The organism is Streptomyces sp. NRRL F-5630, assembly GCF_000719475.1.
Taxonomy (GTDB): domain Bacteria; phylum Actinomycetota; class Actinomycetes; order Streptomycetales; family Streptomycetaceae; genus Streptomyces.
Genome location: NZ_JOGO01000010.1, coordinates 1 through 57,671 on the forward strand (window position 1 = coordinate 1; position 57,671 = coordinate 57,671).

Sequence of the window (57,671 nt, forward strand, 5' to 3'; positions counted from 1 at the left end):
GGGTGGAGGGCGGCGTGGGGGTGGCCGACGCGGGGTGGGGGGTCGCGGGGGCGGCCTCCCGCGCGGCATGGGAGGGGACGTCGGGCGTCGCGTCGTACGGGGCGGGGGCGCCGGCGTCCCGCGCGGCGTGGGAGGCGGCGTCGGACGCGACGTCGGGCGTGCGCCAGCGCGTCGTGTGCGTCGTGTGCGTCGTGGGCGCGGGCGCGGCGTCCGGGTCGACTTCGACGAGGAGGACCGTCATGTTCTCGGGCGACGAGGTCAGGATGCGGTGGAGTTCATCGGCGTGGGCGTGGGACTCGTCCCAGATCTCCGCGTTCATCGCGTCGATGGCGCGGAGGTCGGCGAGCGACGTCACACTGCGCATCCTGAGACCGTCCGGCAGGCGCGGTTCGAGCCGGGCGAGATCCTCCGTGCGGCCGACGAAGACGGTCTCGGGCTCGTCGGGGACGAAGCCGGCCGCGCGGAGCCGTTCCGGCAGGTCCTTCTGGGCGTCGTGGCCACGCGTTTTCCACTCCGTCTCGACGCCCAACTCGGCATACCTGTCGCGTTGCCTGGCGATCAGCGCGTCCAGGGCGTCGCCTTCCACACCGAGATCCCTCGGCCCGGTGATGTAGCCGGTCTCGATGCCGGTGAAGCGCACGAGGGGCCCGTCGCGCTCGACCCGGGCGCGCGGGTCGGCGACCTCGTTCTCGCCGCGCAGCTGGGCGTCGTAGGCGGCGAGGAGAGTACGGCAGAGTTCCTCGTCCGAGGGCGAGGGCTCGACGGTTGGAGGGGTGGCGGAGAAGGGAGGACGCGGCGTCGATGGGTTGCTCATGGAGGTGACCATGGCGCGTGGTGGGGTCCTGGTCAAAGGGTTTAGCCCGCACGCGACGTCGGCGCGACGGCGCGACGTTTGCCCTGGTCACACGCGACGTGTCAGAGGCCACGTCGCCTGCGTCGCGCCGCCTCGCCATGGTCCCCGCGCCGCGACGTCGCGGGGTAAGGAACCATGGCCCCGTGCCGCGACGTCACAGCGCGGCCCCCTCACGACGCGCCGCCCGCGCCGTGGTCGGCCACGCAGACGGCGCGTGCGCACCGGACGGGATACCCGGGGGACGCCGAGGACTGTTCAGAGCTGGACGCCGGTGAAGACCATGATCCGCTCGTACGTGTAGTCCTCCATCGCCGAGCGGACGCCTTCGCGCCCGACGCCCGAGAGCTTGGCGCCGCCGTACGGCATCTGGTCGGCGCGGTACGAGGGCGCGTCGCCGATGATCACGCCGCCGACCTCCAGGGCCCGGTGGGCGCGGAACGCCGCCTGCACGTCGTGCGTGAAGACGCCGGCCTGGAGGCCGTACTTCGAGTCGTTGACCGCCGCGTACGCCTCGTCCTCGCCGTTCACCTTGATCAGGGACAGAACCGGTCCGAAGACCTCTTCCCGCGCGAGTGTCGTGTCGGCGGGGAGGTCGGCGAGGACGGTGGGGGCGTACGTCGCGCCGTCGCGCTCTCCGCCGGCCAGAAGCGTCGCGCCGGCGGTGACCGCCTCGTCGACCCAGGACTCGACGCGCCGCGCGGCGTCCTCGCTGACGAGCGGGCCGACCTCGGTCGCCGGGTCGGATGGGTCGCCCGTCACCTGCGCCTCGACGGCCTTGACGACGCGTTCCGCAAGGCGGTCGTAGACGGCGGCGTCGGCGATGACGCGCTGCACCGAGATGCAGGACTGGCCGCCCTGGTAGTTCGAGAACGTGGCGATGCGGCCCGCGGCCCAGTCGAGATCGGCGTCCGAGGCGTAGTCCGCGAGAACGACGGCCGCGCCGTTGCCGCCGAGTTCGAGGGTGCAGTGCTTGCGCGGGACGGAGTCCATGATCGCGTAGCCGACCTTCTCGGAGCCCGTGAACGAGATCACCGGGAGCCGCTCGTCCTGGACGAGGGCGGGCATGCGGTCGTTCTCGACGGTCAGGACGGACCAGCTGCCGACCGGGAGCGCGGTCTCCGCGAGAAGCTCGCCGAGGACGAGCGCGGAGAGGGGCGTCGCGGGGGCGGGCTTGAGGATGATCGGCACGCCGGCCGCGAGGGCGGGGGCAACCTTGTGGGCGCACAGGTTGAGCGGGAAGTTGAACGGCGCGATGCCGAGGACGACGCCGCGCGGGAAGCGCCGCGTGAGCCCGATGCGCCCCTCGCCGCCCGCGTCGGTGTCGAGCCGGAGCCCCTCGCCGCCGTTGAAACGCCGCGCCTCCTCGCTCGCGAAGCGGAAGACGGAGACGGCGCGGCCGACCTCGCCGCGCGCCCACTTGATGGGCTTGCCGTTCTCGGCCGAGATGAGCTGCGCGATCTCCTCGGCGCGCTCGGTGAGCCGCTTCGCGACGTGGTCGAGCGCGGCGGCGCGTACGTGCGCGGGGCTCGCCGCGAACTCCTCGCGCACCCCGTACGCGGCGGCGACCGCCTCCTCGACCTGAGCCCCGGTCGGGACAGCGACCTTCCCGACGACGCGCCCGTCCCAGGGCGAGGTGACGTCGAACGTGGCTTCGCCCGTGGCCTGGCGGCCGGCGAGCCAGAAGGCATGGGTGGTAGTCATCGCGAGTCCCGGCCCTTCCGCAGTGCAGTGGTGGGTGTGCGTACGTCGCGTGGCGCGGCGTCGCGCGAGGCGGCACGCCTCAGCAGGGCCACCGTAAGGGCGCCGCCGCGTCGCGTCGTTTGTCCTTCGCGTAGCGGCCGGGGAGCGGAACGCGCCGTATTGGCGATAGCTGTGCGGGAGGGAACGGAGCGGACCGGGGGTGGCGGAGAGGGCGGCGCGTGGGCGCGCGGGCCGACGTCGGGCGCGACTGCGGGGCGAACGGCGCGGCGTCGGGCCCTCTCACGTCGCGGGTACGTCGCGCCGGTGGCGCGGGTACGTCGCGTACTGAGCGATGTGACGCCTGTGGGCGGTTTCACGCGACGTACGCCGCGACATCGCCCCGCCGTGTACCACTTCGCGTCGTCCCGGGCGCGCCACTCGCGTCGCCTCCGCACGTCCCCACGGCGTCGCCCCCGAACGCGCCGCCACGTCCGTCGGGCGACGCCGGGCCCGTCAGACGACGCCGCCCGTCGCGGTCGTCGCCTTGAGCGCGAGCCAGAGCTCCATCCGGACGTCGGGGTCGTCGAGGGAACGGCCCAGGATCTCCTCGACGCGGCGCATGCGGTAGCGGAGGGTGTGCCGGTGGACGCCCAGCTCGGCCGCCGCCGCGTCCCACTGGCCGTGGTGGGCGAGCCAGGCACGCAGCGAGGCGACGAGGTCGCCGCGCCCCGTCGCGTCGTGGTCGTGGAGCGCGCGCAGGAGGCCGTCCGCGAAGGCGCGTACCGCGTCGTCGGCGAGGAGAGGAAGCACGGAGCCCGCCGCGACGTCCTCGTGCTCGACCAGCGTCCGGCCGCGACGTCGCGCCACGGAGAGGGCCTGTTCGGCCTGCTTGTACGCGGTCACGGCGGCCACTGGGCCCGACGGGGCGGAGAGGCCGATGGCGAGAGTGCTCTCGGGCGTCGACTTGGCGCCGGCGTCGCGGGCGCGGTCCGATTCCCCGGCGTACGTCGCGCAGGCGTCGGCGACGGCCCCCTGGTCGACGGCGAGGAGGACGAGGCGCTCTCCCTCGCGGACGACGAGGACGGGCTCACCGGCGCGAGCGGCGGCGGTCTCGACGAGGTCCACCATGGCGGCGAAGGGGTCCGGAGCGAGTTCGGGCGTCACGGTGTCCTCGCCGGAGGCGGCCCCGGTGCCGGAGGCCGGGGATGACGCGTGCGGCTGGGAGGCAGGCGACGTCGCCGCGACGATGGCGAGGCGGAACGGCGCGTCGAGCAGCGCACCGTACAGGTCCCCCGCCGCGGCGCGCGCATGGCCCGACTCCCCGGCGAGGAGCATGCCGAGCACGGCGGCGCCGATGCGCTGCTCGGCGGCCCGGAAGGCGCGGGAGCGCTCCGTGGTGAGGGTGAGCAGGGAGATCGCGGCGTGGACCGAGTAGCGCTCCACGGTGCCGAGTGTGCTCTCGGTACCCACGGCCAGGGCCGCGCGGGGGTGCCGGGCCGTACCGAGGGAGTGCAGTTCGACGCGGTCCTCCGCGGCGGCCACGACCGCGCTCGCGGGCGCCGGGCGGTCGCGGAGACGGCGTACGTCGGGCGTGAGGCGCGCGGCACGTCGCGCGGCCCACTCCGGTGCGGCGGCGACGACGGCGCCCGAGGCGTCGTAGACGGCCGCCCAGCCGTTGAGCTGCGCGGCGAGCGCGCCGATGAGGCCCTCCGGCCCCTCGCCGAGTGCCTGTCGCGTGAGTTCGCGCTGCGCGGCGAAGCCCGCGGTGACCGCGCGGTACTGCTCGGCCGCGATCGCCGCCGAGACCGCCTTCGTAATCGCCAGGAAAGGGGTACGTCGCGGTACTTCGAGCAGCGGCAGCGACTCCGCCTCAGCAGCCGCCACGAGCGCGGCGGGGACCCCGTCGTAGTTGACGCCCCTGCCGAAGCCGAGCCCCGCGACGCCCGCACGCGCCAGACGGCGGACGTAGGGGAGGACCTCTTCGGGGTTCTCGGCGTCGAGGGTGAGGGAAGTGGTCAGAAGCAGCTCTCCCCCGTTCATGTACGGCACCGGATCGATCAGCTCGCTCACGTGCGCCCAGCGGACGGGGGTGTCCAGGCGGTCCGCTCCGGCCAGCACGGTGAGCTTGAGCGCGGAGTGGTGGACGAGTGAGGCGAGCGTGGGCGGCATGGGACCTTCCGGGCGTCGCGCGGGGCATGGACGAACGTATTACTGGGCCGGGTTCTTGGCCGTCGCGTATGAGCGACGCTTCCAAGTCTGCCTCACCGTATGTATGGGGTGAGGGGCCGGGACGGGATACGCCAGGGCGGAAGCGGGGCATAGGGGGCCGAGGCGGAGTCGGCGGTGCGGGGCGAGGAACGCGGCAGGACGACGCGGCGCTTCGCCGTACGTCGGGTGCACGTTGCGTCGCGCAGGCGCTACGTAGCGTGCACGGGAGGCGTCTCATGCACGCCGCATGGGCGCGCCACGGGGCGGCGTACGTCGCGTCCCGTCCTCAGACGTCCCCCGCGACGCCGCGTCGCGCGCCGTCAGCGGCGCAGGTCGACCAGAAGGGGCGGCGCGTGCTCGCCTCGCACCGTCGTGAGGGACACGACCGCGTGGCCTGGTGGCAGCGCGTGGGCGAGTTCCGACGCCGACCAGCGTTCGCGCTCGACCTGCCGCACAGTGACGGACTGCGCCGTCGGCGCCTTGCCCGTGATGGCCTTCCGCAGGAAGTGGCTGACCTTCGTGAGAGGTTCGTCCGCGACGATCTGCCGGTCCGTGATGTCGCGGATCTCGCGCCACTCGGTGCCCCACGCCGCGGCGAAGTCCTGCCCGTCCCTGGGCGCGACCCCCGAGAGCGCCATGCGGCACCCTGCGGCGCCGAGGAGCGGGCCACGCAGCTCTCGCGGCACGTCGTCGAGCGTGCGCAGCGCGAGGACCACGCCCGCGTGGGCGGAACGCAGCGACTGGATGCCGCGCACGGACTCGGCCGTCACGACGCCGGCCGCGTCGTCCAGCACGAGACACGCGAACAGCGAGAGGTCGCCGCGTACCACCACACTCCCCGTGAACTGGGCGAGCACCAGTCGCGCGAGGACGAGCGCGGCGTTGGGATGGCTGCGCGCCGGGAGCTCGATGCGCACGCGTACCGGATGGTCGAGCGCCCGGAAGGAGAAGGGCGCGCCTTCGCCCGACGTGTCGAAGAAGTCCGCGAAGGCGGGGCGGTCGAGCAGCGCGAGCCGGTCCACGAGCAGCGGCGCGGCGTCGCCGGGCTGACCGGCCTGGCGCTCGCGCGACTCCACGTCGCGCAGGAGTGCGCTGTGGCCTCCCGCGGCGAGGGCGGACCGCAGCGCGGCGAGGTGCTTGGGGGAACCGTCGAGGAGGAGGCGCAACTCGGCCACGGAGGGGAACCGGCCGTGGACGGCGCGGAAGGGACCCAGCAACTGGGCGAGGACGGTGCTGGGACGCCGCCCCGAACCGGACGCCTGAGGAAGGTCGCCGACCAGGGCCTCGGCGAGGAACGTCGCGGCTTCCTCCGCGTCGCGGGTGCCGCCGTAGAGGTCGAGGTCGTAGACGGAGTCGGGGTGGCCGAGGCGGATGACGATGTCGTAGTTGTCGGTGCGTCCGAGCCCCGCGCCCTCCGCGCCGACCACGACGACGGCGGCACGGCCCGCCAAGGCTTGCAGGCAGAGTGCCTCGGCCACAGGACGGACGAGTGCGCCGGTCTTGCCGGAGCCCGCGGGGCCGACGGCGACGAGGGACGTCGCGAGGAGTTCCGAGCCGAGCGCGAAGCCGGCGGTGCGGTACGCGTAGGGGTTGCGCGCGTCGTCCAGGGTGGCGCCCAGGCGGACCTGCCCCGTGGCGAGGTCGTGCGGGACGGAGCGGGCGGGCAGGTCACGTCGGCCCGACGGGTGCGGGAACGCCGCGGCGCCGTCGCGGAGGACGTCATGCCGGAACGTCTCGACGGGCAGTTGTCCGGACTGCACGGAGCGCCAGGCGCGTACGAGCCGCGCGTGGTCCACGTCGCGCAACCGGCCGGCGTACGCCTCGTCCACGAGCCTGTCGGCCGCCGCGTGCTCACCGGCCGCGCGCAGCTCGGGCCATTGGGCGGGGTCCTCCTGGGGGGCGGGAGCCGGGGGCGGGGACGCCGCGGTGCTGGCCTCGCGACGGGTGCGGGACCAGGGGGAGTAGCGACGCCAGAGCTCGGGCCAGCGGCCGAGCCTGCCCACGGCCGCCGCGACGAGAATGATGACGAGTGCGTAGTAGAGGTAGAAGGTGGCAGTGCCCCACGTGGTCGATTCCTTGAGCGAAGTCGGTGCCAAGGCACGCACGGGCAAAAGCCACCAGTCGCCCCACAGGAACCCGTTGTACAACAACGACCAGAACAACCACCCCACCAGCAAAGCGATCAACGCGCCGCTGACGAGTTGCCGCCCCGGAGTCTGCTCCGGTTCTGCCTCGGGCCGAGGGCGGTGGCCGAAGCGCCAGATGCCGGGGAGGGCCGGCGGACGCGGCGTGCGGAGCCAGTCGAGGAAGTCCGCCCCGGGCGGCCTCTCCGAGACGCTCCCTCCAGGAGACGCACCCGGCCCCCGCCCCGGCATGGGCGGCGGCACCCGTGCGTCGTACGCGGCAGGGTGTCCGGGCGGCGGAGGCGGCACCGTCGCCGTGGGGGGCGGCCCGGCCGGCCGTGGCGGTACGGGAGGCATCGCGTCGCCCTGGCGCGCGTCAGGTACCCCAGGGCCCCCGGGCGGTACGTCCGGACGCGGCGGCACGGAACCGGCGGGTGGGCCTCCGGGCGCGGGCCCACTCCCAGAGGCCTGCGATCCATACGTACCGTCCCTGTCCATGCCCAGCCCCCTGACCTGCCGGTCCATCGTTCCGTCTCGCGCGGCGCGGGTCGATCATCGATCGCGGCTCAATCTAGTGTCCCCACGCGCCCTCGTGGACGACGCACACGAGTTGTACCCGAATTACGGCCGGGCGTCAGAACTGCCGCGGGGACCACGCCGCGTCGCGACGTGCGACGTACCGGACGACGCCCGCCCAGCGCACCCCGCTCCGCCCCCACGCACAACGCACAACGCGACGTCCCCGGCTCACGTGCCGTCTTTCACGTGCCGCCCCGTCGTCCGATCCACGCGACGTGGCGCTGCGCTGCGCTGCGCGGCGGTCGCGTCTCGCAAGCCCGCGCGACACGCGACCTCACGCCGCCGACTCACGCCACGTCGGGCGTACTCCGACCCCAGTCGCACCAGTCCCTACCCCTGCACCCCTCCCCCGCCGCCTGCTCCACCAAGGACAAGCGACACGCTCCACTTCTCCCGAACGGCGCATCCCGTCCCGCCCTCGCGCCCCCTAGCCTGCGGGCAGGCCCCGGCGACGAGCGGAAGCACCGTTGGCGACGGAGCGCCACATCGCCGGTCCGGCAGGCGGACGTCACGCCCGCCGAACCGGGCAGCCGGGTGAGCGCCACCCGGACCACGGACACCCAAGCACCCCCAGGAGCCCTCATGAGCGCCATTCCGCAGGAGCGCCGCGTCGTCACGGCTATTCCCGGCCCGAAGTCGCAGGACATCCAGGCCCGCCGCGCCGCCAGCGTCGCGGCGGGCGTCGGCTCGACGCTGCCCGTCTTCGCGGCGCGCGCCGAGGGCGGCATCCTGGAGGATGTCGACGGCAACCGCTTCATCGATCTCGGCTCCGGCATCGCGGTCACCACCGTGAGTGCGAGCGCCGAGGCTGTCGTACGTCGCGCGAGCGCACAGCTCGCCGACTTCACGCACACCTGTTTCATGGTGACTCCGTACGAGGGCTACGTCGCCGTCGCCGAGCAGTTGGCCGAGCTCACCCCCGGCGACCACGCGAAGAAGTCCGCGCTCTTCAACTCGGGCGCCGAGGCCGTCGAGAACGCCGTCAAGATCGCCCGCTCGTACACGAAGCGCCAGGCCGTCGTCGTCTTCGACCACGGCTACCACGGCCGGACCAACCTCACGATGGCGCTGACGGCCAAGAACATGCCGTACAAGGAGGGCTTCGGCCCCTTCGCCCCCGAGGTCTACCGCGTACCCGTCGCGTACGCGTACCGCTGGCCAACCGGTCCGCAGAACGCGGGTGCCGAGGCCGCCGCGCAGGCGATCGACCAGATCACGAAGCAGATCGGCGCGCACAACGTCGCGGCGGTCATCATCGAGCCCGTGCTCGGCGAGGGCGGCTTCATCGAGCCGGCGAAGGGTTTCCTGCCGGCGCTGCGCGAGTTCGCGACGGCGAACGGGATCGTCTTCGTCGCGGACGAGATCCAGTCCGGTTTCTGCCGTACGGGCCAGTGGTTCGCCTGCGAGGACGAGGGCATCGTCCCGGACCTCATCACCACCGCCAAGGGTATCGCCGGCGGCCTCCCGCTCTCCGCCGTGACGGGGCGCGCCGAGATCATGGACGCAGCGCACTCGGGCGGCCTCGGCGGCACCTACGGCGGCAACCCCGTCGCGTGCGCCGCGGCGCTCGGTGCGATCGAGACCATGAAGGAACTCGATCTCAACGCCAAGGCGAAGCGCATCGAGGAGATCATGAAGGGACGCCTCGTCGCGCTCCAGGAGAAGTACGAGGTCATCGGCGACGTGCGCGGGCGCGGCGGGATGATCGCGGCCGAGTTCGTCAAGCCGGGCGGCAAGGAGCCGAACCCGGAGATCACCGGGGCGATCGCGAAGGCGTGCCACGCCGCGGGCGTCCTCGTCCTCACCTGCGGCACGTACGGCAACGTCGTCCGCTTCCTGCCCCCGCTCGTGATCGGCGAGGACCTCCTGAACGACGCGCTCGATGTCTTCGAGCAGGCGCTGGCGGCGTCGGCCTGAAGAGCCCTGAGCACCGGGGGACATCGCGTAGCGGACGGAGGGGTGGCGCTTTGCACCACGTCGCGACGTCGCGTCGCGAGGCGCCAGGAACGTCGCGTTACGCCGGGACGTCGCGCGCCACGTCGCGACGTCCCCGGCGCGACGTGGCAACGCCTCCGCCACGAACGCGACGTCCCCGCCTCTCCCCCGCCCGTCGCACTCGTCCGCGCCCGCTCCGTCAGGCATCGTGAGGGCGTGACCAGGCTTGTGAAGAAGGTGTGCGAGGGCGATGGCAGGATGGGCTGGCCCCTGTCCCGGCCGCTGCTCGCTGCCGTAGGTTCTCAGCGGATGAACCAAACACCCCGCCCGCGGGAAACCGCGAGCGGTGCCGTCGCGTGGCCTCCCCTGTCGCGCACCGGCCGTGCCTTCGCGCACACCCCCGGGGCCCCAGGCCCCGGGCATCCTCACCGATCGGACGGCCGCCCGCCCCACACCCCCCGGGGCGCGCGGTTTCCCGGTCCTCCCGGACGCCCCGGAACCAGCCCCCCGGTTCCGGGGCGTCCGGCTGCTGTCCTCTCCCTGTGCGCTGTCGTCTTCGCCCTTCTCACCTGGCAACTCGTCGCTCGTGGTCCGCTGCGTCGCCTCGACGAGCGCCTCGGGGTACGCCTCCACGACGGTGCCGGCCTGCCGCATCCCCTCGCCGAGTTCTTCTCCGACCTCGGCAACACCGCGGTCGCCGTCCCCGTACTCGCGCTGTGTGCCGCGGCGGTCACGTGGTGGGTATGTCGCGGCGCGGGCCACGTCGCGTGGTGGCCGGCGCTCACCGCTCTCGTCGCGATCCTCGTCGTCCCGGCGCTCGTCCTCCCTCTCAAAGAGATCTTCGACCGTCCGGGCCAGCCCTCCGCCGAGGGCCTCGGCTACTACCCCTCCGGCCATACGGCGACCGCGACCGTCGCGTACGGCGTCGCACTCCTCCTGCTTTTCGCCGGTCCCCTCACGCCCCACCGACGCGGCGTACGGCGCGCCCTCACCGCGGCGTGGCTGCTGCTCGTGCTGTGTGTGAGCTACGGACTGGTCCGGCAGGGCTACCACTGGCCCCTGGACGTCGTGGCGAGCTGGTGCCTGGGCGGCGCGGTGCTCCAGGTCGTGGCAGTGGTTCTCGTACGGGTACGGGAGCGGCCAAGGACGCGGGTCCGGGACGACGCGGCGGGACAGCCGCCGGAACGTCGCGCGGGCGAGCCGGAAAGCGGCGACGTCGCGTAGTCACTCACCACGCGACGTGTGCGGACTGACGCGACCTGGTCCGGCCCTCGCGACGTGGTCCGGCCCTCGCGACGTGGTCCGGCCCTCGCGACGTAGCTTCGCCTCTGCGCGACGTGTCCCGGGGCAGGCGACGTCACGACCGTTCCCGCGCCACGCCGTCACTCGGCCTGCCCTTCCTCGGCGCGACGTGCCGCCGCCTCGTGCAGCGCGAGCTCAAGCCGTGCCGCGTCGGTGAGCACTCCCGAACCGTCCGGCGGAACGACCCAGCTGATGCCGTCCGCCGTCTCCCCGGGACGCGGCACCACCAGCCACGTGCCCTCCCCGGCGCACCGCACCCCGCCCCCCGCCCACTGCGCGGCGGTGCCCACCGGCACGAGGAAACCCAGGCGGTCCCGTCCCGCGTCCGCGAGAACCGGACCGGGACGCTCGACCAGCCGCCCCAGCACTTCCAACGTCGCGCGCCCAAGGGCTCCAGGGAGGACCAGGACGTCCCACACACGCCCCGCCGGCAGCAGTGCGGTCCCCCGGGGGTCACGCTCCCACTGGCGCAGGCACGTCGCGGGGTCGGGCGCGGCGTTCGCCAACCACGCCAAGGGGGTGGGCCTCTCCAAGGCCTCGGGGACGTCCTCGGGCTCCGTCATCGCTGTGCCTCCTGTCGCGAGGCGCGCGCGGCGCACGCCTCACAGGAGAGACCGCCCGCCGACGCGAGCATTACGCGAGTCGGGAGACGCCGCGACGGTGACACGCGTCACAGCACCGCGTGCGACGTAGCGACATACCGAACGATGCCTCCCCTCCACGCGACGTCACCCCCCGCGCCCCCGCCGCGCGACGCGTGCCACGCGAGGTCACGCCACCCCGAGGCCCCCTCGCGCACCCGTGCACAGCGCGGCACCACGCGTCGCGGGGCGGAGACGCGCGGCGGGACACGATGCGTAGGCGCGGCGGCGACCCACCCCGGCCGCCTCAGCTGTCGAACCCGAGCCCCACCCGGTCCATCACCCGCAGCCACAGGTTCCGTCGTCCCCTGTGGTCGTCGGCGCGCGCGAGCGAACGTCGCGTCAGCTCGATCCCCGTCCAGGCGAACGGCTCCGGAGGGAAGGGCATCGGTTTCGTCCGCACCATCCGCAGCGCCGTCCGCTCCGTCTCCGCCCCCTCCAGGAGGTCCAGCATGACGTCGGCGCCGAAACGCGTCGCGCCTACTCCGAGCCCGGTGAAGCCTGCGGCGTAGGCGACGCGGCCGCGGTGCGCCGTACCGAAGAAGGGCGAGAACCGCGTGCAGGTGTCGATCGCGCCGCCCCACGCGTGCGTGAAGCGGAGACCTTCGAGCTGCGGGAAGCAGGTGAAGAAGTGCTGCGCCAGCTTCTCGTACGTCGCGGGCCGGTCGTCGTACTCGGCGCGCACCGCGCCGCCGAAGCGGTAGATCGCGTCGTACCCGCCCCACAGGATGCGGTTGTCCGCCGTGAGCCGGAAGTAGTGGAACTGGTTGGCGCTGTCGCCGAGCCCCTGCCGGTTGTGCCAGCCGATCGCGTCGTGCTGGGCGGCCGTGAGCGGCTCGGTCATGAGCGCGTAGTCGTACACCGGCACCGTGTACGGGCGCAGACGGCGCACGAGCGAGGGGAAGACGTTCGTGCCGAGCGCGACGTCGCGCGCGAAGACGCGCCCGTACGGCGTACGCAGCGCCATCCGGGCGCCGTCGCGTGCGAGGGCGAGGCCGGGGGTGTGCTCGTGGATGCGGACACCGAGGTCGAGACACGCCCGGCGCAGCCCCCACGCGAGCCGTGCGGGGTGCAGCAGCGCGACCCCGCTGGTGTCCTGAAGGCCCGCCAGGAACGTCGGCGAGTCGACCTCGGCGCGAAGCGCCGCCTCGTCGAGGAGTTCGTAGGTGTCGAAGCCGTGGGCGCGCGCCGTCTCGTACAGCTCGGCGAGCTCCTCGACTTGGTGCGGCCGCGTCGCGACGTCGATCTCGCCGGTGCGCTCGAACGCGCAGTCGATGCCGTAGCGCGCGACGGTGGCCTCGATGTCGTCGAGGTTGCGGCTCCCCAGCCTCTCCAAGGCGTCGATCTCCTCCGGCCAGCGGTCGAGGCCGTTGAGGAGCCCGTGGGTGAGGGACGCGGCGCAGAAACCGCCGTTGCGCCCGGAGGCCGCCCACCCAACCGTCTTCGCCTCCACCAGGACCACGTCGCGCCCCGGGTCGCGTTCTTTGGCCCGCAAGGCGGCCCACAGGCCGCTGTAGCCGCCGCCGACGACGAGGAGGTCGCAACGGGCGTCACCCACGAGCGCCGGGAGGGGCTCGGGCCGTCCGGGGTCGTCGAGCCAGTAGGCGCCGGGCCGGGCGTCGGCGAGGGCGGTGGTCCATCTGCTGCTCATGGCGCTCGCGGCCATGATGTCAACTCCCTACGGTGGCGCTCCGCGCGGTGCGGAGCACGGTCGGTGCGGTGCGGAGCACGGTCGGTACGAAAGGTGCGGTATCGCTGCTGCGTGCCTTGCGCCGGTCCGGGCCGGGGCAGACGCGCGGGCAGTGCGTCCGGACGCCACGAGGCGGGGCGATGTGCGGGGCCGGGGGATGGAGACGCGTCACACGGAGATACGTCGCGACGCGCCGTACACGCTGTGCCCGGTGACGACGCGACGCCTCGACGGCGCGCGGGACGTAGCGCCACGGCCCCACGTCGCGTACGCCGTGCGCGACGTCGCCGCCCACGCGACGTCCGCGGTACGGCGCGACGCGACGACACCACGCACGACGCGGCCGACGTCGCGACACGCCAAACACCACGCGTCGTCCCACCCCGACGCCCCACCCCGACGCATCAGCCCCCCTGCTGCCTCTTCCGGCGCCTGCCGAGAAGCATGGCCGCCAGGACGACGAGCACGGCGACGACGAACATGGCGGTGCCGATCACGTTGATCTGCACCGGCGTGCCGCGCTGCGCCGAGCCCCAGACGTACATCGGGAAGGTCACGGTGGAGCCGGCGTTGAAGTTGGTGATGATGAAGTCGTCGAACGAGAGCGCGAAGGCGAGCAGCGCGCCGGCCGCGATGCCGGGCGCGGCGATGGGAAGCGTGACGCGCAGGAAGGTCTGGACGGGGCCTGCGTAGAGGTCCTGCGCGGCCTGTTCCAGGCGCGGATCCATGGACATGACGCGTGCCTTGACCGCAGTCACGACGAAGCTGAGGCAGAACATGATGTGGGCGATCAGGATCGTCCAGAAGCCGAACTGGACGCCCATGTTCAGGAACAGCGTCATCAGCGACGCGGCCATGACGACCTCGGGCATCGCCATAGGCAGGAAGATCAGCGAGTTGACGGCGCCGCGCGCGCGGAAGCGGTATCGCACGAGCGCGAAGGCGATCATCGTGCCGAGCACCGTCGCCCCGAGCGTCGCCCAGCCCGCGATCTGGAGGCTGAGCGAGAGCGAGCCGCACATGTCGGCCACGCCGCAGGGATCGCTCCAGGCATCGGTCGAGAAACGCTGCCACTCGTAATTGAATCGTCCGTTCGGCTTGTTGAACGAGAAGATCATCACGACGACATTCGGGAGGATCATGTACGCGAGGGTGCAGATCCCGGCGATGACGACGAGGTTACGGCGGACGGTGCGCAGGAGTCCGCCGGGTGTGCGCGCACGCGACGCCGACGCGGCGTCACGCGGCGTACGACGCGATTCCGGCGCGACGTCGCGCGACGTAGGGATCCGGGTGCTCATCAGATCAGGTCCTCCGTTCCGGACTTGCGCAGGTAGACCGTGACAGCGGCGAGGATGGCCGCCATGAGGAGGAAGGAAAGGGCGGCGGCAGCCGGGTAGTCGAGGACCCGGAGGAAAAGCGTCTGAATTACATTTCCGATCATCCGCGTATCCGTCGATCCGAGGAGATCGGCGTTGACGTAGTCGCCGGCGGCCGGGATGAAGGTGAGCAGCGTCCCCGAGACGACGCCGGGAAGCGACAGCGGGAAGGTCACCTTCCGGAAGGTTGTGAACGGCGCGGCGTACAGGTCTCCCGACGCCTCGTGGAGCCTCGGGTCGATGCGCTCCAGGGACGTGTAGAGCGGCAGGATCATGAACGGCAGGAAGTTGTACGTCAGCCCGCAGACGACCGCGAGCGGCGTCGCGAGGACGCGATCGCCCTCGGTGATGCCCAGCGCGCTCGTGACGTCCAGGAGATGCAGCGTGTTGAGCACGTCCACGACGAAGCCGCCGTCGGCAAGGATCGTCTTCCACGCGAGCGTGCGGATGAGGAAGCTCGTGAAGAACGGCGCGATGACGAGGATGAGCACCAGGTTGCGCCAGCGCCCCGCGCGGAAGGCGATGAGGTACGCGAGCGGGTAGCCGAGCGCGAGGCACAGGACCGTCGCGACGGCGGCGTAGGCGAGGGAGCGCACGAACTGCGGCCAGTACTCGCTGAAGACGTCCCAGTACGTGGCGAAGTGCCACGTCACCCGGAAGCCCTCCTCCAGCGAGCCGGTCTGCACGGACGTGGACGCCTGGTAGACCATCGGCAGCGCGAAGAAGACCAGCAGCCACAGCATCCCGGGCAGCAGCAACCAGTACGGCACGAGGCGGCCGCGCACCCGGACGCCGCGACGCCGGGGCGGCGTGGGGCCCGCGACGTCGTCGGGTCCCCGCGTGTTCGCGGGTGGCGCGGGGGGTGCGTCGGTGGCGCTCACGCGGCGTCCCCCTCACTGCCCGCCGTGGCGACGCCCGCGTCGATGTCCTGCTCCGCGTCGAGCCCGAAACCGTGGGCGGGGTTCCAGTGCGCGACGACCTCGGCGCCCGGCGTCAGGCGCACGTCGCGCTCGATGTTCTGGGCGTACACCTCGAAGCGCCCGCAGCAGGGGGCGTCGAGCACGTACTGCGTCGAGACCCCGATGAAGCTGGAGTCGGCGATGCGGCCCCGGACCCGGTTGCGCCCCTCGGGTATCCGCGCCTCGTCCTCGACGGGGATGAGCGAGACCTTCTCGGGGCGCACACCGAGCAGCAGCGCGCCGCCCTTGCGCGGCGGTACGGCACAGCGCACGGCGGGTACGACGAGGCGTGTACCACGCGCCGTCAGCGCGACGTCGCCGTCCGACGTCGCGTCGTCGACGGTGCCGGGGAGGAGGTTCGAGGTCCCGAGGAAGTTGGCCACGAAGGTGCTGCGCGGCGTCTCGTAGAGGTCCTCGGGGGCGCCCAGCTGTTCGACGCTGCCAGCGTTCATGACCGCGACGGTGTCGGCCATCGTCATGGCCTCCTCCTGGTCGTGTGTCACGTGCACGAAAGTGATGCCGACCTCCGTCTGGATGCGCTTCAGCTCCAGTTGCATCTGCCGGCGCAGCTTGAGGTCGAGGGCGCCGAGGGGCTCGTCGAGGAGCAGGACCCGGGGGCGGTTGATGAGCGCGCGGGCGACGGCGACGCGCTGTTGCTGGCCGCCGGAGAGCTGGTGCGGTTTGCGGCGCGCGTAGTCGCCGAGCTGGACGAGGTCGAGCATGTCGGCCACCTGCTTCTTCACCGACTTGATGCCGCGACGTCGCAGGCCGAACGCGACGTTCTCGTAGATGTCGAGGTGCGGGAAGAGCGCGTAGCTCTGGAACACCGTGTTGACGGGGCGGCGGTAGGGCGGCAGCGCGGTCACGTCCTCGTCGCCGAGGTGGACGGAGCCGGAGGTCGGTACCTCCAGTCCGGCGATCATGCGCAACGTCGTCGTCTTGCCGCACCCGGAGGCGCCGAGCAGCGCGAAGAAGGACCCCTGCGGAACGGTCAGGTCCAGCGGGTGCACCGCCGTGAAGTTCCCGTATTTCTTCCCGATCCCTTCGAGGCGCACGGCGCCGCCCCGATCGGTCGGGCCCGGCTGGTCGGTGGATGGCGTGGTGGTCGTCATGAGCTGCATCCCGGTGGTGAAGGTGCCGGTGGTGGGGCGTTCGGAGGGTGGGTGGGTTGCGGGGGTGCGCTGCGCGGTACGGCGCGTCGGTTCCCGCACGGGGGGGCCGACGTCGCGTCGGCGCGACGTCGCGCACGGGCCGCGCGAGGCGTCGGTGCGAAGCGGGACGTCGGGCCGGTGGCGGCGGCGCGGCGCCTGCGTGACGTCGCGTCCACGCGTCGTGGGCGTCGCGCACGCGACGTACCGCCCGCGACGTCGCGACGTACCCCGCCGCCTCGCGCCGCAGAGGCCGCCCCGCGCGACGTGCTGACGCGTCCACCGTGCCGACGCGTCGCCGTACCGCGTCACCTCAGCCTTCGCGTCAGCCGTCCGTCAGGGAAGCGAACTTCTTCTCATAGGCGGTCTCCTCCTTCGTCCCGAGTGAACGGAAGGCGTGGGACTTCGCGGCCATGGCGCGGTCGGGGACGATGAGCGGGTTGTCGGCCGCGTCCTTGTCGATCTTCGCCAGCTCCGGCTTGACGCCGTCGACCGGGCAGACGTAGTTGATCCAGGCGGCGAGGCGGGCGGCGACCGGCGGTTCGTAGTAGTAGTCGATGAGCTTCTCGGCGTTGGCCTTGTGGCGTGCCTTGTTGGGCACGAGGAGGTTGTCGGTCGAGGTCATGTAGCCGGAGTCGGGGATGACGTAGCGCACGTCGGGGTTGTCGGCCTGGAGCTGCACGACGTCGCCGGCCCAGGCGAGGCAGGCCGCGAGGTCGCCTTTGCTGAGGTCGGCGATGTAGTCGTTGCCGGTGAAGCGCCGCACCTGTTTGCGGTCGACGGCCTTCTGGATGCGCGCGATCGCCGCGTCGTACTGGTCCGCCGTCACACGGCCAGGGTCCTTGCCCATGTCGAGCAGCATCATGCCGACGGTGTCGCGCATCTCCGAGAGCAGCCCCACCTTGCCCCTGAGCTTGGGGTCGTCGAGCAACTGGGACACGGAGGTGATCTCACGGCCGCCGGTCGCCTTGATGTTGTAGGCGATGAAGGTCGAGATGCCGGCCCAGGGGTACGAGTAGGACCGGCCCGGGTCCCAGTCGGGGCTGCGGAACTGGGGCGCGAGATGCGCGTACGCGTGCGGCAGGTGCGCGGGGTCGAGTTTCTGCACCCAGCCGAAGCGTATGAGGCGCGCCGCGAGCCAGTCGGTGACGCAGATCAGGTCACGGCCGGTGTCCTGGCCCGCGGCGAGTTGTGGCTTGATCTTGCCGAAGAACTCGACGTTGTCGTTGATGTCCTCGGTGTATTTGACCTTGATGCCGGTGCGCTTCGCGAATCCCTCCAGCGAGGGGCGGTGGCGGTTGTCGTCGCTGACGTCGATGTACTCCGTCCAGTTGGAGAAGCTGACGCTCTTCTCCTGCCGGGAATGGTCCTCGGAGGTGATCGCGTCGTCGCCCGTCTTCGCCGCGGCGGGGATGCCGCAGGCGCTCAGCCCCGCGAGGCCGCCTGCGGCGAGCGCGCCGCCACCGACGGCGCGCAGCACGGCGCGTCGTCCCGGTGCCCACGGCGCCGCGCCGCGACGCCCCGTCCAGCCGCCCCGTGCCGCGCGCGGCAGGGCACGCGCCATGGCCGGGGGCGGACGATCCGAATCGAACTGTTCCATGCGCTGTGCCCTTCCGGGTGAGCCTGCTCGATGAGGGGGCCGTGATACCGGTCGGTGCGCTACCGGTCTCCGAAGACGGTGCGGTGCCAGTCCTTTCTGGCCACTGCGGTGTTGTCGAACATGACGTGCTTGACCTGGGTGTACTCCTCGAAGGAGTACACGGACATGTCCTTGCCGTAGCCGGAGGACTTGTAGCCGCCGTGCGGCATCTCGCTGACGATCGGGATGTGGTCGTTGATCCATACGCAGCCGGCCTTGATCTCGCGGGTGGCACGGTGCGCGCGGTACGTGTCGCGGGTCCAGGCCGAGGCGGCCAGCCCGTACGGCGTGTCGTTGGCGAGCCGCAGCGCCTCGTCGTCGGTGTCGAAGGGAAGCGCGACGAGGACGGGGCCGAAGATCTCCGACTGCACGACCTCGCTGTCCTGCGCGACGTCGGCGAGCAACGTCGGGCGGTAGTAGGCGCCGTCCTCGAGCACGCCGCCTGGTGCCTCGCCGCCGGTCACGACGCGCGACGTCGCGCGAGCGCGCTCCACGAACGCCGCGACGCGGTCACGGTGCGCATGGCTGATGAGCGGCCCGAGGTCGGTCGCCGGGTCGAAGGGGTCACCAAGCCGCACCGTCTCCATGAGCGCCGCGACGTCGCGTACGAAACGCTCGTAGACGGGGCGCTGCACATAGGCGCGCGTCGCGGCGGTGCAGTCCTGGCCGCCGTTGATGAGCGAGGCGGCGACGGCACCGTGCACGGCGGCGTCGATGTCCGCGTCGTCGAAGACCACGAACGGGGCCTTGCCTCCCAGTTCGAGGTGGAGCCTGCTGACGCCGCCGGTGGCGAGTTCCGCGACGTGCTTGCCGACCGCCGTCGAGCCGGTGAACGACGTCATCGCGACGTCGGGGTGCGTGACGAGGCGCTCGCCCGCCTCGCGGCCGGTGCCGCTGACGATGTTCACGACACCGCCGGGGAGGCCGGCGGCCGTCGCGGCCTCGGCGAAGAGGAGTGAGGTGAAGGGGGTGAGTTCGGAGGGCTTGAGCACGATCGTGTTCCCCGCCGCGATGGCCGGAAGGATCTTCCAGGCGGCCATCTGGAGGGGGTAGTTCCACGGCGCGATGGAGCCGATGACGCCGACCGCCTCGCGACGTACGTACGAGGTGTGGTCGCCGCTGTACTCGGCCGCCGCGCGTCCTTCGAGGTGCCGCGCGGCGCCGGCGAAGAAGGCGGTGTTGTCGACGGTGCCCGGCACGTCGAACTCGCGGCTGAGCCTGATCGGCTTGCCGCACTGGAGGGACTCGGCCTGGGCGAAGTCCTCGGCGCGCTCGGCGAGCACCGCCGCGAAACGGTGGAGGGCGTCCGCACGCTCGCCGGGCGTCGCGCCGGACCAGGCGGGGAAGGCGGCACGCGCGGCGGCGACGGCGGCGTCCACGTCGGCACGTCCCGCGAGTTCGTACGTGAAGATCGTCCGCCCACTGGCCGGATCCACGACATCCTGCCTGCAGCCCGAGGTTCCCCGAACGAGGCGGCCATCGATGTACTGGGCGCCTGCGGTGAAGTGGTCCCGTGGCTGGAAGCGGTTGTGCATGTCGCTCTCCTCCGGCCCCCGCGAGGGTGCGGGTACCGTAGCTCCGGCTCGATGTGAGTGCCGATCCTGACAGAGAGGCTTCAGTTCAACAAGTGATTCCGTTGTTTCCTTTTGCTTACACGACGAAATCTGTCGACCGCCCGTCGAGGCTTCCGCGAAAATCCAGACGGAGTGCCGAGCTTGCCTGCGAAACTCCCTTCATGGAAGAGGAGTCGAGCAGGGACTACGTAGCGTTGCTCGAGCGGGCGCGCGGCACGGTGCTGCCCGTGGCGAGGGGCGGGGACGGAGAAACTCCCGAGGACAGCGCGGCCCGCGCCGCCGTCCCGGGACGTCGTGTCAAGTTCCTCCACTTCTGGGGGCACACGTCGCGCGGCGGGGACCTCGACAAAGCGTGTTTGAGCCAGTGGTGGCCCGCGCCGTTCACGGTCGGCGCCGCGACGTACGCCACGGCGGAGCACTGGATGATGGCGCGCAAGGCGCGGCTCTTCGGCGACGTGGCGGCGGAGAACGCGGCATTGGCGGCCCCAGGCCCGGCGCAGGCGAAGGCGGCCGGTCGCCTCGTCCAGGGCTTCGACGAGGCGACGTGGGAGCGGGAACGCTTCGGCATCGTCGTCGAAGGCAGCGTCCACAAGTTCTCCGCCCACCCGGCCCTCACGGACTTCCTCCTCGGCACCGGCAACCGCGTTCTCGTCGAGGCCAGCCCACTCGACCGGATCTGGGGCATCGGCCTCGCCGCCGACGACCCCCGCGCCTCCCGCCCGGCGAGCTGGCCCGGCCAGAACCTCCTCGGCTTCGCACTCATGGCGGCACGCGACATCTTGCGTGGGGAGGCGTAGGGCGCCGGAACGCGGCGGGCGGAGGGGCGGACGCGAACGTGAGCCGGAGGGGCGCGACGCGACGCGAGGCGGAAGAAGGCGCAGCACTACGCCGAGGGACATTGGACGCGACGGCGGGGGCGACGGCGACGCTGGTGTAAGTGGGCGCGACATCAGGGGTGGTGTCGGCGTGACGCGACGTGTACGCGGCGTCGCGACGTGGTGCCAGTACGGCGCGTAGGCGACGTCGCGGTGTGGAACGGCGCGGCGTGTACGCGACGTCGCGGCGCCGCAGGGTCAGCGCGACGCCACGTGCGGCCCGTCCACCACGCCGAACGGCGCCTGTGCGTGGTACCCGTACGCCCCTTCGCCGTCCGCGCCCTCCCCCTCCTCCACCGCGAGCACGAAGCCCACCACCAGGACAGCGAGCCCGCCAACCAAACCGACGAGCCCGCACACCAGCCCGGCCAGCGACATCCCGCGCCCCGGCCCGCCCGCGCGTCGCGCACGCCCCGCCCCCACCGCGCCGAAGACGACGGCGAGCACCCCCGTCACAAGACCGAGAACCCAGAAGGCCACAGCGCCCCCGGCGTCGAGCGTGGCAGCGAGCACATAGGCGAGGAGCGCGACACCCCCCAGCGAGAGGGCGGCACGCGCCGGCCCGGCAGCCCTCGGCAACGCGCCGCTCACCGCGACGTGCGGCGCGGACGACGCAGCGTAAGGCGGGAAGGGCGTCGTCGACGGCGCGACAGGTGCCGCGACCGGCACCCCGTACGTGGCGTGCGGCGCAGCAGTCGCGGGCCGCGCGGCACTCGTCGGCGGTACGGGGGACGACGCGACGTACGGCGACGGCGCGTACCCCGCCTGCGGCAGCCCGCGGAACGCGGCGTGGGCGAGCGGGTAGCCGAACGCCGCCCAGCCGGGGCCCTCGGGCGACGTCGGAATCTCTGGCACCACGTCTCCGCCCCGTCCGGGCGACGCGTCGCCCCGACCCCCCACCGGCCACGCGGCAACAGCATCGGAAGCGGCCGGGGCATTGAGTGGCGGCGCGACATCCGGCGACCTGGTACCCGGCAGCGGCGCCGGCCAGGAGGCGGGGGCCCGAAAGGAGCCCACACCGTCGCGCACAGCCGAAGCCGAAGCCGACGCGCCCCCGCTATCCCCGTCCCCGGCCCGACCTCCCGCAGTCTCGCGCGTCGTCACCGCGCCGGGGACGTCGCGGCCAGACGGTGCGGCCGGAACGTCGCGGCCAGACACCGCGCCCACCTCCCCGGCATCACCGGCACTCGCTGCCACGCCGCCCGCCCATGCCGCCTCGTCCGGCCCCGACGCGACGCCGTCGCCGGAAATCACCGCGCCGTCCCCGTCGCCCGTCGCGTCCGCCCCTCCGTACGCGACGTCCCCCGCCCCTCGCCTCCTGGCCTCGCCGCGTCCCGACCCCTGACGCCCCGCGTCGCCCCCGTCGCCCCGCTCCGTCTCGTCCACCCGTTTCCCTTCCGCGTCCACTGCCGCACCGGCCCGCCCGGACGTCGCGGCGGAACGCCGCATCGTCCGGCATCCCGGCCGCCTGCCGCTCGGCGCGCCGTCCTACGATGATCCCCGACCGGCGCCGTGTCCGGTCCACCGCCCTGACCGGGGAAGGACCGCGAGGACCCATGAACGTCTCCAGCGAACTGCACACCTTCATCGCAGGTCTGCCCAAGGCCGAACTGCACGTGCACCACGTCGGCTCCGCCTCGCCGCGCATCGTCGCGGAGCTCGCCGCGCGCCACAGCGACACGCGGGTGCCCACGGCGCCCGAGGCGCTCGCGGACTACTTCACGTTCACGGACTTCGCGCACTTCATCGATGTCTACCTCTCCGTCGTCGATCTCATCCGCACCCCGGAGGACGTCCGGCTGCTGACCTTCGAGATCGCGCGCGACATGGCGCGCCAGAACATTCGCTACGCGGAGCTGACCGTCACGCCCTACAGCTCGACGCGACGGCGCGTCGACGCGCACGCCTTCATGGAGGCCATCGAGGACGCGCGGCACGCCGCGGAGAAGGAGCTGAACGTCGCGCTGCGCTGGTCCTTCGACATCCCCGGTGAAGCGGGTCTCGAAGCGGCGGAGGAGACGACGCGCCTCGCGACGGAGCTGGGCCCCGACGGTCTCATCAGCTTCGGTCTCGGTGGCCCCGAGATCGGGGTGCCGCGTCCGCAGTTCAAGCCGTACTTCGACCGCGCGCGAGCAGCGGGGCTGCGCTCCGTGCCCCACGCCGGCGAGACGACCGGACCCGAGACGATCTGGGACGCGCTCAACGAGCTGGGTGCCGAGCGCATCGGCCACGGGACGAGCGCCGTGCAGGACCCCCGGCTGCTGGACCACCTGGCGGAGCACCGCATCCCGCTGGAGGTGTGCCCGACGTCCAACATCGCGACGCGTGCCGTCGCGGACCTCTCCGCGCACCCGGTCAGGCAGATGGTCGACGCGGGTCTCCTCGTGACCATCAACAGCGACGACCCGCCGATGTTCAACACCGACCTCAACAACGAGTACGCCGTCGCGGCCTCGCTCCTCGGCCTGGACGAACGCGGCTTGGCGGAGCTGGCGAAGAACGCCGTGGAGGCGTCGTTCCTCGACTCCGTGGGCAAGACACGGCTCCACGCCGAGATCGACGCGTACCTCGCCACCTGGCTCGCGCCCTGATGCTGTGATGGCATGCCCCCATGCGCACCGTCACCGCCGTGGGGCATCGCGGCGATCCGTACCGTTTCCGTGAGAACACAGTCGCCTCGCTGCGCTCCGCGTTCGCGGGCGGCGCCGACGCCGTGGAGCTGGATGTCCGGCTGACACGCGACGGCGTGCCCCTCCTGCTGCACGACGCGACGCTCTCGCGGCTGTGGGACGTCGACGCGCGGCTGAGCGACGTCACCGCCGACGACGTCGCGCGGCTTACGCGGGGCGGCGTGCCCTCTCTCGCGGACGCCCTGGACGCGACGTCGGGACGTCGCGTCATGATCGACCTCCCCTCCGCGACGCCGCGTGCCGTACGCGCCGTACTGGGCGTCGTACGCGACAGCGGCGCGACATCGCGCGTGTACTACTGCGCCGGCCCCGACGCCATGCTCGCCGTCCGCGCGCAGGACCCCGCCGCCGAGATCGCCCTGACGTGGACGACGCTCGCCCCGCCGCGTCCCGCACTCCTCGACGCGGTCCGGCCGCGCTGGCTCAACTACCGCTTCGGTCTCCTCGACAGCGGTCTCGTCGCGTCCCTGCACCGTGACGGATACCTCGTGTCCGCGTGGACGCCGGACACGCGGCGTTCGCTGCGACATCTGCTCGCCACCGGCGTCGACTCCGTGACGAGCAACCGTGTGGCCGTCGCGTGCGCGGAGCGGGACCGCGCGGGCCTCCCACGCCCGTCGTCTCGCCCCAGCGACGGGCCAGTTCAGGACGCTCCCGCGCCGTGATGTCGCGTGCGGTAGCGAGGCGACGTCATCGCGTCCTCCAGGAAGATGAGCGGGTCCTCGGCGAGTGCGGCGGTCTCCTTGTCCTTCGCCGCCCCGAGGACGTCGCGTGCGGCAGGCACGGGACAGACGTAGTTGACCCCGGCGGCGAGGGCCCGCGGCGACCTCGGGCTCGTAGTAGTGGTCGATGAGGCGTTCGGCGTTGCGCTTGTGGGCGGCGCGGTCGGGGATCCTGAGCGACTCGGCCCACAACTCGGCGCCTGCCTCGGGTACGAGGAAACGAATAGCGGGTTGTCGGTCTGAAGCTGGATCACGTCGCCCGGGTACGCCTGGCAGGCAAGCACGTCGCCCGAGGCCAGGTCCTTGATGTAGCCGTTTCCGGTGAAGCGGCGGACGTGCCCGGCGCGTACACGTGGGGCGAGCCGGTCGTACATGCGGTGGAAGTCGTCGGTCGTCCAGCGGGTGATGTCGACGCCCTCCCCTGCAGGAGCGCTTACACCTCGTCCGTGCCCGACAGGAGCGTGACGCGGCCCTTGAACTCGTCGCCCCACAGCTCGGAGACATGGTGCAAAGTGCAGCCCAATTTGGCGCGTCGTGCGCGATTCCCGTGATGCCAACTGCCACGGCACCGTGGAGTGCCGCCCCGGGTCGAACGCCAGGTCGCGCAGCGAGGGATCCGATGCTCAGCATGCCCGCCGCCGCGACGCCGCCGCGCGGAACGGCAGGTCGCGTCAGGACGCCGCGCCGCTGCGGGAGAACGTCGCGGCGCGAACGCATCGTAGGCGACGTGCACACCGCGCTGGACGTACGCGACGTCAACGGGAAGGGACCGGCGTATCGATGGCTTCGGCACGCGCGCAGCACGACGCTCGCGTCACACGCCGACGGCAATCGACGTCGCATCCTCGCCGGGCAGCGTACGGACGACACAGTGTCGACGAGGACGCAGCTATGGGCAGACACGACACACGCCGCGCAGGGCGACGCCCTCGTCGCGAGACCGCACACGTCGCGTACCCACCGCGACGTCGCGCATCGCGACTCCCCACCGGCGCGACGTACCCACCGCCCCACGCCGAACAACCCATGCCCAGCCCCCACCCCACCACCAAGACGGCCCGCACCGCGCCCCAGCGCGGCGCGAGCCGTCCCCACCCCACCAGAAAAGCCGGGGCGCACCCGACAACGCCGGCCCGCCCCGCCCCCGAGGGCCCTGCCTCAGTCCAGCGACGTCATCACGTGCTTGACGCGCGTGTAGTCGTCGAAGCCGTAGAGCGACAGGTCCTTGCCGTAGCCGGATTTCTTGAAGCCGCCGTGCGGCATCTCGGCGACGAGCGGGATGTGCGTGTTGATCCACACGCAGCCGAAGTCGAGCGACTTGGACATCCGCATGGCGCGCGCGTGGTCCTTCGTCCAGACGGACGAGGCGAGGGCGTACTCGACGTCGTTCGCGTATGCGAGGGCCTGCGCCTCGTCGGTGAAGGACTGGACCGTGATGACGGGCCCGAAGACCTCGTTCTGGATGATCTCGTCCTCCTGGCGCAGGCCGGAGACGACGGTCGGCGCGTAGAAGTAGCCCTTGTCACCGACGCGGCGTCCGCCGGTCTCGACCTTGGCGTGCGCGGGCAGCCGGTCGATGAAGCCGCTCACCTGCGCGAGCTGGTTGGCGTTGTTGAGCGGCCCGTAGAAGGCGTCTTCGTCGTCGGGCCCGGCGGTGCGCAGTTCGGCAGCGGCCTTGGCGAGGGCGGTGACGAACTCGTCGTGCACCGACTCGTGCACCAGGACGCGCGTCGCGGCGGTGCAGTCCTGCCCGGCGTTGAAGTAGCCGGCCTCGGAGATGCCCGCGACGGCCTTCGCGAGATCGGCGTCCTCGAAGACGACGACAGGGGCCTTGCCGCCCAGTTCGAGGTGGACGCGCTTGAGGTCCTTCGCCGCCGAGCCCGCGACCTCCGTCCCGGCGCGCACGGAGCCGGTGATGGAGGCCATGGCCGGCGTGTCGTGCTCGACCATGAGGCGCCCCGTGTCGCGGTCGCCGCACACGACGTTGAAGACGCCGTCCGGCAGCACGGAACCCATGATCTCGGCCATCAGGACGGTCGACGCGGGCGTCGTGTCCGAGGGCTTGAGGACGACGGTGTTGCCCGCGGCGAGCGCCGGGGCGAACTTCCAGACCCCCATCATCATCGGGTAGTTCCACGGCGCGACCTGCGCGCAGACGCCGATCGGCTCGCGGCGTACGAAGGAGGTGAGCCCCTCCATGTACTCCCCCGCCGAGCGCCCGTCGAGCATGCGCGCGGCGCCCGCGAAGAAGCGGATCTGGTCCACCATCGGCGGGATTTCCTCGCTGCGGGTGAGCTCGACCGGCTTGCCGGTGTTTTCGACCTCGGCGGCGATGAGTTCCTCGGCGCGCTCCTCGAAGGCGTCGGCGATCTTCAGCAGCGCGCGCTGGCGCTCCGCGGGCGTCGCGTCGCGCCACGCCGGGAACGCCGCGGCGGCGGCGTCCATCGCGGCGTCCACGTCGGCGGCGCCCGACAGGGGTGCCGTCGCATACGCCTCGCCGGTGGCCGGGTTCACGACCTCCGTGGTGGCGCCGTCCGCGGCGTCGCGGAACTCGCCGTTGATGTAGTTGCGCAGTCGGCGCGGTTCGGTGGTCACTGCCGGCCCTCCTGTCGTGTCCGGAGCCCGGTGTCAGGGCTCCCCGTCCCCAAGCTCCGTGTCCAAAGCCTGAGACGCCCACCCTAGCCGCAGGGGTGACGCTTTCGACACACCCACTCCCTGCGGGCTGCGAAATCGGTGTTCTATGCGCCTTCACGCAACGGATTTCATTGATTCGTGCTTGCGGAACTGCGGAGTCCTCGGGCAAAGTGAGGACGTGGTCAGTCGTAGCTCAGAATCCAGGGCCGGTAGCGGCAGCTCATCGATCGATGCCGTGTCACTGGCGATCATCGAACAACTCCAGGAGGACGGCAGACGCCCGTATGCGGCGATCGGCAAGGCCGTGGGCCTCTCCGAGGCGGCGGTGCGCCAACGCGTGCAGAAACTGCTCGACCAGGGCGTCATGCAGATCGTCGCGGTCACCGACCCGCTGACCGTGGGCTTCCGGCGGCAGGCGATGGTCGGCATCAACGTCGAGGGCGACCTCGACCCCGTGGCCGACGCCCTCGCCGCGATGCAGGAGGTCGAGTACGTCGTCCTCACCGCCGGCTCCTTCGACCTGCTCGCCGAAATCGTATGCGAGGACGACGACCACCTTCTCGATGTGATCAACAGACGGATCCGCACGCTCCCCGGAGTGCGTTCCACCGAGAGCTTCGTCTACCTGAAGCTCAAGAAGCAGACCTACATGTGGGGAACCCGATAGCCGTGAGCAAGGACCTCTCCCGAACCGCGTACGACCACCTGTGGATGCACTTCACCCGCATGTCGTCGTACGAGAACGCGCCCGTCCCCACGATCGTGCGGGGCGAGGGCACCTACATCTACGACGACCAGGGCAGGCGCTATCTGGACGGACTGGCGGGCCTCTTCGTGGTCCAGGCCGGCCACGGGCGCGCCGAACTGGCGGAGGCGGCGCACCGCCAGGCGAAAGACCTCGCGTTCTTCCCCATCTGGTCCTACGCGCACCCCTCCGCGATCCAGCTCGCCGAACGCCTCGCCCACCACGCCCCGGGCGACCTCAACAAGGTCTTCTTCACGACCGGCGGCGGCGAGGCCGTCGAAACCGCCTGGAAGCTCGCCAAGCAGTACTACAAGCTCACCGGCAAGCCGACCAAGCACAAGGTCATCTCACGCGCCGTCGCCTACCACGGCACGCCGCAGGGCGCGCTCTCGATCACCGGTCTGCCCGCCCTCAAGGCGCCGTTCGAGCCGCTCGTACCGGGCGCGCACAAGGTCCCCAACACCAACATCTACCGTGCGCCGCTCTTCGGCGACGACCCCGAGGCGTTCGGGCGCTGGGCCGCCGACCAGATCGAGCAGCAGATCCTCTTCGAGGGCGCCGACACGGTCGCGGCCGTCTTCCTCGAACCGGTCCAGAACGCCGGCGGCTGCTTCCCACCGCCGCCCGGCTACTTCCAGCGCGTACGGGAGATCTGCGACCAGTACGACGTCCTCCTCGTCTCGGACGAGGTGATCTGCGCCTTCGGCCGCCTCGGCACGATGTTCGCGTGCGACAAGTTCGACTACGTGCCGGACATGATCACCTGCGCGAAGGGCATGACCTCCGGCTACTCGCCGATAGGCGCCTGCATCGTCTCCGACCGCCTCGCGGAGCCCTTCTACCGGGGCGACAACACCTTCCTGCACGGCTACACCTTCGGCGGCCACCCCGTCTCCGCCGCCGTCGCCCTCGCCAACCTCGACATTTTCGAGCGCGAGAACCTCAACCAGCACGTCCTCGACAACGAGGCCGCCTTCCTCGGCACCCTGGACAAGCTCCGCGACCTCCCCATCGTCGGCGACGTCCGCGGCAACGGCTTCTTCTACGGCATCGAGCTCGTGAAGGACAAGGCCACCAAGGAGACCTTCACCGAAGAGGAGAGCGAGCGCGTCCTCTACGGCTTCGTCTCCAAGAAGCTCTACGAGTACGGCCTGTACTGCCGCGCGGACGACCGCGGCGACCCGGTCATCCAGCTCTCGCCCCCGCTCGTCTCCGACCAGTCCACCTTCGACGAGATCGAGGGCATCGTCCGCCAGGTCCTCACCGAGGCATGGACGAAGATCTGACCCGGCTCCCGCGCATCCCCTCCCGGCCCCGACTCACTCTTGCGGGTGAGAACGGGGCTGGCGTGTTTCTGGAGGGCGAAGCGCGTCGGTGGGCGCGGCATGAGGCGACGGCGGCGCGACGACGCGCCGGGGGGCGACGTCAGGTACCCGACGTCAGAGGCGCGCGAGAGCATGGGGAGTGGGCTTGACGTCGGGTGCGCGCGACGCAGGCGGCGCGGGTACGCGGCGCGACGCCAGCGATCGCGACGGCACGCAGCGTGGGACACCCACGCGACGTGGGACCCGAACGCGACGTCGTGGCATCTACGCCGCGTACTCGACCTACGACGGGGCACAGCGCACGCGACGTGGCGGCGCGACGTGACGCGACACGGCGCGACGTCGCGCACCTCGTACGCGGCGTGACGCGCCCGCACGCGACGTGAGGGGCCACGCCACGTGACGTGCCGCCGACCGCGACGGGCCCGCGACTCCGGGACCGCGTGAGGCGGCGACGTCGCGCCGGCAGGCTCCGCGCCGCCGCGTCCGCCGACCACCCGCACCGCGCGACGTCGCGACGTGCCTCGGATGGCGCGCGGCGCCGCACGTCGCGTGTTACGTTCCAGGCGATTTAGGGACGAACAACGCGATCTTTGCGACGGGTCGGGTACGGACGCGACGTCGGCCCACCAGCAGGCGGTACGCCACCCGTCGCGGCGAGCGCCCGACGCCGCCCCGAATCCGAGGGCCCCGAGCGGAACTGAGGTGCACAGCATGGCTGCCCCCTCGCCATCCCCGGCCGACGACGTGCTGCGGGCCGAGGGCCTGCACGTGACCCGTCACGGCTTCCCCGTGCTGAGCGACGTGACGCTCAGCCTGCGACACGGCGAGATCCTGGCCGTGGGCGGACCACGCGGCAGTGGCCGCTCCACCTTGCTCCGCTGCCTCGCCGGCATGGTCCGCCCCGACCAGGGCGGCATCTGGTTCGACGGTGCCCCGCTCCACGACCTGTCGACGGCACGGCGCGCCCGTGTGCGTCGCGACCACTTCGGCTGGCTGGAGGAGACACCGCACCTGACCCCGGAGCTCACCGCCTGGGAGAACGCCGCGCTGCCCCTTCTCCTGCGCGGCGTCCCGCACCGCGCCGCACGCGACGTCGCGACGGAGTGGCTGACACGCCTCGACGTCGCCCCGTGCGCGCGACGCCGCCCCCATGCCCTCACCCACCTGGAGCAACACCGCGTCGCGATGGCCCGCGCACTCGCCGGCACCCCCGCGCTCCTCTTCGCCGACGAGCCGACCGCCACCCTTCCCTCCGCCGACCGCGCCGTCCTGCTGCGCACGCTCGTCACCGCGGCACGCACGCACGGCATCAGCATGGTCCTCACGACCCACGGCGACGAAGCGGCCGAACTCGCGGACCGCTCCGTCTCCCTGCGCGACGGACGCCTCGACCACGCGTCGCCCGTTTCCGGCGACGTTCCCGGTACGGAAGAGGGGAAAGCGACGTGCTCAGTCTCCGTCTAGTACGCGGCGGCAGGCCGCTCGTCCAGGCGCGACGTCTCCTCGTGAGCGCGGCGTCGGCGGGCACTGGCTTCCTTCTCCTGGCCGCCCTCGGGCACGCCCTGTCGCACGACGGCGCGGCAAGCTCGGTCCGGCGCCTCGCATGGTGCCTCCTCCCACTGGCCTCCACGGTGTACGTCGCGATCGCCGTCGCCCGCACCGACCCCGCGCTCCGTCCCGAACGCGGCCAACCGCCCTACGGTCTCACCGCCCGCGGCCTGCGCCTGCTCACGGGCACAGCCACCGCGGCGTTCTGCGCCCTGGGCTCCGTCGCCGCCCTGGTCCTCTTCCTCCTCGGCCGCGGCAGCCTCGGCGTCCACCCCGTGGGGGACGATGGCGCGAAGGCTCTGGGATCCGGCTTCGCCCTCCCCGTCGCGGCCGTCCTCACGCTCCTCATCCTCGTCCCCGTCGTGACCGCGGCGGCGGCCGCGGCTCTCGCTCCCGTCCCCGCCACGCCGGGAACGGCGCGCGTGACGCCGCCCGCGACATCGGCGCCCCCGGGCCTGCCCTGGGGCGTCGCGCTGCTCGGGGCCGGGTTCGCGGTACGCGCCACACTCGGCGAGGGAACGGCCGGCCTCTCCGCCAAAGCCCTCGCGGGACGAGGCGACGTTCCGGGCGGCGTCGTGGCCGGCTGGGCGCTGATCGCCGCGGGACTCGCTGTCGCCGGTCCGGGGATCACCTGGCTGTGCGGCAGGCTGCTGCAGGCGGGCCGTCCCGGTGCCGTACGCCTCCTCGCGGGACGCGGCCTCCAAGAGGAGGCGCGCCGCGTCGGCCGCCCCTTCGGCGTCGCGATCGCGGTGGGTGCCGCGCTCGCCGCGGCGTACGGCGGCGACGCGACGTACAAGGCGACGGGACCGCTCGCGGCACTCGGCGTCGGCCTCGTGGTGGGCTGCACCGCGATCGGGCTGCTGCTGGCCGCCGTCGAGTCGCGGCAGGCCCGTACGGACATCACCGCGGCGCTCGCGCAGTCGGGCACGCCCGCCGCGACGCTCCGGACCGCCGTGGCCGTTCGTGCGGGTGCCGTGCTGCTGACGCTGCTCCCGCTGACCTGGGCCGTCGCGCTGCTCGCGACCTTGCCGGTCGGCCACTGACGCGTACGCGGTCCGCATCGAACGCCGCAGCGCGGCAGCGATGAGTTCCGTCACGCGCCGCAGTCATCACCGGCATACGGGCCTCCGGACATGGCACGGCACTCGCCGCGGCATGTCCGGGGCGTGCTACGAGCACCGTCGCCGCTTTTCCCTACCCCGGAGAATCCGATGAGTTACCAGCAGATGATCTTCGTCAATCTCGTCGTCAACGATCTCGCCATGTCGAAGAAGTTCTTCACCGAGCTGGGCTTTCGCCTCAACGAGCAGTTCAGCGACGAGCAGACCGCGAGTGTGGTCATCAGCGACACGATCATCGCCATGCTGCACACACGGGAGCGCTTCGCGCAGTTCACCCCCGCGGGCAAGACACCGGCGGATGCCACAGCGACGACCGAGATACTGCTGACGCTCAGTGCGCGCAGCCGCGAAGAGGCCGACATGCTCGCCGACCGCGCGCTCGCCTCCGGCGGCAGCCCCGCGCGGGAGGCCGAGGACCACGGCTTCATGTACGGCCGCTCCTTCACCGACCCCGACGGCCACGTCTGGGAGGTCGTATGGATGGACCCCGCCCAGGTCGAGGACTGAACCACGCGACGTCGCGCTACCGAGCGGGGGGGTGCCTCTATGTCCTTCGTCAAGCGAGGCGGGGGGTTCGGGGTTCGTAGAAGGTGCCGTTGCGGAGCATCGCGAACAGGACGTTGATCCGCTGGCGGGCGAGGCGGAGGAGGGCTTGCGTGTGGGTCTTTCCTCTGGCTCGGCATTTGTCGTAGTAGGTGCGGGAGGCTGGGTCGTGCAGGGCGGCGAATGCGGACAGGAACATTGCGCGTTTGAGTTGCCGGTTGCCGCCTCGGGGAGCGTGTTCGCCGTGGATCGAGGTCCCTGAGGACTGCGTGGTCGGGGCGAGGCCGGCGTAGGAGGCGAGGTGGGCGGCAGTGGGGAAGCTGGTGCCGTCGCCGACGGTGACCAGCAATGTGGCGGCGGTCCTGACGCCGACGCCGGGCAGCGACGTCAGGACCTTGGAAAGAGGGTGGTCCTCCAGCAGGGCTGTGATCTGGGCTTCCGTCGCCCGGCGTTGTTCGTGGACGGCGCTGAGCGAGCGGGCCAGTGACGGGATCACCATGTCGAGGGTGCCGGTGCCGGGGACCACGACGGTCTGTTCGTCGAGCGCGTCGAAGACTTCGTCGATCAGCCGTTTCGCCATGCGCGGGGCCTTGGGCCGGATGACCTCGACGAGCTTGCGGCGGCCGGCCTTTCGCAAGCTGGCGGGGGATCCGTAGCGTTCCAGCAGCCAGGTCACGGCCTGATGGTCCAGGCGTGGCCCCAGGACGCGTTCCAGCGACGGGTGGAACTGGGTGAGCAGGCCGCGGATCCGGTTGCTGGTGCGGGTGGCCTCGGCCGCCAGGTCCTGATCGAAGCCGACGAGGACGGTGAGCTCGGCGGCAATCTCGTCGGTCAGCTCCAGCGAGCGCAGGGTGTGGGGCATGGTGCGGGCCGCGTCGGCGATCACGGCCGCGTCGCGGGCGTCGGTTTTGGCCTCGCCGGGGTAGAGGTCGGCGATCCCCCGCATCGAAAGACCCGGCAGATAGGCGACCTGGCAGCCCGTGCCGCGGGCCACCGTCAGCGGCAGGGCGCCGATCGAGGCGGGCTGGTCCACGATCACCAGGACAGTGCCGAACTTCTCACGGAGCTTGTCGAAGACCTCTCTCAGCTTCGGTTCGGTGTTGGGCAGCTGCTTGTCGAAGACCTTCTTGCCGGCCGGGGTGAGACCGTGGCCGTGATGGTTCGTCTTGCCGACGTCCAGGCCGAGGAAGACGCCTATCTCGTCGCTGTCGTGCAAGCCGTCCTCCCGAACGGATGTTGTGCGTGCTGGCCTGGGCGTTGGCGTCGTGCGCGCATCCACGTTATGCAGACCTGCCGCCCGTACGCGGCCGGGCGTTGCACTCGGCCGGGCGGTAGTCGGACCTCTCATCAGCGTCTCCAACGGCGCCTCTCGGGCCCGGTGGCACCACCCCCCAGGTCATCGGTTCGACAGGGGGAACCAGCCATGCCGGGCCCGGAGGCCAGCGGTCCTCTTGCAGGACCGCGAAAAACATAACGGGGGCACGCGACGTCGCGTCGAACGAAGTGGCGTCGCACGCGACGTCGCGCCAGGCCCACCGACGTCGCGTGTGGCGTCGCCACCATACGGACGTGGCGTGGCACGCGTCGTGGCGCTAGTCCAGCACCACGACGTCCTGGGCGTCGAAGACGACTCCCACACGATCCCCCCGCTCCGGTGCCTCGTGCAACGCACACGTCGCCTCGACCTCCGGCGCGTCGCGCGGGCGCAGCCGAAGGGAGACATGGGTGCCGTGGAAAGTCCGTGCCACGACCTCGCACGTTAGCCCTCCGGACTCCCCGACAAGGCGGACTCCTGCGGGCCGTACGAGCACCGTGTGCTCTCCCGGCGACACCGCGTGGCCCTCCGCCAGGGGCAACCGCCCCCACGCCGTCTCCGCGGCCCCCCGCGTCACCCGGGCCGGAACCAGATTGCTGAAGCCGAGGAAACGCGCCACGAAGGAATCGGCAGGCCGCCGCCAGACCTCAAGCGGCGCCCCGGATTGCGCGATCGCCCCGTCACGCATGATGACGACGCGGTCGGCGAGGGCGAACGCCTCGCCCTGATCGTGCGTCACGGCGAGCACCGTGGTGCCCAACGCGGTGAACAGTTCACGCAGCTCCTGCACGAGCCGTTCGCGCAGCGTCCTGTCGAGTTGTCCGAAGGGCTCGTCGAGCATCAGCAGGCTCGGCCTGGGCGCGAGCGCGCGCGCCAGGGCGACGCGCTGCTGCTCGCCGCCCGAGAGAGAACCGACGCCGCGATGCGCCGCGTCCGCCAACCCGACGAGCGAGAGCAACTCGGCCACGCGCGCCGCGCGCGCGTCGGCCGGTACGCGTCGCATGCGGAGACCGAACGCGACGTTGCCCGCGACGTCGCGCTGCGGAAAGAGCTGATGGTCCTGGAACATGAGCCCCACGCCGCGCCGGTGCACCGGTACGTCGCGTTGGTCCTCACCCCCGAGCCACACGCTCCCCGCGTCGAGCGGTTGCAAGCCCGCGACGACGCGCAGCAACGTCGACTTCCCGCTTCCGCTGGGCCCCAGGACGCAGACCACCTCGTGCGCGCGTACCGACAGGTCCACCGCGTCGAGCGCCGGCCGCCCGTTGCCGAAACGCACCGTGGCCCCGTCGACCCGCAACGCGGTCCCGTCGCCCGCCTCCTCCTGCCGCGCGCTCACGACGCGTGACGTCGCGGCCCGCCCCGTTCCCTCGACACGCGCCGAAGCCTCGGCGGCGTCCTCGCGACGTGCACGACTGAAACGCGACATCAACGGACCCTTTCCTTCTTACGAGGCCCCTCGGCAGGGGCGGTGACTGCGGCGTCCGGGCGCCGGGCCGAAGCTTCGCGTGGGTCGGGGGCGCCGACAGCGCGCGACCGTCCGCGGCCGCGCGACCGCTCACGAACGGACGGGCCCGTGCCGCCGTCGCGCAGGTCGCGCGGGCGCAGTCGTTCCAGGATCAGCAAGGAGAGGACGCAAACCAGCATGAGGACAGTGGAGAGTGCCATGGCCTGCCCGTAGTTCAGGTCTCCGGGGCGCCCCAGGAGGCGTGTGACGGCGACGGGCAACGTCGGGTTGTCCGGCCGGGCCAGGAAGACGGTGGCCCCGAACTCTCCCAGCGACACGGCGAAGGCGAAACCGGCGGCCACGAGCACCGCGCGACGTACGAGCGGAAGATCGACCTCCCACCACACCCGCCACGGCGACGCCCCGAGCACCGACGCGGCATCGCGCAGCCGTGGGTCGACGGCGCGCAGTACGGGAAGCATCGTCCGCACGACGAACGGCGCGCCCACGAGCGCCTGGGCGAGGGGGACGAGAATCCAGGACGCGCGCAGATCGAGCGGGGGCTCGTCGAGGGCGATGAGGAACCCGAAGCCCACGGTGACCGCCGAAACTCCGAGCGGCAGCATCAGCAACGCGTCGAAGCCACGCAACAACCGGGACATGCCGCCGCCCGGCCGGCCGGCTCGCCCGCCTCCCTCCCGGCTGAGCGCGACAGCGGCGAGACCGCCGACGACAAGGGCAATGAGCGTCGCCACCGCCGCGTACCGCAGCGAGTTGCCCACCGCGGCAATGGGGGCGACGAGAAAAGTGCCTCCCCCGGAGGAGCCCAGAGCCCGGAAGTAGGTGAGCCCGAAGCCGTCCGGGGTATCGAAGGCGCGCAGGACGAGCACGGCGAGCGGCAGCACGAGAAGGACCACCACGACGCCCAGGACGCCGCCCAGCAACGCCCATTGCGCCACGCCGCGTGGCCGTCGCGCCGTACGCGACGGGTCCACGAGCCGCAACGTGCTCTCGCCCCTGCGCACCACCCAGGCGTGGAGAGCCAGCACCGCCACGACCGCCCCCAACTGGACGAGCGTCAGCACCGCCGCCGTGGAGAGATCGAGCAGCTGCGCCGTCTGCCGGTAGATCTCCACCTCAAGCGTCGAGTAGGCCGGGCCGCCGAGGATCTGCACGATGCCGAACGAGGTGAAGGTGAACAGGAACACCATCAACCCCGCCGACGCCACAGCGGGAGCGAGCGCCGGCAGCGTGACCGCCCGCCAGGCCCGCCAGCGCGAAGCGCCCAGGGTGCGCGCGGCGTCCTCCTGCCGCGTGTCCAACTGCGCCCACAGGCCGCCCACCGTGCGCACCACGACGGAGTAGTTGAAAAAGACGTGGGCCGCGAGGATCGCCCACACCGTGGTGTCGAGGCGCACACCCCACAGCTCGTCCAAGAGTCCGCCACGCCCGAGTACGGCGAGGAAGGCGCTGCCGACCACGACGGTGGGCAGGACGAAGGGCACCGTGACGACAGCGCGCAGCACGCCCTTCCCGGGGAAGGCGAAGCGCGCGAAGGCGTACGCGCCGGGCAGTGCGAGAAGGAGCGTCAACGCCGTGGACACCAGGGCCTGCCACGTCGTGAACCAGAGCACGTCACGTATGTCGCGGCGCCCCAGGACCTCCGCGACGGCGCCGAGCTGCCAGCCCGCCGAGGTGTGCAGCCCACGCCCGACGATGGCCGCGACGGGGTAGCCGAAGAACAGGGCGAAGAAGAGCGTGGGCCCGGCGACCAGGAGCAGCACCGTGGCGCGACGTCGCGCCACCACCGTGGTGTCGCGACGTCGCGCGGGACGTCGCGGCGCGTCCCCGCCGGGCACGCCGCGCGCGCACGCGTCGTGCCCCGCCCTGCGCGACGCCCCGCCCGGCTTCACTTGACGACCAGTGAGGTCCAGGCGCTGATCCAGTCCTCACGGTGCTCGGCGATCTTCTGCGGCGCGACGGTCCGCGCTCCGTCGGCCTTCGCCCCGTACCGCGTGAACAGGTCCGGCAGCGGCGTCCCCTTGACGACCGGGTCGACGAACATCTGAAGCGGCATGTCCCGCTGGAAGGTGTCGCTCAGGAGGAAGTCGAGGAGCGCCTTGCCGCCCTCCGGGTTGGGCGCGCCGTCGAGCAGACCGGCGAACTCCGTCTGCCGGAAGCACGTCCCGGTCGCGACGCCCGTGGGTGCCTCCTTGGGCCGCGGGTCCGCATAGAGGACCTCGACGGGCGGGCTGGAGGCGTACGAGACGACGAGCGGCCGGTCGCCACCTGCCTTGCGCCCGCCGGCGGAACCCGAGAACTCCTCGTTGTACGCCTGCTCCCAGCTGTCGACGACCTTGACGCCGTTGTCGCGAAGCCTTTTCCAGTACGTCTTCCAGTCCTGCTCCCCGTACTGCGCGACAGTGCCGAGGAGGAAGCCGAGCCCCGGCGAGGACGTCGCGGTGTTCTCCGTGACGAGCAGGTTCTTGTAGGCGGGGTCGGCCAGGTCGTCGAGGGTCTGCGGCGGGTCGAGCTTCTTGCCCTCGAAGTACCTCTTGTCGTAGTTGACGCATATGTCGCCCGTGTCGATGGGAGTGACGCGGTGCCGCTTGCCATCGAGTTGCAGGCCGACGGGTACGGCGGAAAGCCCCTTCGCCTCGTACGGCTGGAAGACTCCCTGCTCCAGGGCGCGGGAGAGCAGCGTGTTGTCGACGCCGAAGAAGACGTCGCCCTGGGGGTGCCCCTTGGTGAGGACGGCTTGATTCACCGCCTGGCCCGCGTCGCCGCTCTTGAGGACTTTGAGGCGGTAACCCGTCTTCTGCTCGAACTTCTTCAGCACGTTCTTGGAGGCGGCGAAGGAGTCATGGCTGACGAGTGTGACGGTCTTGCCGCTCGACGAGCCGGCATCGGGCCCCGCGTCGTCGCCGCAGGCGGCGAGGCCCGTGGCGGCCAGACCCGCCGCGACTATGGCGGCGACGGTCCTGCGTCGGGTGGTCATGAGTTCCTCCTGGGGTGGCCAGGAGAAGACGCGGCCCTGCCCGCGGCCGACGAGGCCGCGGGCAGGGCACAACAGCATGAGTGGTGACCGAACTCCCTACCCGGAATGACCCGGGCGAGGTTCAGAGGGTCTGCGACCTGTACACCGGTGGCCGGTGTGGTGTCGCACTCTCAGCGCTGTGGCGCTCCCCTGTCGGAATGTGTACGTCGTACGGACTATGGAGATGTCGTGCTCCCGGCCACGCCGCGAGCGATGGTGCTCGCCCACCCTATCGCTACGCCGCGCGGGGCCCCGTGCCCGTCCCCGGCGCACCTCGCAGGCGCAACGTGCCCCGCGTCGGTCCACGCCGCGTCCTGCCCGCGCCACACACCCGCTGCGCAGCGCGCGCCGCCACGCCGCGCCGCACCTCGACGCCACGTCGCCGCCCGACGCCGCGCCCCAGCCCAACGTCACGCCGCGTCGCGTTCGCTCAGCGCTCCGCCGCCGCCAGCTGCCCGCACGCGCCGTCGATCTCCTGCCCCCGCGTATCGCGCACCGTCACCGGCACACCGTGCGCAGCGATCGCGTCCACGAAGGCGCGCTCGTCCTCCGGCCGCGACGCAGTCCACTTCGACCCGGGCGTCGGGTTGAGCGGGATGAGGTTGACGTGCACGCGCTTGTTCTTCAGAAGCCGGCCCAGAAGGTCGCCCCGCCACGCCTGGTCATTGATGTCGCGGATGAGCGCGTACTCGATCGAGACCCGGCGTCCCGACTTCTCCGCGTACTCCCACGCGGCGTCCAGGACCTCACGGACCTTCCACCGCGTGTTGACCGGCACCAGCGTGTCCCGGAGCTCGTCGTCCGGGGCGTGCAGCGAGACCGCGAGCCTGCACTTGAACCCTTCGTCCGCGAAACGGTGGATCGCGGGCACGAGCCCCACCGTGGACACCGTGATGCCGCGCTGCGAAAGCCCGAGGCCGTCGGGCTCCGGGTCGGTGAGCCGACGGATCGCGCCCACGACGCGGTTGTAGTTGGCGAGCGGCTCCCCCATGCCCATGAAGACGATGTTGGAGAGCCTCGCCGGGCCGCCCGGAATCTCTCCGTCGCGCAGGGCACGCATGCCCTCGACGATCTGGTGCACGATCTCGGCCGTCGAGAGATTGCGGTCGAGCCCGGCCTGCCCCGTCGCGCAGAACGGGCAGTTCATCCCGCAGCCCGCCTGGGAGGAGATGCACATGGTGACGCGGTCGGGGTAGCGCATGAGCACCGACTCGACGAGCGTGCCGTCGAAGAGACGCCACAGCGTCTTGCGCGTCGTGTCGTCGTCGCACGAGATGTGGCGCACGACGGACATCAGCTCGGGCAGCAGCTCCTCCTGGAGCCGCCCCCGCGCCGCGGCGGGGATATCGGTCCACTGCGCCGGGTCCTGCGCGTAGCGGGCGAAATAGTGCTGCGAGAGCTGCTTGGCGCGGAAGGGCTTCTCGCCGATGGCGGCGACGGCCTCCTTGCGCTCGGCGGGGCTGAGGTCGGCGAGGTGACGAGGGGGCTTCTTGGCACCGCGCGGCGCGACGAAGGTGAGTTCTCCAGGTGCGGGCGGCATGGGCCAGTACTCCTCGGTGACGGTGCGGAGACGCCGCGCGTCCCTGCGGACGCGACGACGCGCCAGGTGGGCGCCTCGGGGGCGGCGTACGGTGTGCGCGGCGCCCCCGGCGTCACCCCCGCTGGGCGCGACGCGGCGTGAGCCCGTACACGAAAGGGTCCGCCGTATGTCACGGCGGACCCTTTCAGCGTAACGCGCGCGGACCTCACCCCGCGCCGAAGGACGGGCAGCTCCCGGCCCCGGACCGGGCCTGGCCTGGCCCCGGGAGCCCCCCGGACCGGGCCTGGCCCCGGGAGCCGCCCGGGCCTCAGCCCGAGCCGACGAAGAGGACGAGCAGCAGCCAGGCGACGGGCGCCGTGGGCAGGAGCGAGTCGAGCCGGTCCATGATGCCGCCGTGGCCGGGGAGCAGCGTTCCCATGTCCTTGATGCCCAGGTCCCGCTTGATCATGGACTCACCCAGGTCGCCCAGGGTGGCACTGGCCGCGACGGCCAGGCCGAGGAGCAGTCCCTGCCACCACTGCCCGTCGTCGATCATGAACTGCATCAGCAGCGCGCCGGCGACCATGGCGAAGCTCACCGCGCCCAGGAGCCCCTCGCGGGTCTTGCCCGGGCTGATGCGGGGAGCGAGCTTGTGCGAGCCGAAGCGCCAGCCCACCGCGTACGCGCCGGTGTCGCTGACGACCGTGAGCACGAGGAAGAGCAGCACCCGGCGCGGCCCGTCGTCCGCGGTGAGCATCAGCGCGACGAACGTCGCGAGGAACGGCACGTAGAACGTCGCGAAGACGCCTGCGGTGACGTCCCTCAGGTAGCCCTCTGGCGGCTGGAACATCCGCCACACGAGCACGACGAGCGCCGTCAGCGCCATCGCCACCCACGCGCCCTCGGCGCCCCGCACGTAGCCCGCGACGACCATCGCGACGCCGCCCGCGGCGAGCGGAATCAGCGGCGCCTTGATCTGCTTGCGTTCGGCGAGGCGGGAGGTCAGCTCCCACAGACCGACGACGACGGCGAGCGCTATGACGCCGACGAAGACGGCCTTGACGATGAACAACGACGCGACGACAACGACACCGAGACCGAGACCGACGCCTATGGCCGCCCCCAGGTTCCGGCCGGCGCTCTTCTTCTGACGGCCGGGGCTCGGTGCCGAGGACGGCTGCACAGGCGTCGGGGACGGCTGCGCGGCCGGGGACACGGGGTGGACGGGCTCGGGCCGGCCGGGCTCCCGCGGCACCTCGTCGCGGAACAGGGGACCACTCCGCCGAGCGGCCCCCCCGTCGTCGTCCTGGTCGCCGCCGTTCGCGGGTACGTCGGGCACGATGGGCATGGGCCGAGTCTCTTGGACGTCATGCCCTTCGTACACGGGACCCGCCGAGGCAGCCCCCTGTCCGGAGGTGGGCCACGGCTCGCCGTATCCGGTACGGGACGGCGCGTCCCAGGAGGAGTCGTTCATCAGACCTCAAGCAGCTCGGATTCCTTGTGCTTGAGCAGCTCGTCCACCTGCGCGACGTACTTCGCGGTGGTGTCGTCGAGCTCCTTCTCCGCGCGCCGCACCTCGTCCTCGCCGGTCTCCTTGTCCTTGACCAGCTTGTCGAGGGCGTCCTTGGCCTTGCGACGCACGGCGCGAATCGAGACGCGCGCGTCCTCGCCCTTGGTCCGCGCGACCTTGATGAACTCCTTGCGGCGTTCCTCGGTCAGCTCGGGGAACACCACCCGGATGATGTGCCCGTCGTTGCTCGGGTTGACGCCGAGGTCCGAGTCGCGGATGGCCTGCTCGATGTTGCGCAGCGCGCTCTTGTCGAACGGGGTCACGACGGCCATACGGGGCTCGGGCACCGAGAACGAGGCGAGCTGGTTGATCGGCGTCAGCGCGCCGTAGTAGTCCGCGACGATCTTGTTGAACATCGCCGGGTGCGCGCGACCGGTACGAATGGCGGCCAAGTCCTCCTTGGCGACCACCACGGCCTTCTCCATCTTCTCCTCGGCTTCGAGGAGGATCTCTTCGATCACCACTTGCTCCTGCGTGTCTTGAGTTGGCCTGATGAGGTTCGTCCCGCCGCGGGGGCGAGAGGCGCACAGGTCCGGCTGCGTCGCTTCCGTACTGCACGGTGTCCGAGCGACGGGCCTTTGTCCATCCCGTCGCCCGGCGGCGCTCCGTGCTCGCCCGAGAGGGCGGCCGGAGCACGCGGCGGTCAGGCCCGAGTGCCCTGGTCGCTCACGAGCGTGCCGATCTTCTCACCCTTGACCGCCCGGGCGATATTGCCCGCGGTCAGCAGCTCGAAGACGAGGATCGGGAGCTGGTTGTCGCGGCAGAGGGTGATGGCGGTCATGTCGGCGACCTTGAGGTCCCGCGTGATGACCTCCCCGTAGCCGAGCGCGTCGAACTTCACCGCGTCGGCATTGGTCTTCGGGTCCGAGTCGTAGACGCCGTCCACGCCGTTCTTGCCCATGAGGAGGGCTTCGGCGTGGATCTCCAGGGCGCGCTGCGCGGCGGTGGTGTCGGTGGAGAAGTACGGCATCCCCATACCGGCGCCGAAGATGACGACGCGCCCCTTCTCCAGGTGCCGCACGGCGCGCAGCGGGATGTACGGCTCGGCCACCTGGCCCATCGTGATCGCCGTCTGGACGCGGGAGTCGATGCCCTCCTTCTCCAGGAAGTCTTGGAGAGCGAGGCAGTTCATGACCGTGCCGAGCATGCCCATGTAGTCGGAACGCGCCCGGTCCATGCCGCGCTGTTGCAGTTCGGCACCGCGGAAGAAGTTGCCCCCGCCGAGGACGACGGCGATCTGCGCACCGTCGCGTACGACGGCCGCGATCTCACGCGCGATGGTGTGCACCACGTCGGGGTCGACCCCGAGCCCGCCACCACCGGCGAACGCCTCACCGGACAGCTTCAGCAAGAAGCGGCCGGCGCCCTTGCCGTGCACGCTGGAATCGGTGGATTTATCGGCTTCGGCCATGGTCATGGGGTTCTCCTCGTGGTGCACATAGCAAGAAGGCCATTGCCGGCGGGCGTTGTGGGCACCCCGTGCACGGCAATGGCCTCCTCGTCAGATCAGCGCCTTGTCCCGCGCCCCGGGGGGGCGGGACAAGAGGCTCCGCACCCCGTCCGGCGGCTACCGGGCGGGACGCCGAGCCGGTCGTGGTACGGACTCAGATGCCGACCTTGATGCGCACGAAGCGCTTCAGGGTGACACCGGCCTCGTCCAGGATCTTCTTGACGGACTTCTTGTTGTCCTTGGCGAACGGCTGGTCGAGGAGGGAGACCTCCTTGAAGAAGCCGTTGACGCGACCCTCGACGATCTTGGGGAGCGCGGCCTCGGGCTTGCCCTCGTTGCGCGAGGTCTCCTCCGCGACGCGGCGCTCGGACTCGACGACGTCCGCGGGCACGTCCTCGCGCGAGAGGTACTTCGGCGCGAAGGCGGCGATGTGCTGCGCGACGTCCTTGGCGACCTCGGCGTTCTCCTTGTCGAGCTCGACAAGGACACCGATCTGCGGCGGCAGGTCGGGCATCGTGCGGTGCATGTACGCCGCGACGTAGCCGCCGGAGAACTGCGCGAAGCGGTCGAGGACGATCTTCTCGCCGAGGTTGGCGTTGGCCTCGTCCACGTACGCCTGGACGGTCTTGCCGGCCTCGATCTCGGAGGCGAGCAGGGCCTCCAGGTCGGCGGGGGACGACTTCGCGATGTGCTCGGCGAGCGTGTGGGCGACGGCCTGGAACTTCTCACCCTTGGCGACGAAGTCGGTCTCGCACTTCAGCTCGACGAGGACGCCGGAGGTGTGGTCGTCGGCGAGGAGGGAGACGACGGCGCCGTTCTCGGCGGAGCGGCCCTCGCGCTTGGCGACGCCCTTCTGGCCCTTGACGCGGAGAAGCTCGACGGCCTTGTCGACGTCGCCCTCGGCCTCGTCCAGCGCCTTCTTGCAGTCCATCATGCCGGCGCCGGTCAGCTCGCGGAGCTTCTTGACGTCGGCGGCGGTGTAGTTCGCAGCCATGATCCTGTGAGTCTTTCTCGAAGTCTGGAGGGCGCGGTCCGTACGGCGCGGCCCCTGCCGCCGCCAGCGGTGAGTGAGCGGCGTGGGCACCCTCGAACCGCGGGATGCTACGGATGGACGGCGGGGGCCGCGTGGCCCCCGCCGTCACCAACCCCGGAAGGTCAGGCCTGCTCGGCCGGCGCCTGCTCGGCCGGCGCCTCGACGGCCTCGGCCTCGGCGGCGGGAACCTCGACGGCCTCGGCGTCCGCGACCTTCTCGGTCTCGGCGGAGGTCTGGACCTCCGCCTCGGCGGCGGCCTCGTCCTTCTTGTCGCCGTCGAGCAGGTCGCGCTCCCACTCGGCCAGCGGCTCGCCGGCGGCCTTCTCGCCCGGCTTGGAGTCGCCGGTGGCGGCGCCGGAGCGGGCGATGAGTCCCTCGGCGACGGCGTCGGCGATCACGCGGGTGAGCAGGGTGACGGAGCGGATCGCGTCGTCGTTGCCCGGGATCTTGTAGTCGACCTCGTCGGGGTCGCAGTTGGTGTCGAGGATCGCGACGACCGGGATGTTGAGCTTGCGCGCCTCACCGACGGCGATGTGCTCCTTCTTGGTGTCCACGATCCAGACGGCGCTGGGCACCTTCTGCATCTCGCGGATACCGCCGAGGGTCTTCTCCAGCTTGGCCTTCTCGCGGGAGAGGACGAGCAGTTCCTTCTTGGTGAGGCCGGAGGCGGCCACGTCCTCGAAGTCGATCTGCTCCAGTTCCTTCAGGCGCTGGAGGCGCTTGTAGACGGTGGAGAAGTTGGTGAGCATGCCGCCCAGCCAGCGCTGGTTGACGTAGGGCATGCCGACGCGGGTGGCCTGCTCCGCGATGGCCTCCTGCGCCTGCTTCTTCGTGCCGACGAACATGACCGTGCCACCGTGGGCGACGGTCTCCTTGACGAACTCGTAGGCGCGGTCGATGTACGACAGCGACTGGAGCAGGTCGATGATGTAGATGCCGTTGCGCTCCGTGAAGATGAAGCGCTTCATCTTCGGGTTCCAACGACGGGTCTGGTGACCGAAGTGGACGCCGCTTTCCAGCAGCTCCCGCATCGTGACGACGGCCATGGCCGTATCTCCTTGTTTTCCCGGTTGCGCCGGCCGGTCGGCCAACGCTCCTGACGCCCCGGTCGCGCTGCGCCACAAGGGACCGAGAAGCGCGGACATCGGAGAACCCACCGTCGTACGGGACGAATCCCACCGAGGTCGGGGCGTGCGAAGTCGATCCGGGACCCCGGATCGCCACGAGAAGTGTACGGGACCGCCACGCTTCCGGGTGACGGCGATATCCGTAACGGGCCAGTTATCCACAGATCGCCAGAAAGTGGCGCTGCTCACCTTGCAGGTACGTCACGCTTTTCTTACGGAGAAGCGCTCTCCGTAACGGCGCGCAGTGCTGTACGGGCTGCGCGTTGGCCCGATCCGCACAGAGAAAGGCGATGGTCACTGATGGCGACCACCTCCGAGGCTTCACTTCGCGCACGCTCCCTCCTGCGCCTGGGTACAGCGGTGCTCGCCGCCGCCTCGGCCACTCTCGCCGCCTCGTTGGCGGCCTGGGCGGCGACATGGGCCGCGCAAGAGGGCCCGGAGGGTGCGGCACACAGCTGCACGGCGAGCAGAACTCCCGCCACGGCACCTCCGCCGACGCAGCCCCCGCCTCGGACACGCACCGTCGGCTGCCCGCCGCAGCGCCACTCTCCCCACAAGCCGCCCACTTCGACTCGTAGGACTACCGCTCGTACGACAAGCACTCGCACGAGCGGTCCGGTCGGCAGTCGTATGACCGGCGCTCATAGGAAAAGCAGCTCATCGGAACGGAAATCCACAGGCGCAGAAGGCAGTGGCAGCGTTACGAGCGAAAGCCACCTCAAGAGGAGGCCTGCCCCCTCCCCCACGACCCCCGCCACCACCGACCCGGACTCCACCGCCCGCGCCTGGCCGGTTTCCGCGCCGCCCCCGGTGCTGCGCGGCTGGGAGCCTCCGGCCACCCCGTACGGACCGGGCCACCGGGGCATCGACCTGGGAGCGAGCGAGGGCACGGTCGTACGGGCGGCAGCGGCCGGGCGGGTCGTCTTCGCCGGTCCCGTGGGAGGCCGCGGAGTGGTGAGCGTCGAGCTGCCAGGCACCGGCAGCCCTCCGCTGCGGACGACGTACGAGCCCGTCGTGGCATCCGTCCGCAAGGGGGACGTCGTGGAGGCGGGGCAGCCGCTCGGCGTACTGGACGGAGCCGACGCGTACCACTGCGGGACGCCGTGCCTGCACTGGGGGCTGCGGCGCGGGAAGACGTACCTCAACCCGCTGAGCCTGCTGCCGCCGGAACTGCTCGGTCTCGGCCCCTCCCGGCTGTACCCGCCTACTGGCCCTCTCCCGCAGCCGCAAGCGCCACACTCAGGCCCCGGCGCGAGAGCGGGCACGGGCGCCTCAGCGGACCCCGCCGCGCATCCGCTGCTGCGGTCCGCCCCTCGACACGTGGCACGTCCCGTTTCCGTGCGTCAGCCGGTTTCACCTCCTCCTGCCGAGCAGCCGGTCCCGGTTGCCCCTGCCGAACAGCCGGTCTCGGCCTCCGCAGGCCGGCGGCACACGGCGGCCCGGCCGCACGCACCGGCGCCGGACGGCGAGGAGGTCACGGGGCGGCACGCACGCCGGGAAGGGCAGGTCAGCCGGCAGTCACGCCGCGCAGAGCGAGGGCGACGGCCGCGTCGGCGATCTTCCCCGGCTCCTCGGCGACACCGAACTCGATCCGGCGCACGGCGGCATCGACGACACCTTGGAGGAGCATCGCCGCAAGGCGCGGCTCCTCGTGGCCGAGGTCGCTGAGCGCGCCCACGACGAGACCGACGAGACCGCCGTGCGCGGCGCGGATCTTCTCCCGCGCACCGCGGTCGAGTTCACTGGCGGAGATCGCCGCCACGGCGCGGTGCCTGCGATCCCCGACCAGGTCCAGCTGGCGACGGACGTACGCCTCGATCTTCTCCGCCGCGGTGGCCGCCTCCGCCATGGCGAGCTCGACCTCGGCCGCCCACACGGGGAAGTCGACGGCGCAGAGTTCCTCGACGACGGCGCCCCGGGAACGGAAGTACTCGTAGACCGAGGACCGGGCCAGGCCGGTGCGCTCGGCGAGCGCGGGGAAGGTCAGCGCGTCGGTCCCGCCCTCGGACAGCAGGGCCCGCGCGGCGTCCAGCAAGGCACTGCGCTGCATCGCTCGGTGCTCGGCCACGGAGGCCGCTCGAATCCTTGGCACCCGTCCACTTTACGGACGCCGCCCCCATCAGCCCAGGGCGCAGGCTACCGGCACATGAAAGGAGGTCAAGTTCTCGCAAAGCGCACCGTCGCCGCGGGCGCGGTTGCCCCACGCACATCAACCGCTTCGCGTGCGCCACTCAGGCGTCAGCCTCAGGAGCCGAAGCCTTCCAGCCCTCAGGTGTCGAAGCTCGACAGCTTCGCGCGCAACTGGAGCACGGACTTGGTGTGGATCTGGCTGACCCGGCTCTCGGTCACGCCGAGGACATGGCCGATTTCCGCCAGCGTGAGCCCTTCGTAGTAGTAGAGCATCACCACGGTCTTCTCGCGCTCCGGCAAGGAGTTGATGGCCCGCGAGAGCAGTCGGCGCAGCTCGCGGCCCTCCGCGACCTCGACGGGGTTGTCGGCTCCGGTGTCCTCCAGGGTGTCCATGATGCTGAGTCGGCCACCCCCCTCGCTGCCGACGCTGAGGAGTTCCTCCAGCGCCACGACGTTGGCGAGGGACAACTGGCTGAAAACAGCGTGCAAGTCCTCCACGCCGACCCCCATCTCCCCTGCCACCTCCACCTCGGTGGGGGTGCGGTGGAGCTTCGCCTCCAGCGTGGCGTAGGCGCGTTCGACGTTGCGCGCCTTCTGCCGGACGGAGCGGGGAATCCAGTCCAGGGCGCGCAGTTCATCGATCATGGCGCCGCGAATCCTGGTGATCGCGTACGTCTCGAACTTGATGGACCGCTCGATGTCGAATTTCTCGATCGCGTCGATCAGCCCGAAGACCCCGGAGGAGACGAAGTCGGCCTGCTCGACGTTGGGCGGGAGGCCGACGCTGACCCGGCCGGCGACGTACTTCACGAGGGGCGAGTAGTGCAGGATCAGCTGCTCGCGCAGGCGTGCGTCCCCGGTGGTCTTGTACATACGCCACAGTTCGTCCACCGACTGGGGCGCGCGGCGCTGGACACTGTCGCCGCCTGCGGCAGGGGAAGCCGCCGCGCTGTCGGAGTCGGAGATCTGCTGGGGCATGCGTCGCCTTGGGTCGTTCGGGGCCGAACTGGGCTGTTCGTCTGGGAGTTTGTGGATACGGGCCGGGCCCGCGAGGGCGGGAGGTCGCCCGGTCGCCTGCTGGGAGTGGGGGTGTCGTGAGCGTAGCGTGACTACGGTGTCGCAATGTGCGCATGTTAGGGGATTACGCGTTTGCAGATACGTTCCGCTCCCCCGACGGACCACTCGTGCCGTCACGCTCCGCGATGGCTCCTTGCGCTTAACCCCCGGACGACAGGGACTTGGGCCCCCGTCGGCCCGCCCGGCTCACACACGACCGCCTCTTTCCCACCCCCGGGAAGCCGCCGTCCGCGTCCGGCGTGTCAACTGCCAGCCGTCACCGGTGCGTTCGACAAAGCCGAGCGCCTGTAGCTCGTACAGGCGCGCGATCACGTCGTCCTTGGCGGTGACGGCGGCGAAGGCGAGGCTCTCCGCCGACACGACTCCGTGCGCGGGCAGCGCGGCGAGTACGGACGCCGCCTCCGGGCTCAACAGGTCTCTCGGTACGACGGGACCGCGCTTCTCCGGGGCCAGTTCACCGATCTCCCCGACCAGCTCCACGATCTCGGCCGCGTCCGTCACCAGGTGGGCCTGGCCGCGCAGGAGTTCGTGCACCCCGGCGGAGAGGCCGCTGGTAGCAGGACCAGGCACTCCCATGACGTGGCGCCCCAAGCGTTCGGCCGCACGTGCGGTGACCAGCGCCCCGCTGCGCAGAGCGGCTTCGACGACTACAGTCCCCCGCGTCAGCGCGGCGATGACACGGTTGCGCGTCACGAAGCGGCTTGGTGTGGGGTGTTCACCCGGCGGCAGTTCTCCCACCAGCAGTCCCTGCTCGGCGATCCGCGCGAGAAGGCGCGCGTGACCCGGCGGGTAGCCACGGTCGATGCCGCAGGCGAGCACCGCCATCGTGCCTCCGGCGGCGCCCAGGGCACCGCGGTGCGCCGCCCCGTCGATCCCGAACGCTCCTCCCGAGGCGACGACCCAGCCCCGCTCGGCGAGGCCGACGGCGAGGGCCCCGGCCAGGTAGGTGCCGTAGTCCGTGCACGCCCGTGCCCCCACCACCGCGACGGCCCTCAGCGACCACATCCGCAGGTCCGCGGGTCCGCGCACCCACAGCCCGAAGGGACGGGCGTCCTGGAGGTCGTCGAGCTGGGACGGCCATTCGAGGTCCCCCGGGCACACGAACCGCGCACCCAGCGCCGCGGCGCGCGTCAGGTCCTGCGCCGGATCCGCGCGCAGCGCCCTGGCGGTCAGCCCTTCCCAGCGGGCCCTCGTGTAGCCCTTCGGGGGCCCCTCGCCCGCGCGCAGCCGTTCCAGGAGCGGGCAGGCACCGCCGCTCGTCCGCAGCAGGGCACCGGTCTTCGGCTCGCCCGGTTCGAAGACCCGGCTGAGCGCGGCACGTGCCAGGCGTTCGCTGTCTTCCGCCCCTGTGGGTCCGGGGATGATCTCGTTCATGCGGCGGCTCCTCTCGTGAGGGCGGCTCCGCGTCGCACACCGGTACGGAGTTCCAGAGCCAGCGCCAGGGCCGCCGCGTCGGGGCGGTCGTGGCCCGCCAGGTCGGCGAGGGTCCAGGCCACGCGCAGCACCCGGTCGAGCCCCCGCGCCGTCAGCAGGCCGCGCTCCAGGTCTCGTACCACGGCGTCGAGGGCGCCAGGGGCGAGCGGCCAGCGGGTGCGCAGTTCGTGCCCGGGGACCTCGCTGTTGCAGTGCCACGGCTCCTCGCGGTACCGAGCGAGCGCGCGCTCCCGCGCCTCGCGAACTCGCGCGGCCACGACACTCGTGGACTCGTTGTCCGCACGGTCCAGGTGCAGTTCCGCCCGGCCGATCGGATCGACCCGGACATGGAGGTCCACTCGGTCGAGCAGCGGGCCGGAGATCCGGGCCTGGTAGCGCCGCACCATCGCCGGCGGGCACTCGCAGGGATCGCCCACGAGGCCGCTGCGGCCGCAGGGACAGGGATTGGCCGCGAGGACCATGAGGAACTTCGCCGGAAGCCGCACCACCCCGGCGGAACGCGCGATCACCACGTACCCCGATTCGAGCGGCTGCCGCAGGGAGTCCAGTACCTGGCCGTGGAATTCGGGCGCTTCGTCCAGAAAGAGCACCCCTCTGTGAGCCAGCGAGACAGCGCCCGGCCGGGGCAGCCCGGTGCCGCCGCCCACGAGCGACTGCATCGTCGCGGAGTGGTGCGGCGCGCAGTACGGGGGTGACTCCACCAGTGGCCGTCCGGGCGGCAGTATGCCCGCCACGGAGTGCACAGCGGTGACCTCCAGGGACTCGGCGCGGGTCAGTGGCGGCAGAATGCCCGGCAGCCGCTCCGCGAGCATGGTCTTGCCCGCCCCGGGCGGCCCGTGCAGCAGCAGGTGGTGTCCGCCGGCCGCGGCCACCTCCAGGGCGCGGCGGGCCGTGTGCTGCCCCGCGACGTCGGCGAGGTCCGGCTGCCGGTCGGCGAGACCGGGGGCCACGCCGCTCCCGAAACCCGCGCCCGGCATCGACAGTCCCGCGAGCAGCGGATCGGGGCGGCCCGGGGCGAGGGGCTCCTCCTCGGGGACCGTTTCGCCGGCGAGCACAGCGACGAGCTGGCGCAGACTGCGTACGCCGAGGACGGACATCCCGGGTACGAGCGCCGCCTCGGCCGCAGAGCTCTCCGGGACGACCACGTGCCGGTAACCGGCGTCGGCCGCGGCGAGGACGCCGGGCAGGACGCCCCGTACCGGCCGTACGCGTCCGTCGAGGCCGAGCTCACCGATCATCACGAGATCGGCGACGGCAGCGGGGTCGAGCCTCTCCGTGGCGCCCAGGACGGCGCAGGCGACCGCGAGGTCGAAGCCGCTGCCGCTCTTGGGCACCGAGGCGGGGCTGAGCCCGACGGTCAGTTTCTTCTGCGGCCATTCGGCACCCGAGTTGGCGACGGCGGCACGCACCCTGTCCCGGCTCTCGACCAGGCTCTTGTCGGGCAGCCCGACGAGGGTGAAGGCCGCGACGCCCGGTTCGAGGTCGGCCTGGACCTCGACCACGACCGCGTCGATTCCGAGCAGGGTCACCGAGCAGGTACGGGCGAAGCCCATTCAGCCCACCCCCCGGACGTGCTCGATGTCCGGGATGCCCGACCGCCGCGGGACGAGAACCCCCACGAGATCGATGCGCACCCCTCCCGGCGGCGCCCCTCCGTGCTTGCTCAGCCACAGCTCCGCGAGCCGCCGCAACCGCTCCACCTTCGCCGTCCGCACCGCGGCCATCGGGTGCTCGAATCCCTCCGCCTTGCGAGTCTTCACCTCGCAGATGACCAGGGTCTCGCCGTCCAAGGCGACGATGTCGACCTCGCCGACCCGACCGCACCGCCAGTTGCGTGCCACGATCCGCAGCCCCGCCGCGCGGAGCGCCCGCACGGCGGCCTCCTCGCCGTACCTGCCCAGCGCCGTTCTGGTGTTCACGGACACCACCTCCTTCCTCACTGACTGTGACGGAAGCGAGGAGGGGCGGGGAGGGACGAACGGAAATCTGTGGATAAGTTCGGAGAAAAAGAAAAATCGCCCACCCGTTCGGGTGACGCGTGTCGGCGAGAACGCACAGTTATCCCCAGGCTGGGCCGCCTACCCTCTGCACGGTGTATGGCGGGCGGAAATGCCGGAGGGGCCCCGCGCTCGCGCGCGGGGCCCCTCCGGTCGGCTCGTCGTCGCCGCTGTTCAGCCGCCGGGAAGATCCAGGTCGGTTTTGTTGAGCTCCTCGATGTTCACGTCCTTGAACGTGAGCACCCGCACCTGCTTCACGAAGCGCGCGGGGCGGTACATGTCCCAGACCCAGGCGTCCGCCATGGACACCTCGAAGAACACCTCGCCCTGCACCGAGTGCACCTGCATCTCGTAGTCGTTCGTCAGGTAAAAGCGCCGTTCGGTCTCGATCACGTATTTGAACAAGCCGACGACGTCGCGGTACTCCCGGTAGAGCTTCAGCTCCATCTCGGTCTCGTACTTTTCGAGGTCCTCGGCGCTCATGGCAGTTCCCCTTCAGCCGTGCGTCCTCCCATTGTGCGCCTGCCCCTGCGCTGTCAGGCGATTTCCGTGGCGAGGATCTCGGGCACCGAAGGCGGCCCCTCGCGCAGCAGACGTCGCAGGAGCGACGCGAGCCGGGTGGGATAGACCGTCTCCGACGTGGCCTCCAGCTCGGCGCAGGTCCACCACCGGGCGCCGTCGACGCTGCTGCGCTCCAGTTCGGTCAGCCCCTCCGCGACCGTGGCGGTCTGCGCCGTACGGGCGAGGTAGTACCACTCGTCCTGGTTCCAGCGCCGGCCCGCGAAGGAGAAGGAACAGGTCCGTCTCCACAGCAGGGGTCCGAGGACGACCTCGGTGATCCCTGTCTCCTCCCTCAGCTCCCGCAGAGCCGCCTGCTCACGCGTCTCGGCCCCCTCCAGACCGCCGCCGGGGGTGAACCACCACGCGTCGGCCGAGTCGCCCGGCTCGTGTCCGTGAAGGAGGAGGACGCGGTTGTCCGGCCCGAGCAGGACGACGCGCGCTACGCGGCGTAGCGGAGAGGCGTCGCCGGGCAGGGCGCCCGGGGACGCGGACGGTGGTGCGGCGTCCCGCGCGCCGTCGACGGGCGCGGCGGCCTCGCGACGTCGCGTCTCGTCACGGAGCGTCGCGTCGTACGGGGTCGATGGGTCGGCGTGTCGTGGCGTCGCGCCGCCACGGGCGCCCGCCGCGCGGTCGTCCCCACGCGCCGCGTCGTCAGGCCGCACGCCGTCCCGGCACGTCGCGTCGTCCGGAGGCGCACCGTCGTCCGGATGCGTACCCTCGTCCCGCCACGTACGCCCGTCTCCTCCGTCCTCAGACCGCATGCGGCGCCGCCTCCCTCCCCCGTCGCGCGGCGCGGCGTCGTGCGCCACGTCGCGCCAGCGGGCCGTACGCCGCGCCGCCGAGGATCAGCACGGCGCCGAGAACGACGGCGCCGAGGAGCAGGCGTAGTGGTCCCGGAGTGGAGATGCCGCCCGGGAGCCCGGCGAAACCGCTCGGGCGCTCCAGCATGCCGCGCCACGGCACGATGACGGCGTCCACGCGCGCCGAGACGGCCGAGCGGGGCACGGAGCCGCGCGCGACGTCGTCGAGGTGGGCGGTGGAGTCGAGGGAGCCCGCGCGTTCGTCGCCGAGGAGGAAGAGACGGCCCTTCGGCACGGCCGTCTCGGGCAGCCGCGTGCCGCGGTGCGCGGCGTCGGTGGGCAGGTAGGGCTCGGCGATCGGCTCACCGTTGACCGTGAGGTGACCGTCGGTGCAACAGGCGACCTTGTCGCCGCCGACGGCCACGACGCGTTTGACCAGCGTCGCGTCGCCCCAGGTGCGGTCCTTGAAGACGACCACGTCGCCGCGGCGTACCTCGTCACCCGATACGCGTTGCCCGAGTACGCGGTCACCGGCCTCGATGGTCGGGGACATGGAGGGCGTGGGCACCGCGTACGGCCGGTACTCCCACGCTCCCCAGGTGAAGCCACCGACGAGCAGCACGAACCCCAGTGCGACGACGATGCCCGACAGCACGTTCCCCGTACGGCTTCCGGACGGAGCCGTACCGGACGAAGCGCTCATGGTGGTGCCCCCAGACGGAACGGTGCGTCACCGGCCGGCGCGCCCGGGACACGGGGCGTCCGGCCGCGATGATCGCCGGTCTGGGGAGGCACCCTACCCGTCGGTACGCTCGGCAGAAAGCCTCCGCCTGCGCCAGAGCACGAACGGGAACGCGCCGACGAGGCCGAGGGCGGCCGGGGCGGTGGCGGAGGCCGCCGCGTTGATGCCGGACTGGTGGAAGGTGTCGGGGACCGAGAGGGTCGACCATCGGTTCGGCGGCCAGGCGATCACGAAGGCTCGACCGATGACGTTGTCGACCGGGACGAAGCCCTGATTGCGGTCGGTCTGGTGGTACCGCGAATCGGCCGACGCCTGGCGGTGGTCACCCATCACCCACAACTTGTCCTTGGGCACCTTGACCCTGAACTGACCGCCCTCGTCAACCGAGCAAGGAGTGTTTCCCTGGAAGACGTACGACTCGTCGAGCGGCTTGCCGTTGACCTTGAGCGGCCCGGTGCCGTTGCACTCGACGGTGTCGCCACCGACGCCGATGACACGCTTGATCAGGTCCTTCTCGTCCGCGGACGGCATGAGCCCGATGAAGCTGAGGCCCCTCTGGAGGACATTGGGCGTGGGAGTGGGCTCGTTCTCCAGCCAGCGGTCGGGGTCCTTGAAGACGATCACCTCGCCGCGCGAGGGCTTGGAGCCGAACCACGGCGTGAGCTTGTCGACGAGTACCCGGTCGCTGACCTGGAGCGTGTTCTGCATCGATCCGGAGGGGATCGAGAACGCCTGCACCAGGAACGTCTTGATGATCAGGGCCAGGACCAGAGCGATGACGATGAGCAGCGGCAGTTCCTTCCAGAACGGCCGCGGCTTCTTCGGGGCGCTGGTCCTGCCATGGCCTCGCGGGGTGTCCGCGCCGGACTCGGTCACCTCAGGCTCCCGCCCTTCCCCGGCGCCGGCCGGTCCCGCGCCTCCCTGCTCCGGCTCTTCCGGCCCCTCGTGTCCGGACCGGGCGCCCACCGCGACGTCCCCCACGCTCACTCCTCACTTCGAGCCCTTGCCCGCGCCGTAGGAGGAGCGGGCCCACCACTCCCATAACGAGCGGGAGTTCCGCAGGGGTCGGGAGCGCGACGCCGGCCTTCGGCCGCGCCTGGGCCAGACTATGCGAGTCGTCTGTGCGTCCGGCCCACCCGGACGCCGCGTCGGGGACCCGCGCGAAGCGCTCTCTGTGCCCCGGCGTGGACCAGTGCCCCAAAGGCCAGACGACGGCCACGGCGCGCCCCACCACGGCGTCTTCCGCGACAGTCCCGTCATAGCCCGCGTCGCGGTGGAAGCGGGAATCTCCTGAGTTCGCCCGGTGATCCCCCAGCACGAAGAGGCGGCCGGCCGGGACATGGACCCGGAACTCCACTTCGGACGGCCTATTCCCCGCACGAACGTACGGCTCCTCCACGGCCTGGCCGTTGACGGTCACCCGCCCCCGCGCGTCGCAGCACGCGACGGTGTCGCCCCCGACGCCTACGACGCGTTTGATCAGATCTTTCTGGTCGGCGGACGGCAGGAGGCCGATGAATGCCAGCCCCTTCTTGAGCTGCCGGACGGGCCCGGACGAAGTGTCCGGGCCGCCCGCCTCGTCGCCGAGCCAGCCGCCGGGGTCACGGAAGACGACGACGTCGCCTCGGTGCACCTCGGCGCCGAACCACGGCGTGAGCTTGTCGACGACCACGCGGTCGCCGATGCGCAGCGTCTCCTCCATCGATCCCGAGGGGATCACGAACGCCTGCACGAAGAACGTCTTCAGCACGAGGGCGATGAGTAACGCCGCGCCCAGGAGGAGCGGGATCTCGCGCAACGTCGCGCGACGTCTGCGGCGCGCGACGCGACGTGCCCGCGCGCGACGCTGCACACGCCCTACGTCGCGTCGGCCGACACTCCCCCCATCGGATGTCGCGTGCGCGTCGGGGCTCGCCTGCCCCTCGTGCGCCGCACCGATGCCGTGGGTCGCCCCCACGTCGCCCACGGAGCGCGCGGCGTCGCGCGCGTCGTGCGGGGCTTCGTGGCCCTCGTACGGAGCGTCGGCGTCCCCGTATGCCGCCCCCTGCCCTTCGTACGAGGCGCGCCACGCCGCGTCGGACGGTCTTCCTGCCGCACCCGACGCGGCGGCGTCGTCATCCCCGTCGCCCACCGTCCCGCGACGTCCCGGCTGTCCCCCGTGCCTACCCATGTGCCGCGGCGGACGGCGCCGGGACGCGCGCGTAGGCGTCGCGTTGTTGCAGGCCGTTCCAGCGGCTCGGCGGCCAGACCACCAGGTCCGCCCGGCCCCGTACGGAGGAGAGCGGGATCATGCCGCCGCCCGGCGAACCGAGGTGGTCGCGCGAGTCGGCGGAGTCCGCGCGGTGGTCACCGAGGACGAAGAGGCGTCCGGCCGGGACCACGACGTCGAAGGCGGCGTCCGAGGGCGTGTCCCCGGAGTGGAGGAAGGGCTCGGTGACCCGCTTCCCGTTGATCGTGAGCCTGCCGTCCTTGGCGCAACACCGCACCCGGTCACCCCCGACTCCCACGACGCGCTTGATGTAGTCACCGTCACCGAAGTACCCGGTGCCGTCGAAGACCACGACGTCGCCGCGGCGCGGCTCGCCGCCGAAACGGTACGCCAGTTTGTCGACCATGACACGGTCACCGACGCGAAGCGCGGGTTCCATGGACGCGCTGGGAATCCCGAAGGGTTGCGCGACGAAGCGGCTCACCAGGAGCAGGACGGCGACAAGAGCGAGCCCGGCGGCCGTCCACACGCCGCCGGGCAGCCAGGACAGACGAGAGCGCGACCCCTCCACCGCCCGGTCCGTCGTTGATGCGGACGGATTCGGTACGGCGGAACGGTCGCGCTCCGTGTCCTGCGTTTCGGTGTCCATGGCGCCCCGATGCTATCGGGCGACGCTGTGGGTCCCCCCGGGCCGTGGTGGCCCGGTGCGCGCGGCCCGCCGGCCGCGCCCGCGAGATCAGCTCTCGCGCTTCTCCTTGATCTTCGCGGCCTTACCGCGCAGCTCACGGAGGTAGTAGAGCTTGGCGCGACGGACGTCACCGCGGGTCACCAGCTCGATCTTCTCGACGATCGGGGTGTGCACGGGGAAGGTGCGCTCCACGCCGACGGAGAAGGAGACCTTGCGGACCGTGAAGGTCTCGCGGACGCCCGAGCCCTGGCGGCGGATGACGACGCCCTTGAACTGCTGCACACGGGAGCGGTTGCCCTCGATGACGCGCACGTGGACGTTGACGGTGTCGCCGGGGCGGAACGCCGGGAGGTCGCTGCGCAGCGACGCGGCGTCGACGGAGTCGAGCAGGTTGGACATGTGTGTCTGCTTCCTCGCTGATGCCACAGGTCATCAGCGGAACATGGTGATGAGTGAAGGGTGCCGCTTCGCCGGGCGGGCGTCGTTCCCCCTGTGGCAGGGGCGCGCGCCGGACGGACGGCAGTGGCCTATTCTTCCACGTCGGAGGATGCAGGCCCAAATCGGCCGTCGGGCCCCTGCCGCCAGCCGAGCAGGGAGAGCGTCTCGCGGTCCTTCTTGTCGAACGCCGCGGGGTCGCAGCGGGCGATGAGGTCGGGGCGGTGCGCGACGGTGCGCGCCAGCGCCTCGTCGCGACGCCAGCGCGCGATGCGGCCGTGATGCCCGCTCAGCAGCACGTCGGGGATGCCGCGCCCGCGCCAGGACGGCGGCTTCGTGTAGACGGGGCCTTCGAGGAGATCCGCCATGGCTCCGGGGGCGAAGGAGTCGTCGCGGTGGGACTCGGCGTTGCCGAGCACGCCGGGCAGGAGCCGGGCGACAGCCTCGGTGATGACGAGGACGGCCGCCTCGCCGCCCGCGAGCACGTAGTCGCCGATGGAGACCTCGTACACGGGAAGCCGCGTCGAGTACTCCTCCGTGACGCGTCGGTCGATGCCCTCGTAGCGTGCCGGGGTGAAGATCAGCCAAGGGCGCGCGGAGAGTTCGACGGCGAGTTGCTGCGTGAAGGACCGGCCGCTCGGCGTCGGTACGACGAGCACCGGTTCGCGCGCTCCCGCCTCGTAGCCGTCCGCGAGTACCTCGTCGAGCGCGTCGCCCCACGGCTCGGTCTTCATGACCATGCCGGGCCCGCCACCGTACGGGGTGTCGTCCACGGTGTGGTGACGGTCGTACGTCCAGTCGCGGAGGTCGTGCACGTGGACGTCGAGCTGTCCGCGGGCACGTGCCTTGCCGACGAGGGAGACGTGGAGCGGGTCGAGGTACTCGGGGAAGATCGTGAGCGCGTCGAGACGGAGCGCGGGAGCCACGGGGTCGGGCGCGGTCGGGGGCGCGGGCTCGTGCGACGTAGCGGCGGGACGCGAGGCGGGGGCGGTCACCGGGGGTCCTCGGGGGGGACGTCGCGCGACGTCGCGCCGTTTCCGGCGGACGGCGCGTCGTCCTTGGCCGCCGCCGCGTCACCGGCGCGCGACGCCGCCTCGTCCGTACGCGACGTGGCGCGCGCCGTCGCGTGGTCCGACGCTGCGTCGTCCGAGGCCGCGCCCTCCTCCGTGCGCGACGTCTCCCGC

Annotated in this window: 47 protein-coding genes, 2 pseudogenes and 1 riboswitch (1 of these 50 running past the window's edge); of the genes and pseudogenes, 11 read left to right on the forward strand and 38 right to left on the reverse strand. The window is 71.7% G+C overall.

From position 1 onward, the window contains the following. The 4 genes from IF99_RS0107065 to IF99_RS0107080 all read right to left on the reverse strand — a co-directional run. A partial coding sequence (locus IF99_RS0107065; RefSeq protein WP_030995486.1) for a hypothetical protein occupies nt 1-814 on the reverse strand: 814 nt, incomplete at its 3' end. A 294-nt stretch (nt 815-1,108) separates the two neighbouring features. Then, nucleotides 1,109-2,554, reverse strand: a complete 1,446-nt coding sequence (locus IF99_RS0107070; RefSeq protein ID WP_030995487.1) for an aldehyde dehydrogenase family protein — start codon at nt 2,552-2,554, stop codon at nt 1,109-1,111. Between the two features lie 492 nt (nt 2,555-3,046). Then, nucleotides 3,047-4,702: a PucR family transcriptional regulator gene (locus tag IF99_RS0107075; RefSeq protein WP_030995488.1), complete on the reverse strand. Its 1,656-nt coding sequence runs from the start codon at nt 4,700-4,702 to the stop codon at nt 3,047-3,049. A gap of 359 nt (nt 4,703-5,061) precedes the next feature. Continuing rightward, on the reverse strand, nt 5,062-7,362 hold the full coding sequence (locus tag IF99_RS0107080; RefSeq protein ID WP_030995489.1) for a hypothetical protein: 2,301 nt from the start codon (nt 7,360-7,362) through the stop codon (nt 5,062-5,064). Between the two features lie 663 nt (nt 7,363-8,025). Here IF99_RS0107080 and gabT point away from each other — a divergent pair. Both gabT and IF99_RS0107090 read left to right on the forward strand, forming a co-directional pair. After that, nucleotides 8,026-9,360, forward strand: a complete 1,335-nt coding sequence (gabT, locus tag IF99_RS0107085) for a 4-aminobutyrate--2-oxoglutarate transaminase (RefSeq protein WP_030995490.1) — start codon at nt 8,026-8,028, stop codon at nt 9,358-9,360. A gap of 327 nt (nt 9,361-9,687) precedes the next feature. Then, nucleotides 9,688-10,602: a phosphatase PAP2 family protein gene (locus IF99_RS0107090; RefSeq protein ID WP_199806465.1), complete on the forward strand. Its 915-nt coding sequence runs from the start codon at nt 9,688-9,690 to the stop codon at nt 10,600-10,602. Nucleotides 10,603-10,760: 158 nt separating this feature from the next. Here the strand turns inward: IF99_RS0107090 and IF99_RS0107095 are convergent, their stop codons facing one another. From IF99_RS0107095 to IF99_RS0107125, 7 genes are all read right to left on the reverse strand, one after another. Next, on the reverse strand, nt 10,761-11,243 hold the full coding sequence (locus IF99_RS0107095; RefSeq protein WP_051703401.1) for a hypothetical protein: 483 nt from the start codon (nt 11,241-11,243) through the stop codon (nt 10,761-10,763). A gap of 325 nt (nt 11,244-11,568) precedes the next feature. Next, on the reverse strand, nt 11,569-12,987 hold the full coding sequence (locus IF99_RS0107100; protein ID WP_030995493.1) for an NAD(P)/FAD-dependent oxidoreductase: 1,419 nt from the start codon (nt 12,985-12,987) through the stop codon (nt 11,569-11,571). Between the two features lie 428 nt (nt 12,988-13,415). Continuing rightward, the gene (locus IF99_RS0107105; protein ID WP_030995494.1) at nt 13,416-14,312 is read right to left on the reverse strand and encodes an ABC transporter permease; all 897 of its coding nucleotides are present in this window, start codon (nt 14,310-14,312) and stop codon (nt 13,416-13,418) included. Next, complete coding sequence (locus tag IF99_RS0107110) at nt 14,312-15,271, reverse strand: ABC transporter permease (RefSeq protein WP_030995495.1); 960 nt, start codon at nt 15,269-15,271, stop codon at nt 14,312-14,314. Before IF99_RS0107110 ends, IF99_RS0107105 begins: the two co-directional genes overlap by 1 nt. After that, nucleotides 15,268-16,461 carry an ABC transporter ATP-binding protein gene (locus tag IF99_RS0107115; RefSeq protein ID WP_030995496.1) on the reverse strand — a complete coding sequence of 398 codons (1,194 nt, stop codon included), beginning with the start codon at nt 16,459-16,461 and terminating at the stop codon, nt 15,268-15,270. The genes IF99_RS0107110 and IF99_RS0107115 overlap by 4 nt, the downstream gene beginning before the upstream one ends. Nucleotides 16,462-16,822: 361 nt before the next feature. Continuing rightward, nucleotides 16,823-18,097 carry a polyamine ABC transporter substrate-binding protein gene (locus IF99_RS0107120; RefSeq protein ID WP_030995497.1) on the reverse strand — a complete coding sequence of 425 codons (1,275 nt, stop codon included), beginning with the start codon at nt 18,095-18,097 and terminating at the stop codon, nt 16,823-16,825. A 59-nt stretch (nt 18,098-18,156) separates the two neighbouring features. Continuing rightward, the gene (locus IF99_RS0107125; protein WP_030995498.1) at nt 18,157-19,671 is read right to left on the reverse strand and encodes a gamma-aminobutyraldehyde dehydrogenase; all 1,515 of its coding nucleotides are present in this window, start codon (nt 19,669-19,671) and stop codon (nt 18,157-18,159) included. Between the two features lie 200 nt (nt 19,672-19,871). On the opposite strand from IF99_RS0107125, the gene IF99_RS0107130 reads away from it, so the two are divergent. Then, entirely contained in the window at nt 19,872-20,507 is a 636-nt protein-coding gene (locus IF99_RS0107130) for an NADAR family protein (RefSeq protein ID WP_030995499.1), read from the forward strand. 276 nt (nt 20,508-20,783) lie between these two features. On the opposite strand, the gene IF99_RS34745 is transcribed toward IF99_RS0107130, so the two are convergent. After that, nucleotides 20,784-21,440: a hypothetical protein gene (locus IF99_RS34745; RefSeq protein WP_234340614.1), complete on the reverse strand. Its 657-nt coding sequence runs from the start codon at nt 21,438-21,440 to the stop codon at nt 20,784-20,786. A gap of 701 nt (nt 21,441-22,141) precedes the next feature. Here IF99_RS34745 and IF99_RS0107140 point away from each other — a divergent pair. Both IF99_RS0107140 and IF99_RS0107145 read left to right on the forward strand, forming a co-directional pair. Beyond that, a complete protein-coding gene (locus IF99_RS0107140; RefSeq protein WP_030995501.1) occupies nt 22,142-23,176 on the forward strand; it encodes an adenosine deaminase in 1,035 nt (344 codons plus the stop codon). Between the two features lie 20 nt (nt 23,177-23,196). Further along, entirely contained in the window at nt 23,197-23,940 is a 744-nt protein-coding gene (locus tag IF99_RS0107145; protein ID WP_030995502.1) for a glycerophosphodiester phosphodiesterase, read from the forward strand. Here the strand turns inward: IF99_RS0107145 and IF99_RS30610 are convergent. Together IF99_RS30610 and IF99_RS0107155 are read right to left on the reverse strand one after the other, a co-directional pair. After that, nucleotides 23,885-24,614 (reverse strand): annotated as a pseudogene (locus tag IF99_RS30610) (extracellular solute-binding protein); the annotation flags it as partial. The gene IF99_RS0107145 and the pseudogene IF99_RS30610 sit on opposite strands and share 56 nt — an antisense overlap. Nucleotides 24,615-25,155: 541 nt before the next feature. Further along, on the reverse strand, nt 25,156-26,592 hold the full coding sequence (locus IF99_RS0107155; protein ID WP_030995503.1) for a gamma-aminobutyraldehyde dehydrogenase: 1,437 nt from the start codon (nt 26,590-26,592) through the stop codon (nt 25,156-25,158). Between the two features lie 217 nt (nt 26,593-26,809). Between IF99_RS0107155 and IF99_RS0107160 the strand changes: the two genes are divergently transcribed. From IF99_RS0107160 to IF99_RS0107180, 5 genes are all read left to right on the forward strand, one after another. Beyond that, nucleotides 26,810-27,298, forward strand: coding sequence for an Lrp/AsnC family transcriptional regulator (locus IF99_RS0107160; protein WP_030995504.1), 489 nt, complete (start codon nt 26,810-26,812; stop codon nt 27,296-27,298). Beyond that, the gene (locus tag IF99_RS0107165; RefSeq protein WP_030995505.1) at nt 27,283-28,662 is read left to right on the forward strand and encodes an aspartate aminotransferase family protein; all 1,380 of its coding nucleotides are present in this window, start codon (nt 27,283-27,285) and stop codon (nt 28,660-28,662) included. Before IF99_RS0107160 ends, IF99_RS0107165 begins: the two co-directional genes overlap by 16 nt. A 753-nt stretch (nt 28,663-29,415) precedes the next feature. Beyond that, the gene (locus tag IF99_RS0107170; protein ID WP_030995506.1) at nt 29,416-30,168 is read left to right on the forward strand and encodes an ABC transporter ATP-binding protein; all 753 of its coding nucleotides are present in this window, start codon (nt 29,416-29,418) and stop codon (nt 30,166-30,168) included. Beyond that, nucleotides 30,150-31,295 (forward strand): hypothetical protein, encoded by a 1,146-nt coding sequence (locus tag IF99_RS0107175; protein WP_030995507.1) that lies wholly within the window; start codon nt 30,150-30,152, stop codon nt 31,293-31,295. Before IF99_RS0107170 ends, IF99_RS0107175 begins: the two co-directional genes overlap by 19 nt. Before the next feature lie 168 nt (nt 31,296-31,463). Next, nucleotides 31,464-31,880, forward strand: coding sequence for a VOC family protein (locus IF99_RS0107180; RefSeq protein WP_030995508.1), 417 nt, complete (start codon nt 31,464-31,466; stop codon nt 31,878-31,880). A 49-nt stretch (nt 31,881-31,929) separates the two neighbouring features. Here the strand turns inward: IF99_RS0107180 and IF99_RS0107185 are convergent, their stop codons facing one another. The 10 genes from IF99_RS0107185 to rpsB form a co-directional block, all read right to left on the reverse strand. Beyond that, on the reverse strand, nt 31,930-33,132 hold the full coding sequence (locus IF99_RS0107185) for an IS110 family transposase (RefSeq protein ID WP_030995509.1): 1,203 nt from the start codon (nt 33,130-33,132) through the stop codon (nt 31,930-31,932). Nucleotides 33,133-33,508: 376 nt separating this feature from the next. Further along, complete coding sequence (locus IF99_RS0107190; RefSeq protein ID WP_234340615.1) at nt 33,509-34,660, reverse strand: ABC transporter ATP-binding protein; 1,152 nt, start codon at nt 34,658-34,660, stop codon at nt 33,509-33,511. Then, complete coding sequence (locus tag IF99_RS0107195; protein WP_030995511.1) at nt 34,660-36,483, reverse strand: ABC transporter permease; 1,824 nt, start codon at nt 36,481-36,483, stop codon at nt 34,660-34,662. The genes IF99_RS0107190 and IF99_RS0107195 overlap by 1 nt, the downstream gene beginning before the upstream one ends. 104 nt (nt 36,484-36,587) lie before the next feature. Then, on the reverse strand, nt 36,588-37,676 hold the full coding sequence (locus IF99_RS0107200; RefSeq protein ID WP_030995512.1) for a thiamine ABC transporter substrate-binding protein: 1,089 nt from the start codon (nt 37,674-37,676) through the stop codon (nt 36,588-36,590). 75 nt (nt 37,677-37,751) lie between these two features. Continuing rightward, a riboswitch (TPP riboswitch) is annotated at nt 37,752-37,877 on the reverse strand. 268 nt (nt 37,878-38,145) lie between these two features. Then, the gene (gene rlmN / locus IF99_RS0107205; RefSeq protein ID WP_030995513.1) at nt 38,146-39,255 is read right to left on the reverse strand and encodes a 23S rRNA (adenine(2503)-C(2))-methyltransferase RlmN; all 1,110 of its coding nucleotides are present in this window, start codon (nt 39,253-39,255) and stop codon (nt 38,146-38,148) included. Nucleotides 39,256-39,562: 307 nt separating this feature from the next. Continuing rightward, nucleotides 39,563-40,708 (reverse strand): phosphatidate cytidylyltransferase, encoded by a 1,146-nt coding sequence (locus IF99_RS0107210; RefSeq protein WP_107048943.1) that lies wholly within the window; start codon nt 40,706-40,708, stop codon nt 39,563-39,565. Then, nucleotides 40,708-41,265, reverse strand: a complete 558-nt coding sequence (gene frr / locus IF99_RS0107215; protein ID WP_008745390.1) for a ribosome recycling factor — start codon at nt 41,263-41,265, stop codon at nt 40,708-40,710. Before frr ends, IF99_RS0107210 begins: the two co-directional genes overlap by 1 nt. 182 nt (nt 41,266-41,447) lie before the next feature. Next, nucleotides 41,448-42,221 carry a UMP kinase gene (pyrH, locus tag IF99_RS0107220; RefSeq protein ID WP_030995515.1) on the reverse strand — a complete coding sequence of 258 codons (774 nt, stop codon included), beginning with the start codon at nt 42,219-42,221 and terminating at the stop codon, nt 41,448-41,450. A 187-nt stretch (nt 42,222-42,408) separates the two neighbouring features. Next, complete coding sequence (gene tsf, locus IF99_RS0107225; protein ID WP_030995516.1) at nt 42,409-43,248, reverse strand: translation elongation factor Ts; 840 nt, start codon at nt 43,246-43,248, stop codon at nt 42,409-42,411. A gap of 161 nt (nt 43,249-43,409) precedes the next feature. Then, nucleotides 43,410-44,333 (reverse strand): 30S ribosomal protein S2, encoded by a 924-nt coding sequence (rpsB, locus tag IF99_RS0107230; RefSeq protein WP_030995517.1) that lies wholly within the window; start codon nt 44,331-44,333, stop codon nt 43,410-43,412. A 711-nt stretch (nt 44,334-45,044) separates the two neighbouring features. Between rpsB and IF99_RS32125 the strand changes: the two are divergent. Next, nucleotides 45,045-45,503 (forward strand): annotated as a pseudogene (locus tag IF99_RS32125) (murein hydrolase activator EnvC family protein); the annotation flags it as partial. A 418-nt stretch (nt 45,504-45,921) separates the two neighbouring features. On the opposite strand, the gene IF99_RS0107235 reads toward IF99_RS32125, so the two are convergent. The 14 genes from IF99_RS0107235 to rimM form a co-directional block, all read right to left on the reverse strand. Beyond that, nucleotides 45,922-46,482: a TetR/AcrR family transcriptional regulator gene (locus tag IF99_RS0107235; RefSeq protein WP_030995518.1), complete on the reverse strand. Its 561-nt coding sequence runs from the start codon at nt 46,480-46,482 to the stop codon at nt 45,922-45,924. Nucleotides 46,483-46,682: 200 nt separating this feature from the next. Further along, entirely contained in the window at nt 46,683-47,522 is an 840-nt protein-coding gene (gene whiG / locus IF99_RS0107240) for an RNA polymerase sigma factor WhiG (protein WP_030995519.1), read from the reverse strand. Between the two features lie 285 nt (nt 47,523-47,807). Continuing rightward, on the reverse strand, nt 47,808-48,995 hold the full coding sequence (gene dprA, locus IF99_RS0107245; protein WP_030995520.1) for a DNA-processing protein DprA: 1,188 nt from the start codon (nt 48,993-48,995) through the stop codon (nt 47,808-47,810). Continuing rightward, nucleotides 48,992-50,608 carry a YifB family Mg chelatase-like AAA ATPase gene (locus IF99_RS0107250; protein WP_030995521.1) on the reverse strand — a complete coding sequence of 539 codons (1,617 nt, stop codon included), beginning with the start codon at nt 50,606-50,608 and terminating at the stop codon, nt 48,992-48,994. Before IF99_RS0107250 ends, dprA begins: the two co-directional genes overlap by 4 nt. Next, a complete protein-coding gene (locus tag IF99_RS0107255) occupies nt 50,609-50,974 on the reverse strand; it encodes a YraN family protein (RefSeq protein ID WP_030995522.1) in 366 nt (121 codons plus the stop codon). It abuts the gene before it with no gap. A 252-nt stretch (nt 50,975-51,226) separates the two neighbouring features. Further along, complete coding sequence (locus IF99_RS0107260; protein ID WP_007821609.1) at nt 51,227-51,535, reverse strand: DUF2469 domain-containing protein; 309 nt, start codon at nt 51,533-51,535, stop codon at nt 51,227-51,229. Nucleotides 51,536-51,588: 53 nt separating this feature from the next. Then, the gene (locus IF99_RS0107265) at nt 51,589-52,086 is read right to left on the reverse strand and encodes an NUDIX hydrolase (protein WP_030995523.1); all 498 of its coding nucleotides are present in this window, start codon (nt 52,084-52,086) and stop codon (nt 51,589-51,591) included. Nucleotides 52,087-52,363: 277 nt separating this feature from the next. Then, the gene (lepB, locus tag IF99_RS0107270; protein WP_030995524.1) at nt 52,364-53,116 is read right to left on the reverse strand and encodes a signal peptidase I; all 753 of its coding nucleotides are present in this window, start codon (nt 53,114-53,116) and stop codon (nt 52,364-52,366) included. A 93-nt stretch (nt 53,117-53,209) separates the two neighbouring features. Beyond that, on the reverse strand, nt 53,210-54,136 hold the full coding sequence (lepB, locus tag IF99_RS0107275) for a signal peptidase I (RefSeq protein WP_030995525.1): 927 nt from the start codon (nt 54,134-54,136) through the stop codon (nt 53,210-53,212). Next, complete coding sequence (gene lepB, locus IF99_RS30615; protein ID WP_037826569.1) at nt 54,033-55,325, reverse strand: signal peptidase I; 1,293 nt, start codon at nt 55,323-55,325, stop codon at nt 54,033-54,035. The genes lepB (IF99_RS0107275) and lepB (IF99_RS30615) overlap by 104 nt, the downstream gene beginning before the upstream one ends. Next, complete coding sequence (lepB, locus tag IF99_RS0107285; protein ID WP_030995527.1) at nt 55,318-56,013, reverse strand: signal peptidase I; 696 nt, start codon at nt 56,011-56,013, stop codon at nt 55,318-55,320. The genes lepB (IF99_RS30615) and lepB (IF99_RS0107285) overlap by 8 nt, the downstream gene beginning before the upstream one ends. An 87-nt stretch (nt 56,014-56,100) precedes the next feature. Further along, nucleotides 56,101-56,451 carry a 50S ribosomal protein L19 gene (gene rplS, locus IF99_RS0107290; RefSeq protein WP_030995528.1) on the reverse strand — a complete coding sequence of 117 codons (351 nt, stop codon included), beginning with the start codon at nt 56,449-56,451 and terminating at the stop codon, nt 56,101-56,103. Between the two features lie 128 nt (nt 56,452-56,579). Beyond that, on the reverse strand, nt 56,580-57,413 hold the full coding sequence (gene trmD, locus IF99_RS0107295) for a tRNA (guanosine(37)-N1)-methyltransferase TrmD (protein WP_030995529.1): 834 nt from the start codon (nt 57,411-57,413) through the stop codon (nt 56,580-56,582). Between the two features lie 65 nt (nt 57,414-57,478). After that, nucleotides 57,479-57,671, reverse strand: partial view of a ribosome maturation factor RimM gene (gene rimM, locus IF99_RS0107300; RefSeq protein ID WP_030995530.1) — the final stretch only. The gene runs 530 nt beyond the window's last position; only the last 193 of its 723 coding nucleotides appear in the window; its start codon lies beyond the right edge, outside the window; it ends in the stop codon at nt 57,479-57,481.

Coding starts and splice junctions, on each gene's coding strand:
- IF99_RS0107070 (WP_030995487.1), bottom strand. CDS start 2,554: ATGACTACCACCCATGCCTTCTGGCTCGCCGGCCGCCAGGCCACGGGC.
- IF99_RS0107075 (WP_030995488.1), bottom strand. CDS start 4,702: ATGCCGCCCACGCTCGCCTCACTCGTCCACCACTCCGCGCTCAAGCTC.
- IF99_RS0107080 (WP_030995489.1), bottom strand. CDS start 7,362: ATGGACAGGGACGGTACGTATGGATCGCAGGCCTCTGGGAGTGGGCCC.
- gabT (WP_030995490.1), top strand. CDS start 8,026: ATGAGCGCCATTCCGCAGGAGCGCCGCGTCGTCACGGCTATTCCCGGC.
- IF99_RS0107090 (WP_199806465.1), top strand. CDS start 9,688: ATGAACCAAACACCCCGCCCGCGGGAAACCGCGAGCGGTGCCGTCGCG.
- IF99_RS0107095 (WP_051703401.1), bottom strand. CDS start 11,243: ATGACGGAGCCCGAGGACGTCCCCGAGGCCTTGGAGAGGCCCACCCCC.
- IF99_RS0107100 (WP_030995493.1), bottom strand. CDS start 12,987: ATGGCCGCGAGCGCCATGAGCAGCAGATGGACCACCGCCCTCGCCGAC.
- IF99_RS0107105 (WP_030995494.1), bottom strand. CDS start 14,312: ATGAGCACCCGGATCCCTACGTCGCGCGACGTCGCGCCGGAATCGCGT.
- IF99_RS0107115 (WP_030995496.1), bottom strand. CDS start 16,461: ATGACGACCACCACGCCATCCACCGACCAGCCGGGCCCGACCGATCGG.
- IF99_RS0107120 (WP_030995497.1), bottom strand. CDS start 18,097: ATGGAACAGTTCGATTCGGATCGTCCGCCCCCGGCCATGGCGCGTGCC.
- IF99_RS0107125 (WP_030995498.1), bottom strand. CDS start 19,671: ATGCACAACCGCTTCCAGCCACGGGACCACTTCACCGCAGGCGCCCAG.
- IF99_RS0107130 (WP_030995499.1), top strand. CDS start 19,872: ATGGAAGAGGAGTCGAGCAGGGACTACGTAGCGTTGCTCGAGCGGGCG.
- IF99_RS0107140 (WP_030995501.1), top strand. CDS start 22,142: ATGAACGTCTCCAGCGAACTGCACACCTTCATCGCAGGTCTGCCCAAG.
- IF99_RS0107145 (WP_030995502.1), top strand. CDS start 23,197: ATGCGCACCGTCACCGCCGTGGGGCATCGCGGCGATCCGTACCGTTTC.
- IF99_RS0107170 (WP_030995506.1), top strand. CDS start 29,416: ATGGCTGCCCCCTCGCCATCCCCGGCCGACGACGTGCTGCGGGCCGAG.
- IF99_RS0107180 (WP_030995508.1), top strand. CDS start 31,464: ATGAGTTACCAGCAGATGATCTTCGTCAATCTCGTCGTCAACGATCTC.
- IF99_RS0107190 (WP_234340615.1), bottom strand. CDS start 34,660: ATGTCGCGTTTCAGTCGTGCACGTCGCGAGGACGCCGCCGAGGCTTCG.
- IF99_RS0107200 (WP_030995512.1), bottom strand. CDS start 37,676: ATGACCACCCGACGCAGGACCGTCGCCGCCATAGTCGCGGCGGGTCTG.
- rlmN (WP_030995513.1), bottom strand. CDS start 39,255: ATGCCGCCCGCACCTGGAGAACTCACCTTCGTCGCGCCGCGCGGTGCC.
- IF99_RS0107210 (WP_107048943.1), bottom strand. CDS start 40,708: ATGAACGACTCCTCCTGGGACGCGCCGTCCCGTACCGGATACGGCGAG.
- pyrH (WP_030995515.1), bottom strand. CDS start 42,221: ATGACCATGGCCGAAGCCGATAAATCCACCGATTCCAGCGTGCACGGC.
- tsf (WP_030995516.1), bottom strand. CDS start 43,248: ATGGCTGCGAACTACACCGCCGCCGACGTCAAGAAGCTCCGCGAGCTG.
- rpsB (WP_030995517.1), bottom strand. CDS start 44,333: ATGGCCGTCGTCACGATGCGGGAGCTGCTGGAAAGCGGCGTCCACTTC.
- whiG (WP_030995519.1), bottom strand. CDS start 47,522: ATGCCCCAGCAGATCTCCGACTCCGACAGCGCGGCGGCTTCCCCTGCC.
- dprA (WP_030995520.1), bottom strand. CDS start 48,995: ATGAACGAGATCATCCCCGGACCCACAGGGGCGGAAGACAGCGAACGC.
- IF99_RS0107250 (WP_030995521.1), bottom strand. CDS start 50,608: ATGGGCTTCGCCCGTACCTGCTCGGTGACCCTGCTCGGAATCGACGCG.
- IF99_RS0107260 (WP_007821609.1), bottom strand. CDS start 51,535: ATGAGCGCCGAGGACCTCGAAAAGTACGAGACCGAGATGGAGCTGAAG.
- lepB (WP_030995524.1), bottom strand. CDS start 53,116: ATGAGCGCTTCGTCCGGTACGGCTCCGTCCGGAAGCCGTACGGGGAAC.
- lepB (WP_037826569.1), bottom strand. CDS start 55,325: ATGGGTAGGCACGGGGGACAGCCGGGACGTCGCGGGACGGTGGGCGAC.
- lepB (WP_030995527.1), bottom strand. CDS start 56,013: ATGGACACCGAAACGCAGGACACGGAGCGCGACCGTTCCGCCGTACCG.
- rplS (WP_030995528.1), bottom strand. CDS start 56,451: ATGTCCAACCTGCTCGACTCCGTCGACGCCGCGTCGCTGCGCAGCGAC.